51 protein-coding genes (2 of these 51 running past the window's edge) are annotated in these 57,671 nt (G+C 55.9%); 35 read left to right on the top strand and 16 right to left on the bottom strand.

Going from position 1 to position 57,671, the window contains the following annotated elements:
- The 3 genes in view from LZP96_RS14370 to LZP96_RS14360 are tightly spaced (each overlapping or abutting the next) and all read left to right on the top strand, a layout consistent with a single transcriptional unit that may run on beyond the window.
- Positions 1-47: the final stretch of a PTS ascorbate transporter subunit IIC gene (locus LZP96_RS14370; protein WP_064326849.1), read on the top strand. The gene continues 1,345 nt to the left of window position 1, outside the view; only the last 47 of its 1,392 coding nucleotides appear in the window; its start codon lies off the left edge, out of view; the stop codon is at positions 45-47.
- Entirely contained in the window at positions 44-874 is an 831-nt protein-coding gene (locus tag LZP96_RS14365; RefSeq protein WP_064326848.1) for a transketolase, read from the top strand. Before LZP96_RS14370 ends, LZP96_RS14365 begins: the two co-directional genes overlap by 4 nt.
- Complete coding sequence (locus tag LZP96_RS14360; RefSeq protein ID WP_064326847.1) at positions 867-1,820, top strand: transketolase family protein; 954 nt, start codon at positions 867-869, stop codon at positions 1,818-1,820. Before LZP96_RS14365 ends, LZP96_RS14360 begins: the two co-directional genes overlap by 8 nt.
- Before the next feature lie 79 nt (positions 1,821-1,899).
- On the opposite strand, the gene pta is transcribed toward LZP96_RS14360, so the two are convergent.
- Together pta and ackA are read right to left on the bottom strand one after the other, a co-directional pair.
- Positions 1,900-4,041 carry a phosphate acetyltransferase gene (pta, locus tag LZP96_RS14355; RefSeq protein WP_064326846.1) on the bottom strand — a complete coding sequence of 714 codons (2,142 nt, stop codon included), beginning with the start codon at positions 4,039-4,041 and terminating at the stop codon, positions 1,900-1,902.
- A 75-nt stretch (positions 4,042-4,116) separates the two neighbouring features.
- Positions 4,117-5,319 carry an acetate kinase gene (gene ackA, locus LZP96_RS14350; RefSeq protein WP_064326845.1) on the bottom strand — a complete coding sequence of 401 codons (1,203 nt, stop codon included), beginning with the start codon at positions 5,317-5,319 and terminating at the stop codon, positions 4,117-4,119.
- A 337-nt stretch (positions 5,320-5,656) separates the two neighbouring features.
- Here ackA and yfbV point away from each other — a divergent pair, with 337 nt between their 5' ends.
- The 4 genes from yfbV to LZP96_RS14330 all read left to right on the top strand — a co-directional run bounded on the left by yfbV (position 5,657) and on the right by LZP96_RS14330 (position 9,277).
- Entirely contained in the window at positions 5,657-6,112 is a 456-nt protein-coding gene (gene yfbV / locus LZP96_RS14345) for a terminus macrodomain insulation protein YfbV (RefSeq protein WP_064326844.1), read from the top strand.
- Positions 6,113-6,203: 91 nt separating this feature from the next.
- Complete coding sequence (locus LZP96_RS14340; protein WP_064326843.1) at positions 6,204-6,698, top strand: YfbU family protein; 495 nt, start codon at positions 6,204-6,206, stop codon at positions 6,696-6,698.
- Positions 6,691-7,368 (top strand): sugar phosphatase, encoded by a 678-nt coding sequence (locus tag LZP96_RS14335; protein ID WP_087892626.1) that lies wholly within the window; start codon positions 6,691-6,693, stop codon positions 7,366-7,368. Before LZP96_RS14340 ends, LZP96_RS14335 begins: the two co-directional genes overlap by 8 nt.
- A gap of 76 nt (positions 7,369-7,444) precedes the next feature.
- The gene (locus LZP96_RS14330; RefSeq protein WP_064326842.1) at positions 7,445-9,277 is read left to right on the top strand and encodes an SLC13 family permease; all 1,833 of its coding nucleotides are present in this window, start codon (positions 7,445-7,447) and stop codon (positions 9,275-9,277) included.
- 85 nt (positions 9,278-9,362) lie between these two features.
- Here LZP96_RS14330 and yfbR read toward each other — a convergent pair whose 3' ends face one another.
- Both yfbR and alaA read right to left on the bottom strand, forming a co-directional pair.
- Positions 9,363-9,962, bottom strand: a complete 600-nt coding sequence (yfbR, locus tag LZP96_RS14325) for a 5'-deoxynucleotidase (RefSeq protein WP_064326841.1) — start codon at positions 9,960-9,962, stop codon at positions 9,363-9,365.
- A gap of 95 nt (positions 9,963-10,057) precedes the next feature.
- Positions 10,058-11,275, bottom strand: a complete 1,218-nt coding sequence (alaA, locus tag LZP96_RS14320; RefSeq protein WP_064326840.1) for an alanine transaminase AlaA — start codon at positions 11,273-11,275, stop codon at positions 10,058-10,060.
- 946 nt (positions 11,276-12,221) lie between these two features.
- Here alaA and lrhA point away from each other — a divergent pair.
- From lrhA to nuoN, 14 genes are all read left to right on the top strand, one after another.
- The gene (lrhA, locus tag LZP96_RS14315) at positions 12,222-13,160 is read left to right on the top strand and encodes a transcriptional regulator LrhA (RefSeq protein ID WP_064326839.1); all 939 of its coding nucleotides are present in this window, start codon (positions 12,222-12,224) and stop codon (positions 13,158-13,160) included.
- Positions 13,161-13,790: 630 nt separating this feature from the next.
- A complete protein-coding gene (gene nuoA / locus LZP96_RS14310) occupies positions 13,791-14,231 on the top strand; it encodes an NADH-quinone oxidoreductase subunit NuoA (protein WP_064326838.1) in 441 nt (146 codons plus the stop codon).
- Positions 14,232-14,246: 15 nt separating this feature from the next.
- The gene (gene nuoB / locus LZP96_RS14305) at positions 14,247-14,921 is read left to right on the top strand and encodes an NADH-quinone oxidoreductase subunit NuoB (RefSeq protein WP_064326837.1); all 675 of its coding nucleotides are present in this window, start codon (positions 14,247-14,249) and stop codon (positions 14,919-14,921) included.
- An 89-nt stretch (positions 14,922-15,010) separates the two neighbouring features.
- A complete protein-coding gene (gene nuoC, locus LZP96_RS14300; protein WP_064326836.1) occupies positions 15,011-16,810 on the top strand; it encodes an NADH-quinone oxidoreductase subunit C/D in 1,800 nt (599 codons plus the stop codon).
- A gap of 2 nt (positions 16,811-16,812) precedes the next feature.
- A complete protein-coding gene (gene nuoE / locus LZP96_RS14295) occupies positions 16,813-17,313 on the top strand; it encodes an NADH-quinone oxidoreductase subunit NuoE (RefSeq protein WP_064326835.1) in 501 nt (166 codons plus the stop codon).
- Positions 17,310-18,647 (top strand): NADH-quinone oxidoreductase subunit NuoF, encoded by a 1,338-nt coding sequence (nuoF, locus tag LZP96_RS14290; RefSeq protein WP_064326834.1) that lies wholly within the window; start codon positions 17,310-17,312, stop codon positions 18,645-18,647. The genes nuoE and nuoF overlap by 4 nt, the downstream gene beginning before the upstream one ends.
- Before the next feature lie 54 nt (positions 18,648-18,701).
- The gene (gene nuoG / locus LZP96_RS14285) at positions 18,702-21,428 is read left to right on the top strand and encodes an NADH-quinone oxidoreductase subunit NuoG (protein WP_064326833.1); all 2,727 of its coding nucleotides are present in this window, start codon (positions 18,702-18,704) and stop codon (positions 21,426-21,428) included.
- The gene (gene nuoH / locus LZP96_RS14280) at positions 21,425-22,402 is read left to right on the top strand and encodes an NADH-quinone oxidoreductase subunit NuoH (RefSeq protein WP_064326832.1); all 978 of its coding nucleotides are present in this window, start codon (positions 21,425-21,427) and stop codon (positions 22,400-22,402) included. The genes nuoG and nuoH overlap by 4 nt, the downstream gene beginning before the upstream one ends.
- A 13-nt stretch (positions 22,403-22,415) precedes the next feature.
- The gene (gene nuoI / locus LZP96_RS14275) at positions 22,416-22,958 is read left to right on the top strand and encodes an NADH-quinone oxidoreductase subunit NuoI (protein WP_064326831.1); all 543 of its coding nucleotides are present in this window, start codon (positions 22,416-22,418) and stop codon (positions 22,956-22,958) included.
- A gap of 10 nt (positions 22,959-22,968) precedes the next feature.
- Complete coding sequence (gene nuoJ, locus LZP96_RS14270) at positions 22,969-23,523, top strand: NADH-quinone oxidoreductase subunit J (RefSeq protein WP_064326830.1); 555 nt, start codon at positions 22,969-22,971, stop codon at positions 23,521-23,523.
- The gene (gene nuoK, locus LZP96_RS14265; RefSeq protein ID WP_015959821.1) at positions 23,520-23,822 is read left to right on the top strand and encodes an NADH-quinone oxidoreductase subunit NuoK; all 303 of its coding nucleotides are present in this window, start codon (positions 23,520-23,522) and stop codon (positions 23,820-23,822) included. The genes nuoJ and nuoK overlap by 4 nt, the downstream gene beginning before the upstream one ends.
- On the top strand, positions 23,819-25,660 hold the full coding sequence (gene nuoL / locus LZP96_RS14260) for an NADH-quinone oxidoreductase subunit L (protein ID WP_064326829.1): 1,842 nt from the start codon (positions 23,819-23,821) through the stop codon (positions 25,658-25,660). The genes nuoK and nuoL overlap by 4 nt, the downstream gene beginning before the upstream one ends.
- Before the next feature lie 196 nt (positions 25,661-25,856).
- Entirely contained in the window at positions 25,857-27,386 is a 1,530-nt protein-coding gene (nuoM, locus tag LZP96_RS14255; protein WP_064326828.1) for an NADH-quinone oxidoreductase subunit M, read from the top strand.
- 6 nt (positions 27,387-27,392) lie between these two features.
- Positions 27,393-28,850 (top strand): NADH-quinone oxidoreductase subunit NuoN, encoded by a 1,458-nt coding sequence (gene nuoN, locus LZP96_RS14250; protein ID WP_064326827.1) that lies wholly within the window; start codon positions 27,393-27,395, stop codon positions 28,848-28,850.
- An 80-nt stretch (positions 28,851-28,930) separates the two neighbouring features.
- Here nuoN and LZP96_RS14245 read toward each other — a convergent pair whose 3' ends face one another.
- Positions 28,931-29,935, bottom strand: a complete 1,005-nt coding sequence (locus LZP96_RS14245; RefSeq protein WP_064326826.1) for a chemotaxis protein — start codon at positions 29,933-29,935, stop codon at positions 28,931-28,933.
- Between the two features lie 64 nt (positions 29,936-29,999).
- Positions 30,000-30,917: a ribonuclease Z gene (rnz, locus tag LZP96_RS14240; RefSeq protein ID WP_064326825.1), complete on the bottom strand. Its 918-nt coding sequence runs from the start codon at positions 30,915-30,917 to the stop codon at positions 30,000-30,002.
- A 72-nt stretch (positions 30,918-30,989) separates the two neighbouring features.
- On the opposite strand from rnz, the gene LZP96_RS14235 reads away from it, so the two are divergent.
- The 8 genes from LZP96_RS14235 (at position 30,990) to menE (ending at position 38,913) form a co-directional block, all read left to right on the top strand.
- Positions 30,990-31,451: a GNAT family N-acetyltransferase gene (locus LZP96_RS14235; protein ID WP_064326824.1), complete on the top strand. Its 462-nt coding sequence runs from the start codon at positions 30,990-30,992 to the stop codon at positions 31,449-31,451.
- A 53-nt stretch (positions 31,452-31,504) separates the two neighbouring features.
- Positions 31,505-31,810 (top strand): stress response protein ElaB, encoded by a 306-nt coding sequence (gene elaB, locus LZP96_RS14230; RefSeq protein WP_064326823.1) that lies wholly within the window; start codon positions 31,505-31,507, stop codon positions 31,808-31,810.
- 98 nt (positions 31,811-31,908) lie between these two features.
- Complete coding sequence (gene menF, locus LZP96_RS14225; protein WP_064326822.1) at positions 31,909-33,204, top strand: isochorismate synthase MenF; 1,296 nt, start codon at positions 31,909-31,911, stop codon at positions 33,202-33,204.
- An 88-nt stretch (positions 33,205-33,292) separates the two neighbouring features.
- Positions 33,293-34,963 carry a 2-succinyl-5-enolpyruvyl-6-hydroxy-3-cyclohexene-1-carboxylic-acid synthase gene (menD, locus tag LZP96_RS14220; protein ID WP_064326821.1) on the top strand — a complete coding sequence of 557 codons (1,671 nt, stop codon included), beginning with the start codon at positions 33,293-33,295 and terminating at the stop codon, positions 34,961-34,963.
- Positions 34,960-35,736: a 2-succinyl-6-hydroxy-2,4-cyclohexadiene-1-carboxylate synthase gene (gene menH, locus LZP96_RS14215; RefSeq protein WP_064326820.1), complete on the top strand. Its 777-nt coding sequence runs from the start codon at positions 34,960-34,962 to the stop codon at positions 35,734-35,736. Before menD ends, menH begins: the two co-directional genes overlap by 4 nt.
- The gene (menB, locus tag LZP96_RS14210) at positions 35,733-36,590 is read left to right on the top strand and encodes a 1,4-dihydroxy-2-naphthoyl-CoA synthase (RefSeq protein WP_064326819.1); all 858 of its coding nucleotides are present in this window, start codon (positions 35,733-35,735) and stop codon (positions 36,588-36,590) included. The genes menH and menB overlap by 4 nt, the downstream gene beginning before the upstream one ends.
- The gene (gene menC / locus LZP96_RS14205; protein ID WP_064326818.1) at positions 36,590-37,555 is read left to right on the top strand and encodes an o-succinylbenzoate synthase; all 966 of its coding nucleotides are present in this window, start codon (positions 36,590-36,592) and stop codon (positions 37,553-37,555) included. The genes menB and menC overlap by 1 nt, the downstream gene beginning before the upstream one ends.
- Positions 37,552-38,913, top strand: a complete 1,362-nt coding sequence (gene menE, locus LZP96_RS14200) for an o-succinylbenzoate--CoA ligase (RefSeq protein WP_064326817.1) — start codon at positions 37,552-37,554, stop codon at positions 38,911-38,913. Before menC ends, menE begins: the two co-directional genes overlap by 4 nt.
- Here the strand turns inward: menE and LZP96_RS14195 are convergent, their stop codons facing one another.
- From LZP96_RS14195 to LZP96_RS14185, 3 genes are read right to left on the bottom strand one after another with little or no spacing between them, the layout of a single operon-like run.
- Positions 38,914-40,428, bottom strand: a complete 1,515-nt coding sequence (locus tag LZP96_RS14195; protein ID WP_064326816.1) for a tripartite tricarboxylate transporter permease — start codon at positions 40,426-40,428, stop codon at positions 38,914-38,916.
- Positions 40,429-40,439: 11 nt separating this feature from the next.
- Positions 40,440-40,871 (bottom strand): tripartite tricarboxylate transporter TctB family protein, encoded by a 432-nt coding sequence (locus LZP96_RS14190; RefSeq protein WP_064326815.1) that lies wholly within the window; start codon positions 40,869-40,871, stop codon positions 40,440-40,442.
- Positions 40,872-40,882: 11 nt separating this feature from the next.
- A complete protein-coding gene (locus tag LZP96_RS14185; protein WP_258926125.1) occupies positions 40,883-41,863 on the bottom strand; it encodes a Bug family tripartite tricarboxylate transporter substrate binding protein in 981 nt (326 codons plus the stop codon).
- A gap of 150 nt (positions 41,864-42,013) precedes the next feature.
- Here LZP96_RS14185 and tctD point away from each other — a divergent pair, with 150 nt between their 5' ends.
- From tctD to LZP96_RS14165, 4 genes are all read left to right on the top strand, one after another.
- The gene (gene tctD / locus LZP96_RS14180) at positions 42,014-42,688 is read left to right on the top strand and encodes a transcriptional regulator TctD (RefSeq protein WP_064326813.1); all 675 of its coding nucleotides are present in this window, start codon (positions 42,014-42,016) and stop codon (positions 42,686-42,688) included.
- Positions 42,675-44,084: a sensor histidine kinase gene (locus tag LZP96_RS14175; protein WP_258926123.1), complete on the top strand. Its 1,410-nt coding sequence runs from the start codon at positions 42,675-42,677 to the stop codon at positions 44,082-44,084. Before tctD ends, LZP96_RS14175 begins: the two co-directional genes overlap by 14 nt.
- Positions 44,085-44,213: 129 nt before the next feature.
- Complete coding sequence (locus tag LZP96_RS14170) at positions 44,214-44,753, top strand: YfaZ family outer membrane protein (RefSeq protein ID WP_020883156.1); 540 nt, start codon at positions 44,214-44,216, stop codon at positions 44,751-44,753.
- 92 nt (positions 44,754-44,845) lie between these two features.
- On the top strand, positions 44,846-46,045 hold the full coding sequence (locus LZP96_RS14165; protein WP_258926122.1) for a nicotinamide mononucleotide deamidase-related protein YfaY: 1,200 nt from the start codon (positions 44,846-44,848) through the stop codon (positions 46,043-46,045).
- 31 nt (positions 46,046-46,076) lie between these two features.
- On the opposite strand, the gene glpC is transcribed toward LZP96_RS14165, so the two are convergent.
- The 3 genes from glpC to glpA are packed head-to-tail and all read right to left on the bottom strand — an operon-like array spanning position 46,077 to position 50,141.
- The gene (glpC, locus tag LZP96_RS14160; protein WP_064326810.1) at positions 46,077-47,267 is read right to left on the bottom strand and encodes an anaerobic glycerol-3-phosphate dehydrogenase subunit GlpC; all 1,191 of its coding nucleotides are present in this window, start codon (positions 47,265-47,267) and stop codon (positions 46,077-46,079) included.
- On the bottom strand, positions 47,264-48,523 hold the full coding sequence (gene glpB, locus LZP96_RS14155) for a glycerol-3-phosphate dehydrogenase subunit GlpB (protein ID WP_258926121.1): 1,260 nt from the start codon (positions 48,521-48,523) through the stop codon (positions 47,264-47,266). Before glpB ends, glpC begins: the two co-directional genes overlap by 4 nt.
- Positions 48,513-50,141: an anaerobic glycerol-3-phosphate dehydrogenase subunit A gene (glpA, locus tag LZP96_RS14150; protein WP_258926120.1), complete on the bottom strand. Its 1,629-nt coding sequence runs from the start codon at positions 50,139-50,141 to the stop codon at positions 48,513-48,515. The genes glpB and glpA overlap by 11 nt, the downstream gene beginning before the upstream one ends.
- Before the next feature lie 249 nt (positions 50,142-50,390).
- Between glpA and glpT the strand changes: the two genes are divergently transcribed.
- Positions 50,391-51,743, top strand: a complete 1,353-nt coding sequence (glpT, locus tag LZP96_RS14145) for a glycerol-3-phosphate transporter (RefSeq protein ID WP_064326807.1) — start codon at positions 50,391-50,393, stop codon at positions 51,741-51,743.
- Between the two features lie 10 nt (positions 51,744-51,753).
- Positions 51,754-52,812, top strand: a complete 1,059-nt coding sequence (glpQ, locus tag LZP96_RS14140; RefSeq protein WP_258926119.1) for a glycerophosphodiester phosphodiesterase — start codon at positions 51,754-51,756, stop codon at positions 52,810-52,812.
- A 258-nt stretch (positions 52,813-53,070) separates the two neighbouring features.
- On the opposite strand, the gene yfaE is transcribed toward glpQ, so the two are convergent.
- The 4 genes from yfaE to ubiG form a co-directional block, all read right to left on the bottom strand.
- Entirely contained in the window at positions 53,071-53,325 is a 255-nt protein-coding gene (gene yfaE / locus LZP96_RS14135; RefSeq protein WP_064326805.1) for a class I ribonucleotide reductase maintenance protein YfaE, read from the bottom strand.
- The gene (gene nrdB / locus LZP96_RS14130) at positions 53,325-54,455 is read right to left on the bottom strand and encodes a class Ia ribonucleoside-diphosphate reductase subunit beta (protein ID WP_064326804.1); all 1,131 of its coding nucleotides are present in this window, start codon (positions 54,453-54,455) and stop codon (positions 53,325-53,327) included. The genes yfaE and nrdB overlap by 1 nt, the downstream gene beginning before the upstream one ends.
- 105 nt (positions 54,456-54,560) lie before the next feature.
- Entirely contained in the window at positions 54,561-56,846 is a 2,286-nt protein-coding gene (nrdA, locus tag LZP96_RS14125) for a class 1a ribonucleoside-diphosphate reductase subunit alpha (protein WP_064326803.1), read from the bottom strand.
- A gap of 349 nt (positions 56,847-57,195) precedes the next feature.
- Positions 57,196-57,671 carry the 3' portion of a bifunctional 2-polyprenyl-6-hydroxyphenol methylase/3-demethylubiquinol 3-O-methyltransferase UbiG gene (gene ubiG / locus LZP96_RS14120; RefSeq protein WP_064326802.1) on the bottom strand. It continues 253 nt past the right edge of the window, so the window shows 476 of its 729 coding nt (coding positions 254-729); the start codon falls outside the window, past its right edge; its stop codon occupies positions 57,196-57,198.

The raw sequence follows: 57,671 nt of genomic DNA, 5'->3' as shown, positions 1-57,671 counted from the left end.
AACCTGCGGCCGATAGCGCCCAGCCCAATACCGGAGCCAAATCATGAACATAAAAGAAGTCACGCAGCTGGCGCGTACGATTCGCCTCGAAACGCTTAAAGCATTGACGCAATTGGGATTCGGCCATTATGGCGGCAGCATGTCGGTGGTAGAGACGCTGGCGGTCCTCTACGGTGCGGTGATGAAAATCGATCCTGCCGACCCGGACTGGCCGGAGCGCGATTACTTTGTCCTGTCGAAAGGGCATGCAGGCCCGGCGCTCTACAGCACGCTGGCCATTAAGGGCTACTTCCCGATGGAGGAGCTGAGCACGCTTAACCAGAACGGTACGCGTCTGCCCAGCCATCCGGACAGGCTAAAAACCCGCGGCGTGGATGCCACCACCGGTTCGCTGGGACAGGGGATCTCCATTGCGGGCGGAATGGCACTCTCACACAGGCTGGCGGGACGACCCAATCGGGTCTTCTGCATCGTGGGGGACGGCGAGTTGAACGAAGGGCAGTGCTGGGAGGCGTTCCAGTTTATCGCCCACCATCGCCTCAACAACCTCACGGTGTTTGTTGACTGGAATAAACAACAGCTGGACGGTGAACTGGACGAAATTATCTGCGCGTTCGATCTGGAAGGGAAATTCCGCGCCTTCGGGTTTGACGTTGTCACCGTTAAAGGAGACGACATTCCTGCGCTGCTGGAGGTGGTGTCTTTGCCACAGGGGGCCGATGACAGGCCGCTGGTGGTCATCCTCGACAGCATCAAAGGGCAGGGCGTGCCGTATCTGGAGCAACTGGGTAATTCACACCATCTGCGACTGACGGAGGAGAGCAAAGCGGCGCTGAATGAGACGATTCGTCAACTGGAGGTTTCACATGATTAAGATTGCTCCTGCAGGACAAAAAGATGCCGTCGAAATGCGTAAAGTCTATGCGGGTTTTGTGGCGAAGCAGATTGAGGCCGGGCGTGAGATTATCGCCCTGGAAGCGGATCTGATGAGTTCGATGGCGATGGACGGCGTGGCGCGGGATTACCCACAGCATGTGATTAACTGCGGCATCATGGAGGCCAACGTCATTGGCACAGCCGCAGGACTGTCGCTCACCGGGCGTAAACCCTTCGTCCACACCTTTACCGCCTTCGCCAGCCGCCGCTGCTTTGACCAGCTGTTTATGGCCCTGGATTATCAGCGCAACAACGTCAAAGTCATTGCATCGGATGCGGGCGTCACGGCCTGCCATAACGGCGGGACCCATATGTCATTCGAGGATATGGGCATTGTTCGAGGTCTGGCGAACTCGGTGGTTCTCGAGGTGACGGATGCCGTCATGTTTGAGGATGTGCTGCGCCAGCTGATCGATCTGGACGGTTTTTACTGGGTGCGTACTATTCGTAAGCAGGCACCGAGCGTCTATGCGCCGGGTTCGCGCTTTACAATTGGCAAGGGCAATGTGCTGCGTGAAGGGAAAGACATCACCCTGATTGCCAACGGCATTATGGTTGCGGAAGCGCTCGAAGCGGCGCGTCAGCTTGAACAGGAAGGCGTCAGCGCGGCGGTGATTGATATGTTCACCCTGAAACCTATCGATCGGATGCTGGTAAAAAATTACGCTGAAAAAACCGGGCGTATCGTGACCTGCGAAAACCACAGTATTCATAACGGACTGGGATCGGCGGTAGCGGAGGTGCTGGTTGAGACCTGCCCGGTGCCGATGCGGCGTGTAGGGGTGAAGGAGCGTTACGGTCAGGTGGGCACACAGGACTTTTTACAAAAGGAGTACGGCCTGACGGCCCATGACATTGTCTCGGCGGCAAGAGAGCTGCTGTAAATAAAAAAGGCGACCCTGTGGTCGCCTTTTTGTTGCCCGGTGGCGCTGACGCTTACCGGGCCTGCAGAGCACCTACCAGTTACTCTTGCTGGGAAGACTGGATCGCGGTCAGTGCGATGGTGTAGACGATATCGTCGACCAGCGCGCCACGAGACAGGTCATTCACCGGCTTGCGCATACCCTGCAGCATTGGCCCGATGGAGATCAGGTCCGCAGAACGCTGTACCGCTTTGTAGGTGGTGTTACCGGTGTTCAGATCAGGGAAGATGAACACGGTGGCACGACCCGCAACCGGGGAGTTAGGTGCTTTGGATTTCGCCACGTCAGCCATCACCGCAGCATCGTACTGCAGCGGGCCGTCGATCATCAGGTCAGGACGTTTTTCCTGCGCCAGACGGGTCGCTTCACGGACTTTCTCGACATCGCTCCCTGCACCGGAATTACCGGTAGAGTAGGAGAGCATCGCCACGCGCGGTTCGATACCAAAGGCTGTGGCGGAATCCGCAGACTGAATCGCGATTTCTGCCAGCTGTTCTGCCGTCGGGTCCGGGTTGATCGCACAGTCACCGTAAACGTAAACCTGTTCAGGCAGCAGCATGAAGAACACGGAAGAGACCAGCGAGCTGCCCGGTGCCGTTTTGATCAGCTGCAGCGGTGGACGGATGGTGTTCGCAGTGGTGTGAACCGCACCGGAAACCAGACCGTCAACTTCGTCCTGCTCCAGCATCAGCGTGCCCAGCACCACGTTGTCTTCGAGCTGTTCACGGGCAACGGCTTCGGTCATGCCTTTGCTCTTACGCAGCTCAACCAGACGGGCAACGTAGCTTTCGCGAACCACTTCAGGGTCAACGATTTCGATGCCTGCGCCCAGCTCAACGCCCTGAGACGCCGCAACGCGGTTAATTTCATCCGGGTTACCCAGCAGCACACAGGTCGCGATGCCGCGCTCTGCACAGATAGCCGCGGCTTTTACGGTACGTGGTTCGTCGCCTTCTGGCAGAACAACGCGTTTGCCCGCTTTACGCGCCAGCTCGGTCAGCTGATAGCGGAAGGCTGGCGGTGACAGACGACGGCTGCGCTCGGAGGTCGCCGTCAGGGATTCGATCCAGTCTGCGTTGATGTAGCCTGCAACGTATTCCTGAACTTTCTCGATACGCTCATGGTCATCAACCGGTACTTCCAGGTTGAAGCTCTGCAGGCTCAGTGATGTCTGCCAGGTGTTAGTGTTGACCATAAAGACCGGCAGGCCGGTAGCGAACGCACGTTCGCACAGCTTGCTGACGCGTGGGTCCATTTCATAAGCACCGGTCAGCAGGATCGCACCGATCTCAACGCCGTTCATCGCCGCCAGGCAGGCCGCAACCAGCACGTCCGGGCGGTCAGCGGAGGTCACCAGCAGGGAGCCTGCGCGGAAATGCTCCAGCATGTGTGGAATGCTACGCGCACAGAAGGTGACGGATTTAACGCGGCGGGTGTTGATATCGCCTTCGTTAACCACGGTCGCATTCAGGTGACGAGCCATATCGATTGCGCGGGTGGCAATCAGATCGAAGCTCCACGGCACTGCGCCCAGTAGAGGTAACGGGCTGCTTTCGCTCAGCAATGCTGCGTCTACTTTGACCACTTTCGCTTTAGAAGAGTCGTCGAAGATTTCAGACAGGTCAGGACGGGTACGCCCTTGCTCATCCACCGGGGCATTCAGTTTGTTAACAATCACACCGGTGATGTTGGCATTTTTCGCGCCGCCGAAGCTGCTGCGGGTCAGTTCGATACGTTCTTTCAGCTGTTCCTGAGTATCGGTACCCTGGGACATCACGAAGACGATTTCTGCGTTCAGTGTTTTGGCAATCTCGTAGTTCAGAGACTGAGCAAACTGGTGTTTACGCGTTGGGACCAGGCCTTCAACCAGCACCACTTCAGCGTCTTGCGCGTTGGCGTGATAGTTGGCAATGATCTCTTCCATCAGCACGTCTTTCTGATTGCTGGAGAGCAGAGACTCAACGTGGCTCATCTTCAGCGGTTCAGCCGCTGGCAGATTGGAATTTTTACGCACAATGGCGGTGGTCTGGTCTGGCGCATCGCCACCAGCACGCGGCTGAGCGATAGGCTTGAAGACGCTCAGACGAACGCCTTTACGTTCCATAGCACGGATAACGCCCAGGCTGACGCTGGTCAGACCGACGCTGGTTCCGGTAGGGATCAGCATAATAGTACGGGACACGGTTTATCCTCTTTCGTTGCCGCCAGATTTGGCGGGAGACAAAACAGCACCGCCAGCAAGGCTGGCGGTGTGGAATCAGGCAGTCAGACGGCTCGCGTCTTGCGCAATGACCAGCTCTTCATTCGTTGGGATAACGATAGCCGGGCGGGTGCCTTCTTTGTTGATGAAGCCAGACTTGCCGAAGCGGGCAGCCAGGTTACGCTCGTGATCAACGTCGAAGCCCAGAACGCCCAGTTTGCCCAGGGACAGTTCACGCACCATTGCTGCGTTCTCACCGATACCGCCGGTGAAGATAACCGCATCCAGACGACCGTCCATCAGCGCAGTGTAAGAACCGATGTACTTCGCCAGACGGTGGCAGTAAACGTCCATTGCACGTTTTGCGTCTTCTTTTTCTGCGTAGTTGTCTTCAACATAACGGCAGTCGCTGGTGACCTGGGTCAGACCGAGCAGGCCAGACTCTTTGGTCAGCATTTTGTTGATGTCATCAACGCTCATGCCCAGGGTGTCGTGCAGGTGGAAGATAATCGCCGGGTCGATGTCACCGGAACGCGTACCCATCACCAGACCTTCCAGTGGCGTCAGACCCATGGAGGTATCAACACATTTACCGTTACGGATAGCAGAAACAGAACCACCGTTGCCCAGGTGGCAGGTGATGATGTTAACTTCTTCAACCGGCTTGTTCAGGACTTTTGCCGCTTCCTGAGTCACATAGAAGTGGCTGGTGCCGTGTGCGCCATAGCGACGTACGCCATGTTCTTTGTAAAGGTTGTACGGCAGCGCGTAGAGGTAAGACTCTTCCGGCATGGTCTGATGGAACGCAGTGTCGAACACAGCCACGTTTTTGTCTTTCAGATTCGGGAAGGATTTCAGCGCTTCGTAGATACCGATCAGGTGAGCCGGGTTGTGCAGCGGGGCGAAAGAGGCAGAGTCTTTAATGCCCTGGATGACAGAGTCATCAATGACGACGGAGCTGGTGTATTTTTCGCCGCCGTGGACGATACGGTGACCAATCGCCGTCAGCTGAGCAGACAGTTCTGGTTTTTGTGCCAGAATAGTGTTAACGATAAAGTTCAGCGCTTCACTGTGAGCGGCGCCTGCACCTAAAGCCGCTTCTTGTTTGCTGCCGTCCATTTTCCATTTAATACGCGCTTCAGGAAGATGGAAACATTCGGACAAACCAGAGAGGTACTCTTCACCGTTATTGGCATCGATGATGGCAAATTTGAGGGAAGAGCTACCGCAGTTCAGAACCAGTACTAACTTACTCGACATGGAAGTACCTACTATTGATACGTGGCTAAAAAAACGTCAGTGAGTCTAAAAGCGTAACGCAAGATGACTCAGACATTTATGATTAACATCATGTCAGGCAAACTTTCTGACAGGATGAAAGAAATCTCTCTAATTTTATGTCATTTTGAACAATTTTCAGGCAATGACATAATATGTGATAATTTGACGAGTTAACGATTCTCGTCTAAGGCCCTTTGAGGCTGGCACAGAATACCCGATACTGGGTAGCGATGACAAAATATTTTGAACGTTGTCATAGCCCGTTGTGGTTTTGCACAAATATTTTAATTTTTATATGTGAAGTTGAGGTACAGCCATGTCGACACCTGAAAATCCCTCCGTGAACTTCTTTAGTCTGTTTCGTCGGGGACAGCATTATGCGAAGACGTGGCCGATGGAAAAACGCCTTGCGCCTGTGTTTGTCGAGAATCGCGTCATCCGCATGACGCGCTATGCCATTCGCTTTATGCCGCCAATCGCGGTGTTCACCCTTTGCTGGCAGATTGCCTTGGGCGGCCAGCTTGGTCCGGCCGTCGCCACCGCGCTTTTCGCGCTTACGCTGCCCATGCAGGGCTTATGGTGGCTGGGTAAACGTTCCGTCACGCCATTGCCGCCTGGAATATTAAGCTGGTTTTATGAAGTCCGCGGCAAACTCCAGGAAGCTGGCCAGGCGCTCGCCCCTGTCGAAGGCAAACCGGATTATCAGGCGCTGGCGGATACGCTTAAGCGCGCTTTTAAACAACTTGATAAAACATTCCTTGATGACTTGTGATTGATCATCGAAACGTCTCAGAAAAGAGGGCACAGTAACACTCAGTTACCGTGTCTTTTTTTTACGCGCCATGTGCCACAGGAGTCGAAAGATGGAAATGACCCATGCTCAACGTCTGATTTTGTCTAACCAGTACAAGATGATGACGATGCTTGATCCCGACAATGCAGAACGCTACAGCCGCTTACAGACCATCGTTGAGCGCGGCTTTGGCCTGCAAATGCGCGAACTGGACCGCGAGTTTGGCGAATTAAAGGAAGAAACCTGCCGTACGATCATCGATATCATGGAGATGTACCATGCGCTGCACGTTTCCTGGACTAACCTCAAGGATGCGCAGACCATTGACGAACGTCGCGTCACGTTCCTGGGATTCGATGCGGCTACAGAAGCCCGCTATTTAAGCTACGTGCGCTTTATGGTGAACACCGAAGGGCGTTACACCCATTTTGATGCAGGCACGCACGGCTTCAATGCCCAGACCCCTATGTGGGAAAAATATCAGCGGATGCTGAGCGTCTGGCACGCTTGTCCGCGTCAGTACCATTTAAGCAGCAATGAGATTCAACAAATTATTAATGCCTGAGGAGGTGCGTGTGCAGTGTAAAGGTTTTCTGTTTGATCTGGACGGTACGCTGGTGGATTCGCTGCCGGTTGTTGAGCGTTCGTGGTGTCACTGGGCTGACCGGCATGGCATCGACCATCAGGACGTACTGAATTTCATCCATGGCAAACAGGCCATTACCTCGCTACGTCATTTCATGGCGGGACGCACCGAGGAAGAGATTCAGGCGGAATTTACTTGGCTTGAGCAAATCGAAGCCACCGACACGGAGGGCATTACCGCCTTGCCGGGTGCCCGCGAACTGCTTGAACATTTAAACGAAGCCCGTATCCCCTGGGCGATTGTGACCTCCGGCTCCATTCCGGTTGCCCATGCCCGCCATAAGGCGGCCGGTCTGCCGACGCCGGAGGTGTTTATCACGGCTGAGCGGGTAACGCGCGGCAAGCCGGAACCGGATGCATTTTTGCTGGGGGCGGAGCTGTTAGGCCTCGCACCGAAAGATTGCGTGGTGGTCGAAGACGCCGCCGCAGGGGTGCTTGCCGGGCTGAACGCCGGCAGTCATGTTATTGCGGTGAATGTGCCCGCGGATTCACCGCGTCTGTCCGAGGCTGATTTTGTCCTGACCTCGCTGACGGCGCTGGGGGTCACCCGGGGACCGGACGGGATTGTTACCGTTTCTCAAAAAATGTAATCGCATGATTTAGCCCCACATCGCTGGGGCTTTTTTATGGCAAAATTTCCCCCTTTCAACCTGACAAGGATATGTTGTGAACGGTGAACTGATTTGGGTGCTTAGCCTCCTTGTAATCGCCATCCTTCTTTTTGCCACCGGCAAGGTACGCATGGATGCCGTTGCGTTGCTGGTCATTGTGGCTTTTGTCCTGAGCGGCACATTAACGCTTCCTGAAGCCTTTTCCGGCTTTAGCGATCCCAACGTTATTCTAATTGCCGCGCTCTTTATTATCGGCGACGGGCTGGTACGGACCGGCGTGGCGACCGTTGTGGGCACCTGGCTGGTGAAAATCGCCGGCAGCAGTGAAACCAAAATGCTTGTCTGGCTGATGCTGACGGTGGCCTGTCTGGGCGCTTTTATGAGCTCTACGGGCGTGGTCGCTATCTTCATTCCCGTCGTGCTGAGCGTTTCGATGCGGATGCAAACGTCACCGTCGCGCCTGATGATGCCGCTGAGCTTCGCCGGGCTTATTAGCGGCATGATGACCCTGGTGGCAACCCCGCCAAACCTGGTCGTTAACAGCGAGCTGTTGCGCGAAGGTTATGCGGGATTCAGCTTTTTCAGCGTCACCCCCATCGGGCTTGTGGTGCTGGTTTTAGGCGTCCTTTATATGCTGCTGACCCGCTTTGCGCTGAGAGGGGACATTCAGCATAAAGGCGCTGAGGGCTGGAAGCGCCGGACTTTCCGCGATCTGATTAAAGAGTACCGCCTGACCGGGCGGGCGCGTCGTCTGGCTATTCGCCCGGGTTCACCCCTGATTGGTCAGCGTCTGGACGACCTGAAACTGCGCGAGCGTTACGGCGCTAACGTCATAGGCGTTGAGCGCTGGCGGCGTTTTCGTCGCGTTATCGTCAACGTCAACGGGGTATCGGAATTTCGGGCGCGTGATGTCCTGCTGATCGATATGTCCACCGCGGAGGTGGACTTACGGGAATTTTGCAGCGAACAGCTGCTGGAGCCGATGGTCTTGCGTGGAGAGTATTTCTCGGATCAGGCACTTGATGTGGGGATGGCCGAAGTGTCGCTGATCCCGGCGTCGGAATTGCTCGGCAAAACGGTGCGTGAAATGAGTTTTCGTACCCGCTACGGCCTGAATGTAGTGGGACTGAAGCGAGACGGCGTGGCAATGGAAGGCGCAGTGGTGGATGAACCGCTGCGGCTGGGGGATATTTTCCTGGTGGTCGGGAACTGGAAACTGATCAACCAGCTTGGCCAAAAAGGGCGTGATTTTGTCGTGCTCAATATGCCCGTCGAGGAGAGCGATGCCTCGCCTGCGCACAGCCAGGCACCCCATGCCATATTCTGTCTGGTGCTGATGGTGGCCTTGATGCTGACGGATGAAATCCCCAATCCGATCGCCGCGATCGTGGCCTGTCTCCTGATGGGGAAATTCCGCTGTATTGATGCGGAAAGCGCCTATAAGGCGATTCACTGGCCGAGCATTATTTTGATTGTCGGAATGATGCCCTTTGCGCTGGCGCTGCAAAAAACCGGCGGGGTGGATCTGGTGGTGAAAGGATTAATGGACGTAGGCGGCGGGTATGGGCCGTACATGATGCTGGTGTGCCTGTTTATTATGTGCGCGTCGATAGGGCTGTTTATTTCGAATACGGCAACGGCGGTACTGATGGCCCCCATCGCGCTGGCGATGGCGAAATCCATGGGCGTTTCACCCTATCCGTTCGCGATGATGGTGGCGATGGCCGCTTCTGCCGCGTTTATGACCCCGGTATCTTCTCCGGTCAATACGCTGGTGTTGGGGCCCGGTAATTATAAATTCAGCGACTTTGTGAAGCTGGGCGTGCCGTTTACTCTCCTGGTGATGATTGTTTGCGTGGTGTTGATCCCGATGCTGTTCCCGTTTTGAACAGAGGGCCGGGCGGCGGCTGCTCCAGACCCGGCCCTGGATATCGTTTTACCGCCCCGGCTCGCGCAGCGCTGCCGGGGGGAAATCACAGTGGAGAGTCCTGGCTTATTTCATCCAGCGATAAATGGAAGCTGGGCACAAACACCTGCATGAAGTAGTCCATCTCTTCGCTACGGCGCGATTCCAGCGTTTTTTCCAGCCGTGTTTTAGCCAGTAAAAATTCATTATTGCCGGCGGATAACTCCTCAAGACATTTGAGATAGGCGCAAAGCGCGTCCGCCTGTTTGACCAGCGATTTCTCTTCATCGGTACACTGGTGTTCATCGATGAGTGGGGCAAAAATATCACGCAGCTCTTCAGGTACCATTTCAACCAGTTTTTGTTGGGCAATTTTTTCTATTGCTTTGTATTCCTGCGCAATTTGCGCATTGAAATATTTAACCGGCGTCGGGAGATCGCCCGTCAGCACTTCAGATGCATCGTGATACATCGCCAGCAGAGCGATACGCTCGGCGTTCACCTGACCGTTGAATTTACGATTTTTTATGGCTGCCAGCGCATGGGCCACCATGGCGACCTGCAGGCTATGTTCGGAAACATTTTCCGTGCGCACGTTGCGCATCAATGGCCAGCGGTTGATCAGCTTAAGACGGGAGAGGTGGGCGAAGAAATGACTCTGACTCATAGGTTACCTTTTGTCTTTCACGGCGACAGATTTCATTGTGCGGGGAGGGGAGGCAAGATGCAAATCAGGCTGCCCGAGGCAGCCTGATGAAAAGATTACAGCTGATGATATCCGGAAAGGAAACGTCCAAAGCGGCTGATGGCCATTTCCAGTTCGTCTTCGCGAGGCAGGGTCACGATGCGAACGTGATCGGGCCAGGGCCAGTTAAACGCCGTTCCCTGAACCAGCAGAACCTTTTCCTGTAACAGGAAATCGAGCACCATCTTCTGGTCATCATGGATATTGAAGCGTTTAGCGTCAATTTTTGGGAACATATAGAGCGCGCCGTTTGGCTTCACGCAGGAGACGCCAGGAATGTCGTTAATCAGCTCCCATGCGCGGTTGCGTTGCTCATAAAGGCGTCCACCCGGGACGATAAACTCACTGATGCTCTGATAACCGCCTAACGCGGTTTGAATGGCATGCTGTGCCGGAACGTTCGCACAAAGGCGCATAGACGCCAGCATTTCCAGGCCTTCAATGTAGCCCTTAGCATGTTTTTTAGGCCCGTTCAGGACCATCCAACCCTGACGGAATCCTGCCACGCGGTAGGTTTTCGACAGGCCGTTGAAGGTCACCGTGAGCAGATCGGGTGCCAGCGCCGCGATAGAGTGGTGCTGCGCCGCATCGTAGAGGATCTTATCGTAAATTTCGTCCGCGAAAATGATCAGGTTGTGTTGGCGGGCGATCTCGACGATCTCCAGTAACAGCTCTTTTGAATAGACGGCGCCCGTTGGGTTATTTGGGTTGATAATCACAATGCCGCGCGTGCGCGGGGTGATTTTGGCGCGGATATCATCCAGGTCAGGGAACCAGTCAGCAGATTCATCGCAGAGATAATGCACCGCTTTTCCGCTGGAGAGCGAAACCGCCGCTGTCCATAACGGATAATCCGGCGCAGGCACCAGCATTTCATCACCGCTGTTTAACAATGCCTGCATGGCCTGCACGATCAGTTCAGACACACCGTTACCGATATAGATGTCTTCCACGGTGACGTCACGCATCCCACGGGCCTGATAATGCTGCATGATGGCTTTACGTGCGGAGTAGAGGCCTTTTGAATCGCAGTAACCTTGCGCAGTCGGCAGATTACGGATTACATCAACCAGGATCTCATCCGGCGCGTCAAAACCAAAGGGCGCTGGATTACCAATGTTGAGTTTCAGAACCTTATTGCCTTCCTCTTCAAGGCGCTTAGCCTCTTTAAGGACCGGCCCGCGAATGTCGTAACAGACGTTGTCTAATTTGCTGGATTTTTCGATGGGGGACATGAACCTTTGACCTTTTTAGCTATTATTGCCACTCCCTGCCGTGGAAGTCAGCACGGAACAATGTACTCCCACAAGGCGCTGTTTTGAAGGGTGCACAGTAGAAGATTTTGTTCATCCCGTTCGCGTACAGGGAATTTTTTACGCTGAACTCTCCCGTGTCTAATGCGTATTAATGTGGTGGAAGTTTGTTTTTCCAGAGTAACGCGCCGCTTTGTCATGATTACTATGGATTTAATGCTGCTGAAAATGATTTTCTTCCAGCGCATTTAATGATAGCGTGTATGGTTACGCAGGGTAACATTTCGAAAAAGCTGAATTTTCAGCGCGGCTAACCCGAATAAACCGGGTTAAAACAGCCGTTAGCCTTGTGAAATTAATGTTAAGCATTATTTATGAATAAAAACGCTGTTCATCAAAATTTATTTAATATTAATGATGAGTTGGCAATTTTCGTTAAATTTAATAAATTAGTGCGCCTTGTAATCAGTCCCGATAAATCCTGACTATTGGAATAATACTTATAAATAAAGTGGATTTGGGTTAAGATGTCTGTTCGGGTAAGCGGGTTAAAGATAACAACGATCCGTTTATCTGAATGCCTTAACCTGAATAAGTTGATTGTTATTGTTAGCGTTATCTCTGGCTTGAAAGCATCAGCAACACACTGCTTCTGTACCTCCGTTGCGATAAAGATGCTGGCGAATAGGTCTCTCCTTTCAGGAATTTACATAAATTCGCGAATAGCTGAATATTCTGGACGTTTCAGAGAATAAAAATAGCGTCATGAAACGTGATTTCTGACCAACGATATACACCAGCACAATAGCTATCTGTCAGGCAGTCTGCCGGGCCGGGATGCAGGGAAATCTTCATAAGGATTTGTTTACCTGATACACACAGCTTCAACCCGGGCAGTTCCGCACGAGCAACCTGTAAGTGAATAGATATGATAAATGCAAATCGTCCGATAATGAATCTCGATCTCGATCTGCTGAGAACCTTTGTTGCGGTCGCTGATCTTAATACTTTTGCCGCCGCTGCTGCTGCGGTTTGTCGAACACAGTCTGCTGTCAGTCAACAAATGCAGCGGCTGGAGCAACTAGTGGGAAAAGAGCTTTTTGCTCGCCATGGTCGTAATAAACTGTTAACTGAGCATGGCATTCAGTTGCTGGGTTATGCCCGCAAAATACTGCGCTTTAATGATGAAGCTTGTATGGCTTTAATGTTTAGCAACCTTCAGGGGGTGTTAACGTTGGGCGCTTCTGATGAATCCGCAGATACAATATTGCCGTTTCTGCTCAACCGCATCAGTTCGGTATATCCGAAGCTTGCACTTGATGTGAGCGTTAAACGTAATGCGTTTATGGTCGAAATGCTTAACGCGCATGAAGTGGATCTGGTGGTCACTACGCATCGCCCGGGTCAGTTTGATTGCCTGACGCTGCGCACCTCACCGACGCACTGGTACTGCGCGGCAGAGTATGTTCTGCAAAAAGGCGAAGCCATACCACTGGTGTTGCTGGACGATCCCAGCCCGTTCCGGGATATGGTGATTTCGACGCTGAATGAAGCCAATATTCCGTGGCGCCTGGCCTATGTTGCATCGACATTGCCTGCAGTGCGGGCCGCAGTGAAAGCAGGCCTGGGCGTGACGGCACGTCCCGTAGAGATGATGAGCCCGGATTTACGCGTGCTGGGTCAGTCTGACGGCTTGCCCGCTCTGCCGGATACGGAATACCTTTTGTGCCATAACCCTGCGAGCAATAACGAACTGGCGAAAGTCGTTTTTGAAGCCATGGTTAACTACCATAATCCATGGCAATACCAGAATGTTACTCCGGAAGGGGGGGGCGATCCCCTCGTGGTGGAAAAGGACTTTGAGTGATCTCGCTCATAGAATTCTCGTAACAATTTGTAAGTGTAGAAAGAAACCACTCAAGCCTGTTTTCGGCTGAGTGGTTTTTTTTTGCAAAAAATAACATTAAAAACCTAATGGTTATAGTAAAATAGGCTTTATAATCAGCTGGATGAATAACAAAGGAGGAATTTTAACCGATCTGGCATTCTACACAGTCCTCATGAGCCAGATGTTAAAAAAACGGCGAAAATGTTGCTGTTTTTTTGATTCAATTAACAAAAGCGTGTCACAGATCAAGAAAATACTCCTCTTTGGGGGGAGGAATCGGCAGCGAATCCTGTCAAAATAGGAGGGTTATTTTTTTTACTTCCAAAACGGACACGATTCAACAGGATGCCGTTGACGTAAAGTCATCTACCCACCAGGGTTAAAGGGCATGAATTGTTAATGAGAATCACTCTATGTGATTTAATGTGAAGAAACCTTTGTTAAAGTTGACAAAAGGTTATAGAAAGGAGTAAAAAACCACATCATTTTGCTGTCTACGTCTCATTTCTGACAGTCGGTGTAAGGTTTTTCATTCCTCCCCATGAATCGATGTGATGTCCATCTGCCAGTAAGAGCAGCGTTGTAGATATCACTTTTGATGAGTAAGCAATGAGTATGTCAACATCCACAGAAGTCGTCGCTCACCATTGGGCATTCGCAATCTTTCTTATTGTTGCCATAGGTCTGTGCTGCCTGATGTTAGTCGGCGGCTGGTTCCTGGGCGGTCGCGCCCGCGCAAGGCACAAAAACACACCTTTCGAATCAGGTATTGATTCAGTAGGTACCGCTCGCTTACGCCTGTCCGCCAAGTTCTATCTGGTGGCCATGTTCTTCGTCATCTTCGACGTTGAAGCGCTCTACCTTTTCGCCTGGTCAACGTCAATTCGCGAAAGCGGATGGGTTGGCTTTGTCGAAGCCGCAATTTTCATTTTAGTGCTACTGGCCGGTCTGCTTTACCTGGTGCGCATCGGCGCGCTGGACTGGACACCTGTGCGCTCACGTCGTGGACTGAGCAATCCGGAAAACAGTAACTCTAATCGTCAGCAGTAACAGCGAGGCAATAAGATGGATTATACGCTCACCCGCATAGATCCTAACGGTGAGAATGACCGTTACCCCCTGCAAAAACAGGAGATCGTAACCGACCCCCTGGAGCAAGAAGTCAACAAAAGCGTGTACATGGGCAAGCTCGAAAATGCCATGCACGACATGGTTAACTGGGGGCGTAAGAACTCCATTTGGCCATACAACTTTGGTCTTTCTTGCTGCTACGTTGAAATGGTGACGTCATTCACTGCGGTGCATGACGTTGCGCGTTTTGGTGCTGAGGTACTGCGTGCTTCCCCTCGTCAGGCTGACCTGATGGTGGTTGCAGGCACCTGCTTCACCAAAATGGCTCCCGTCATTCAACGTCTTTACGATCAAATGCTCGAGCCGAAATGGGTCATTTCCATGGGGGCATGTGCAAATTCCGGTGGTATGTACGACATTTATTCTGTCGTGCAGGGCGTCGATAAGTTTATCCCGGTGGATGTGTACATCCCTGGCTGTCCACCACGTCCGGAAGCTTACATGCAGGCGTTGATGCTGCTGCAGGATTCCATCGGGAAAGAGCGCCGTCCGCTCTCCTGGGTGGTTGGCGATCAGGGTGTCTACCGCGCCAATATGCAGTCTGAGCGCGAGCGTAAACGCGGCGAACGTATCGCAGTGACCAACCTGCGTACGCCTGACGAAATTTAATTTGCGCCTGTGGGCATGGAGTCAACCTTCGCATATCACTATTCAAATAGCGCGAAGCCACGCCCGACAGTCACCACGGACCATTTGCAATGGTGAACAATATGACCGACTTAACCGCGCAAGCCGCGAGTCTTACCCGGGACCATCTGGATGACCCGGTTATTGGCGAACTGCGCAACCGTTTTGGGCCGGATGCCTTTACTGTTCAGGCCACCCGCACCGGGGTACCCGTTGTTTGGGTGAAACGTGAACAATTACTGGAAGTGGTCGATTTCCTCAAGAAATTGCCGAAACCTTACGTCATGCTGTTTGACTTACACGGCATGGATGAACGTCTGCGTACGCACCGCCAGGGTCTCCCTGCTGCGGATTTTTCCGTTTTCTACCACCTGATCTCAATAGACCGTAATACGGATATCATGCTCAAGGTGGCATTGTCTGAAAACGACATGCATCTGCCGACGATCACCAAACTTTTCCCGAACGCCAACTGGTATGAGCGCGAAACCTGGGAAATGTTTGGCATGACCTTTGATGGCCACCCGCACCTGACGCGCATCATGATGCCGCAGACCTGGACCGGTCACCCGCTGCGTAAAGACTACCCGGCACGCGCCACCGAATTCGATCCGTTTGAGCTGACCAAAGCAAAACAGGATCTGGAGATGGAAGCGCTGACCTTCAAGCCGGAAGACTGGGGCATGAAGCGCGGCACCGAAAACGAGGACTTCATGTTCCTCAACCTCGGCCCGAACCACCCGTCTGCGCACGGTGCATTCCGTATTATTCTTCAGCTCGATGGCGAAGAGATTGTCGACTGCGTGCCTGATATCGGTTATCACCACCGTGGTGCTGAGAAAATGGGCGAGCGTCAATCCTGGCACAGCTACATTCCTTACACTGACCGTATCGAGTACCTCGGCGGCTGCGTAAACGAAATGCCTTACGTACTGGCCGTTGAAAAACTGGCAGGCATTACCACGCCGGATCGCGTTAACGTGATTCGCGTCATGCTGTCAGAACTGTTCCGCATCAACAGCCACCTGCTCTACATCTCTACGTTCATCCAGGACGTCGGGGCGATGACGCCGGTCTTCTTCGCCTTTACCGATCGTCAGAAAATCTACGATTTGGTCGAAGCCATCACCGGTTTCCGTATGCACCCGGCCTGGTTCCGTATCGGCGGTGTGGCACACGATCTGCCTCGCGGCTGGGATCGTCTGCTGCGCGAATTCCTCGACTGGATGCCGAAGCGTCTGGCTTCCTATGAAAAAGCCGCACTGCGCAACACCATTCTGATTGGTCGTTCGAAAGGCGTGGCCGCTTACGGTGCGAAAGAAGCGCTGGAGTGGGGCACCACCGGTGCTGGCCTGCGCGCAACGGGTATCGATTTCGACGTGCGTAAAGCCCGTCCTTATTCCGGCTATGAAAACTTCGACTTTGAAGTCCCGGTTGGCGGTGGTGTGTCTGACTGCTATACCCGCGTGATGCTGAAAGTTGAAGAGCTGCGCCAGAGTCTGCGTATCCTTGAGCAGTGCCTCAACAACATGCCGGAAGGCCCGTTCAAAGCGGATCACCCGCTGACGACGCCGCCACCGAAAGAGCGCACGCTGCAACATATCGAAACCTTGATTACGCACTTCCTGCAGGTTTCCTGGGGCCCGGTCATGCCGGCGCAGGAGTCCTTCCAGATGATTGAAGCGACCAAGGGTATCAACAGTTACTACCTGACGAGTGACGGCAGCACTATGAGCTACCGTACCCGTGTGCGTACGCCGAGCTTCGCGCACCTGCAGCAGATCCCGGCCGCCATTCGCGGCAGTCTGGTCTCTGACCTGATTGTGTATCTGGGTAGTATCGACTTTGTTATGTCAGATGTGGACCGCTAATTATGCACGAGAATGAACAACCACAAACCGAGGCTTTTGAGCTGAGTGAAGCAGAACGTGCGGCGATTGAGCACGAGATGCACCACTACGAAGACCCGCGTGCGGCGTCCATTGAAGCGCTGAAAATCGTACAAAAGCAGCGCGGCTGGGTGCCGGATGGCGCGATCTACGCGATCGCCGATGTGCTGGGTATCCCGGCAAGCGACGTGGAAGGCGTGGCGACATTCTATAGCCAAATCTTCCGCCAGCCGGTAGGCCGACACGTGATTCGCTATTGCGACAGCGTGGTCTGCCATATCACGGGATACCAGGGGATTCAGGCGGCTCTCGAGAAAAAACTCGATATCAAGCCGGGACAGACGACCTTCGACGGTCGTTTTACGCTGCTTCCGACCTGCTGCCTGGGTAACTGCGACAAGGGACCGAGCATGATGATTGATGAGGACACTCATAGCCATCTCACGCCGGAAGCGATTCCTGACCTGCTGGAGCGGTACAAATGAAAACGGTAATTCGTACTGCTGAGACGCATCCGCTGACCTGGCGTCTTCGCGATGATAAACAGCCGGTATGGCTTGAAGAATATCAAAGCAAAAACGGTTATGAAGGGGCACGCAAAGCGCTGTCTGGCATGGCGCCGGACGATATCGTCAATGCCGTGAAAGATTCCGGTCTGAAAGGGCGTGGCGGTGCGGGCTTCTCCACCGGTCTGAAGTGGAGCCTGATGCCAAAAGACGAATCCATGAACATCCGTTACCTGCTGTGTAACGCCGATGAAATGGAGCCGGGCACCTATAAAGACCGCCTGCTGATGGAACAGCTGCCGCACCTGCTGGTGGAAGGCATGCTGATCTCCGCGTTTGCGCTGAAAGCCTACCGTGGCTACATCTTCCTGCGCGGTGAGTACATCGAAGCAGCTGAAAACCTGCGTCGCGCCATCGCCGAAGCAACCGAAGCGGGCCTGTTAGGTAAAAACATTCTTGGCACCGGTTTTGACTTTGAACTGTTCGTGCACACCGGCGCAGGGCGTTATATCTGTGGTGAAGAGACCGCACTGATTAACTCCCTGGAAGGCCGCCGTGCGAACCCACGTTCCAAGCCTCCGTTCCCGGCAAGCTCCGGCGTATGGGGTAAACCAACGTGCGTTAACAACGTTGAAACCCTGTGTAACGTCCCGGCCATTCTGGCAAACGGCGTAGAGTGGTATCAGGGCATCTCAAAAAGTAAAGATGCCGGTACCAAGCTGATGGGCTTCTCGGGTCGCGTTAAAAACCCAGGCCTGTGGGAACTGCCGTTTGGCACCACTGCCCGCGAAATTCTTGAAGACTACGCTGGCGGCATGCGCGATGGCCTGAAATTTAAAGCCTGGCAGCCGGGTGGGGCAGGGACTGACTTCCTGACCGAAGCCCACCTTGACCTGCCGATGGAATTCGAAAGCATTGGTAAAGCAGGCAGCCGTCTGGGTACGGCGCTGGCGATGGCCGTCGACCACGAGATCGGCATGGTCTCGCTGGTGCGTAACCTGGAAGAGTTCTTTGCCCGCGAGTCCTGCGGCTGGTGTACGCCATGCCGTGACGGTCTGCCGTGGAGCGTGAAGATCCTGCGTGCCATCGAACGTGGCGAAGGCCAGCCTGGCGACATCGAGACACTTGAGCAACTGTGTCGATTCCTGGGCCCGGGTAAAACCTTCTGTGCCCACGCACCAGGCGCCGTAGAGCCACTGCAGAGCGCGATAAAATATTTCCGCGACGAATTCGAAGCAGGCATCAAGCAGCCGTTCAGCAATACCCATGCGATTAATGGGATTCAGCCGAACCTGCTGAAAGCGCGCTGGTAAAAACAGAATTTTGATTAACGCTCAGACCTGTCTGAGCCAACTGGAAGCATGCTAATGGCTACGATTCATGTAGACGGCAAAGAATACGAAGTCAACGGGGCGGACAACCTGCTAGAAGCTTGTCTGTCTCTTGGCCTCGATATTCCGTATTTTTGCTGGCATCCGGCGCTGGGAAGCGTCGGTGCTTGCCGCCAGTGTGCGGTGAAGCAATATCAAAACGCGGAAGACACGCGTGGTCGCCTGGTCATGTCCTGTATGACACCAGCAACCGAAGGCACTTTTATTTCGATCGATGACGCAGAAGCGAAGCAGTTCCGTGAAAGCGTGGTGGAGTGGTTGATGACCAACCACCCGCACGACTGTCCGGTCTGTGAAGAGGGCGGTAACTGCCACCTTCAGGATATGACCGTGATGACCGGTCACAGCTTCCGTCGCTATCGTTTTACTAAGCGTACCCACCGTAACCAGGATTTGGGGCCGTTCATCTCTCATGAAATGAACCGCTGCATCGCCTGCTATCGCTGCGTGCGTTATTACAAAGATTACGCAGACGGTCAGGATTTGGGCGTGTATGGCGCACATGACAACGTCTACTTCGGTCGTCCGGAAGATGGCACGCTTGAAAGCGAATTCTCCGGTAACCTGGTCGAAATTTGCCCGACCGGCGTATTCACCGATAAAACGCACTCCGAGCGCTACAACCGTAAATGGGACATGCAGTTTGCACCTAGCATCTGCCAGCAGTGCTCCCTGGGTTGTAACACCAGTCCGGGTGAACGTTATGGCGAACTGCGCCGTATCGAAAACCGTTATAACGGTACCGTTAACCACTACTTCCTTTGCGACCGTGGTCGTTTCGGCTATGGCTATGTGAACCTGAAAGACCGTCCGCGTCAGCCGGTTCAACGTCGTGGCGATGACCTTATTACCCTGAATGCCGAACAGGCGATGCAGGGTGCCGCAGATATTCTGCGCCAGTCGAAGAAAGTGATCGGTATTGGTTCGCCGCGTGCCAGCGTTGAAAGCAACTTCGCGCTGCGTGAGCTGGTTGGTGCTGAAAACTTCTATACCGGTATCGCGACCGGCGAGCAGGAACGTCTGCAGCTGGTACTGAAAGTACTGCGCGAAGGCGGTATTCATACCCCTGCGCTGCGTGAAATCGAATCTTACGATGCCGTTCTGGTGCTGGGTGAAGATCTGACCCAGACCGGCGCTCGCGCTGCCCTGGCCGTTCGTCAGGCGGTGAAAGGTAAAGCGCGTGAAATGGCGGCGGCTCAGAAAGTGGCCGACTGGCAGATTGCAGCAATCCTGAACATCGGTCAGCGTGCGAAGCATCCGTTGTTTGTCACCAACGTGGATAACACCCGTCTTGATGATATCGCCGCATGGACATACCGTGCGCCGGTTGAAGATCAGGCGCGTCTTGGCTTTGCTATTGCCCACGCGCTGGACAACAGCGCGCCGGCTGTCGAAGGGCTGGATCGTGACCTGCAAAGCAAGATCGACGTGATCGTTCAGGCGCTGGCAGGGGCTAAAAAACCACTGATTATCTCCGGCACCAACGCCGGCAGTCCTGATGTTATTCAGGCCGCTGCGAACGTGGCGAAAGCCCTGAAAGGGCGTGGCGCGGATGTGGGCGTTACCATGATTGCCCGTGCGGTGAACAGTGTCGGACTGGGTATGATGGGCGGCGGTTCTCTTGAAGAAGCGCTCAGCGAACTGGAATCCGGTGCGGCAGATGGCGTGATTGTTCTTGAGAACGATCTGCATCGTCATGCTTCAGCGGCACGCGTTGACGCAGCCCTTTCCAAAGCGCCGCTGGTGATGGTGATTGACCATCAGCGTACGGCGATTATGGACAAAGCGCACCTTGTGCTCTCTGCGGCAAGCTTCGCGGAAAGCGACGGTACGGTTATCAACAACGAAGGCCGTGCACAGCGTTTCTTCCAGGTGTATGACCCGGCGTACTACGACAGCAACATCATCATGCTGGAAAGCTGGCGCTGGCTGCACTCGCTGCACAGCACCGTGGAAAACCGTCAGGTTGACTGGACCCAGCTCGATCATGTGATCGACGCCGTGGTTGAAAAACTGCCTCAGCTGGCTGGCATTAAAGATGCTGCGCCGGACGCAAGCTTCCGTATTCGTGGCCAGAAACTGGCGCGTGAACCGCATCGTTACAGTGGTCGTACCGCTATGCGTGCGAACATTAGCGTTCACGAGCCACGTCAGCCGCAAGATAAAGACACCATGTTTGCCTTCTCAATGGAAGGGAACAACCAGCCGTCCGCACCACGCTCGCAGATTCCATTTGCATGGGCACCAGGCTGGAACTCCCCGCAGGCATGGAATAAATTCCAGGCCGAAGTGGGGGGCTCTCTGCGTCATGGCGACCCGGGAGTGCGTCTGATTGAAGCCTCTGAAACCGGCCTGGAGTTCTTTACCACCGTTCCGGAAAGCTTCCAGGCTCAGGAAGGAAACTGGCGTATCGCGCCTTACTACCATCTGTTTGGTAGTGACGAGATGTCCCAGCGTTCTCCTGTATTCCAGAGCCGTATGCCACAGCCTTACATTAAGCTCAATCCGGCAGACGCCGCGAAGCTGGGCGTTAATGCGGGCAGCCATGTCTCCTTTAGCTACGAAGGCCAGACAATCAGCTTACCGCTGATTATTTCTGAAGGCCTGACGGCAGGGCAGGTTGGTTTGCCAATGGGCATGCCGGGTATTGCACCGGTGCTGGCAGGCGCGCGTCTTGATAATCTGCAGGAGGCAAAAGCATGAGTTGGTTAACGCCGGATCTTATCGACATTCTGCTTAGCATTCTCAAGGCGGTCGTCATTTTGCTGGTGGTCGTTACCTGCGGCGCGTTCATGAGCTTTGGTGAACGTCGTCTGCTCGGTCTGTTCCAGAACCGTTACGGACCGAACCGCGTGGGCTGGGGTGGTTCACTCCAGCTGGTCGCGGACATGATCAAAATGTTCTTTAAAGAGGACTGGATCCCGCGCTTCTCGGATCGCGTCATCTTTACGCTGGCGCCGATGATTGCGTTTACCTCGCTGCTGCTGGCGTTTGCGATTGTTCCTGTCAGCCCGAGCTGGGTAGTCGCTGACCTGAATATCGGGATTCTGTTCTTCCTGATGATGGCAGGCCTCGCGGTTTATGCGGTGCTGTTTGCAGGCTGGTCCAGTAACAACAAATACTCCCTGCTGGGTGCGATGCGTGCTTCCGCGCAAACGCTGAGCTACGAAGTGTTCCTGGGTCTTTCCCTGATGGGCGTGGTGGCACAGGCCGGTTCATTCAACATGACCGACATCGTCAACAACCAGGCTGACATCTGGAACGTGATCCCGCAGTTCTTTGGTTTTGTCACCTTTGCTATCGCGGGCGTGGCGGTTTGTCACCGTCACCCGTTTGACCAGCCAGAAGCCGAACAGGAACTGGCCGACGGTTACCACATTGAATATTCCGGGATGAAATTCGGTCTGTTCTTCGTGGGCGAATACATCGGTATCGTCACCATTTCCGCGTTGATGGTAACGCTGTTCTTTGGTGGCTGGCATGGCCCGTTCTTACCGCCGTTCATCTGGTTCGCGCTGAAAACCGCGTTCTTCATGATGATGTTCATTTTGATTCGTGCGTCTTTACCGCGTCCTCGTTACGACCAGGTAATGTCCTTCGGCTGGAAAGTGTGCCTGCCGCTGACGCTCGTCAACTTGTTGGTAACGGCGGCTGTCATTCTCTGGCAGCAGCCATAAGGGGCTTTAGACCATGACCTTAAAAGAATTATTCGTAGGTTTCGGCACCCAGGTACGCAGTATCTGGATGATCGGCCTGCATGCGTTTGCTAAACGCGAAACTCGGATGTACCCGGAAGAGCCGGTCTATCTGCCGCCACGCTATCGTGGTCGTATCGTGCTGACGCGCGATCCGGACGGTTCAGAGCGCTGCGTTGCCTGTAACCTGTGTGCGGTAGCCTGTCCGGTAGGCTGTATCTCTTTGCAAAAAGCAGAGACGGTTGATGGCCGCTGGTACCCTGAGTTTTTCCGCATTAACTTCTCACGCTGCATTTTCTGCGGTCTGTGTGAAGAAGCGTGCCCAACCACGGCGATTCAGCTGACTCCGGATTTCGAACTGGGTGAGTACAAGCGTCAGGATCTGGTGTACGAGAAAGAGGATCTGCTGATTTCCGGTCCGGGCAAATACCCGGAATATAACTTCTACCGGATGGCGGGTATGGCAATCGACGGCAAAGATAAGGGCGAAGCAGAGAACGAAGCCAAGCCTATCGACGTCAAGAGCCTGTTACCGTAAGGAGAGGGCAATGGAATTCGCTTTTTATATCTGTGGCCTCATCGCCATCCTGGCTACGCTACGAGTGATTACGCACACCAATCCGGTGCATGCGCTGCTGTATTTAATCATCTCGCTGCTGGCTATTTCCGGAGTGTTCTTCGCTCTGGGCGCGCATTTCGCGGGTGCACTGGAAATCATCGTCTACGCCGGGGCCATTATGGTGCTGTTCGTCTTCGTGGTGATGATGCTGAATCTGGGCGGCTCTGAAATTGAGCAGGAACGTCAGTGGTTACAACCGCAGGTCTGGATTGGCCCGGCAATTTTGTCGGCCATCATGCTGGTGGTGATTGTTTACGCCATTCTGGGCGTGAATGACCAGGGCATCGACGGCACGCCGATTAGCGCGAAAGCAGTGGGCATTGCGCTGTTTGGTCCGTACGTCCTGGCGGTTGAACTGGCGTCAATGCTGCTGCTGGCCGGTCTGGTTGTTGCCTTCCACGTGGGCCGCGAAGAGCGTGCTGGCGAGGTGCTGAGCAATCGTACTGACGATCGCGCGAAAAGAAAAATGGAGGAGCGCGCATGATCCCTTTAACACATGGACTGATCCTCGCCGCGATATTATTCGTTCTGGGCTTAACCGGTCTGGTTATCCGCCGCAATCTGCTGTTTATGCTGATTGGTCTGGAAATCATGATCAACGCCTCTGCGCTGGCCTTCGTGGTCGCCGGAAGCTACTGGGGACAGCCTGATGGTCAGGTTATGTACATTCTCGCTATCAGCCTTGCGGCTGCCGAAGCGAGTATTGGCCTGGCGCTGTTGCTGCAGCTCCATCGTCGCCGCCAGAACCTGAACATCGATTCAGTAAGTGAGTTGCGTGGATGAACATGCTTGCCTTAACCATTATTTTTCCGCTGATTGGCTTTGTGCTGCTGGCATTTTCTCGCGGCCGCTGGTCTGAGAATCTGTCCGCAACCGTGGGCATTGGCTCTATCGGTCTGGCTGCGCTGGTGACAGCGTACGCGGGTATCGACTTCTTCAACAACGGACGTCAGGTCTTTAGCGTGCCGCTGTGGACCTGGATGGCGGTCGGTGATTTCAATATCGGGTTCAACCTGGTGCTGGATGGTCTCTCCCTCACCATGCTCTCCGTGGTGACCGGTGTGGGCTTCCTGATCCACATGTTTGCGTCCTGGTATATGCGCGGTGAAGAGGGTTACTCCCGCTTCTTCGCCTACACCAACCTGTTTATCGCGAGCATGGTTGTTCTGGTGCTGGCCGATAACCTGCTGCTGATGTATCTCGGCTGGGAAGGCGTGGGGCTTTGCTCTTACCTGCTGATCGGTTTCTATTATACCGATCCGAAGAATGGCGCAGCGGCCATGAAAGCGTTCGTCGTGACCCGCGTGGGTGACGTCTTCCTCGCCTTCGCGCTGTTCATTCTTTACAACGAACTGGGCACGCTGAACTTCCGCGAAATGGTGGAACTGGCGCCGGCACACTTCGAAGCGGGCAACAACATGCTGATGTGGGCAACGCTGATGTTGCTGGGTGGTGCTGTGGGTAAATCCGCACAGCTGCCGTTGCAGACATGGCTTGCTGACGCGATGGCAGGCCCAACGCCTGTCTCCGCGCTGATCCACGCCGCGACCATGGTAACCGCGGGTGTCTACCTGATTGCCCGTACACATGGTCTGTTCCTGATGACGCCGGAAATTCTGCATCTGGTGGGCATCGTCGGTGCGGTTACGCTGGTGCTGGCAGGCTTTGCCGCGCTGGTCCAGACCGACATCAAACGCGTGCTTGCTTACTCCACCATGAGCCAGATTGGTTACATGTTCCTGGCGCTGGGCGTTCAGGCATGGGACGCAGCCATTTTCCACCTGATGACGCACGCGTTCTTTAAAGCGCTGCTGTTCCTCTCATCCGGTTCGGTCATTCTGGCCTGCCACCATGAGCAGAACATTTTCAAAATGGGTGGCCTGCGTAAATCCATTCCGCTGGTCTACGTCTGCTTCCTGGTGGGCGGCGCGGCGCTGGCGGCACTGCCGCTGATTACCGCGGGCTTCTTCAGTAAGGACGAAATCCTTGCGGGTGCCATGGCTAATGGTCATATCAATCTGATGGTTGCGGGTCTGGTCGGTGCGTTTATGACCTCCTTGTATACCTTCCGTATGATTTTCATCGTCTTCCACGGTAAAGAACAAATTCACGCTCACGCAGGGAAGGGGATTACTCACCACCTGCCGCTGATTGTGCTGCTGATCCTGTCTACCTTCATCGGGGCAATGATTGTGCCACCGCTGCAGGGTGTCCTGCCGGATACCACAGAGCTTGAGCACGGTCGCGTTCTGACGCTTGAAATCACCTCCGGTGTGGTGGCCATTGCGGGCATCCTGATCGCGGCATGGCTGTGGCTGGGCAAACGTACGCTGGTGACCTCGATTGCCAACAGTGCGCCAGGCCGTCTGCTTGGCACCTGGTGGTACAACGCGTGGGGCTTTGACTGGCTGTACGATAAGATTTTCGTGAAGCCATTCCTGGGCATTGCGTGGCTGCTGAAACGCGATCCGATGAACGCAATGATGAACATCCCGGCCATCCTCTCCCGCTTTGCAGGCAAAGGTCTGCTGCTGAGCGAGAACGGATATCTGCGCTGGTATGTTGCATCCATGAGCATCGGTGCGGTTGTCGTGCTGGCACTGCTGATGGTGTTGCGTTAGTCGTTAAGTGAATTTAATTAGAATTCGTTGAAATCAGGTCCAACAGGACAGGCGTTATCGGCGAAGTCAGAGTGAACACCGCCTGCGCACAGCAACCGGAGCGTAATAAACGACGTGAGGATTGCCAGCACAGACGGGGTTCGCTATGACGAGTAAGATAGCCTGAGCCGGACTTAAACAAGGAACAAATATCGCCATGTTATTACCCTGGCTAATACTGATTCCCTTCATCGGCGGTTTCCTTTGCTGGCAGACTGAACGCTTTGGCGTGAAGATGCCGCGCTGGATTGCGCTGATCACCATGGGACTGACGCTGGCACTGTCGCTGCAACTGTGGATGCAGGGCGGTTATTCATTGACCCAATCTGCGGGCCTTCCGCAGTGGCAGTCAGAGTTTATCCTGCCGTGGATCCCACGCTTTGGGATCACGATTCACCTGGCGCTGGATGGTTTGTCACTGCTGATGGTGGTCCTGACCGGTCTGCTCGGCGTTCTGGCGGTTCTGTGCTCCTGGCAAGAAATTCAAAAATACCAGGGCTTCTTCCACCTCAACCTGATGTGGATCCTGGGCGGCGTAATCGGCGTGTTCCTGGCCATCGATATGTTCCTGTTCTTCTTCTTCTGGGAGATGATGCTGGTGCCGATGTACTTCCTGATCGCGCTGTGGGGCCATAAGGCTTCTGACGGTAAAACGCGTATCACGGCGGCAACCAAGTTCTTCATCTATACCCAGGCGAGTGGTCTGGTGATGTTGATTGCCATCCTGGGACTGGTGTTTGTCCATTACGATGCGACCGGCGTCTGGACCTTCAACTACGAACAGCTGCTGAAAACGCCAATGTCGCACGGGGTAGAATACCTGCTGATGCTCGGCTTCTTCATCGCCTTTGCGGTGAAAATGCCGGTTGTGCCGCTGCACGGCTGGCTGCCGGACGCGCACTCTCAGGCCCCAACGGCGGGTTCCGTTGACCTGGCCGGTATCTTGCTGAAAACCGCGGCCTACGGCCTGCTGCGTTTTGCACTGCCGCTGTTCCCGAATGCCTCCGCAGAGTTCGCGCCAATTGCCATGTGGCTGGGTGTGATCGGTATCTTCTACGGTGCCTGGATGGCCTTCACCCAGTACGATATTAAACGTCTGATCGCGTACACCTCGGTTTCCCACATGGGCTTCGTGTTGATTGCTATCTACACCGGCAGCCAGCTGGCGTACCAGGGCGCGGTGATTCAGATGATTGCGCACGGTCTGTCTGCGGCGGGTCTCTTCATCCTGTGCGGTCAGCTGTACGAACGTCTGCACACCCGCGATATGCGTATGATGGGCGGTCTGTGGAGCAAGATTAAATGGCTGCCTGCGCTCTCTATGTTCTTCGCAGTCGCTACCCTGGGTATGCCCGGGACCGGTAACTTCGTTGGCGAATTTATGATTCTGTTCGGCAGCTTTAAAGTTGTTCCGACGATCACCGTAATCTCCACCTTCGGTCTGGTCTTTGCCTCCGTTTACTCGCTGGCGATGCTGCATCGCGCTTACTTCGGTAAAGCGAAAAGCGAAATTGCGGCGCAAACGCTGCCAGGCATGTCGCTGCGAGAGCTGTCGATCGTTCTGCTGCTGGTCGTACTACTGGTGCTGTTGGGCTTCTATCCGCAGCCAATTCTGGATACCTCGCATTCCGCGATGAGCAATATCCAGCAGTGGTTTGTTAATTCTGCTTCTACTACAAGGCCGTAAATCGCCATGACAATAACTCCACAACAACTGATTGCGCTGCTACCGCTGCTGATCGTCGGATTGACGGTGGTGGTTGTGATGCTCTCCATTGCGTGGCGACGCAATCACTTCCTGAATGCCACGCTGTCGGTTCTGGGTTTGAACGCCGCATTAGTCTCCCTCTGGTTTGTTGGCCAGGCGGGAGCAATGGACGTCACGCCGCTGATGCGCGTCGACGGATTTGCCATGCTCTACACCGGGCTGGTCCTGCTGGCGAGCCTGGCGACCTGTACGTTCGCCTATCCATGGCTTGAAGGGTACAACGACAATAAAGAAGAGTTTTACCTGCTGGTACTGATTGCCTCGCTGGGTGGGATCCTTCTGGCAAACGCGAACCATATGGCGGCGCTGTTCCTCGGTATTGAGCTGATCTCTCTGCCGCTGTTCGGCCTGATTGGCTACGCCTTCCGTCAGAAACGTTCGCTGGAAGCCAGTATCAAGTACACCATTCTGTCTGCGGCGGCGTCATCGTTCCTGCTGTTCGGTATTGCGCTGATTTACGCACAGTCCGGTAACCTCTCTTTCGTTGCCATTGGCAAGAGCCTGGGCGACGGCATGCTGCACGAGCCGCTGCTGCTGGCGGGTCTGGGCATGATGATTGTGGGCCTGGGCTTTAAGCTCTCTCTGGTGCCATTCCACCTGTGGACGCCAGACGTCTACCAGGGCGCACCTGCGCCGGTCTCTACCTTCCTGGCGACGGCAAGTAAAATTGCCATCTTCGGGGTAGTGATGCGTCTGTTCATGTACGCACCGGTGGGAGATAGCGAAGCGGTTCGCGTTGTGCTTGGCATTATTGCGTTCGTCTCCATCATCTTCGGTAACCTGATGGCGTTGAGCCAGACCAACATTAAACGTCTGCTGGGTTACTCTTCTATCTCCCATCTGGGTTACCTGATGGTCGCGCTCATTGCTCTGCAGAGCGGGATGATGTCGATGGAAGCCGTAGGCGTTTACCTGGCCGGTTATCTGTTCAGCAGCCTCGGCGCGTTCGGCGTGGTGAGCCTGATGTCCAGCCCGTACCGTGGTCCGGATGCTGATTCACTGTTCTCCTACCGTGGCCTGTTCTGGCATCGTCCGATTCTTTCTGCGGTCATGACGGTGATGATGCTGTCTCTGGCAGGTATCCCGATGACGCTCGGCTTTATCGGTAAGTTCTACGTGCTGGCAGTCGGTGTGCAGACGGGCCTGTGGTGGCTGACAGCGGCCGTGGTTATCGGCTCCGCTATCGGTCTGTACTACTACCTGCGCGTTGCCGTGAGTCTGTATCTGAATGCGCCTCAACAGCTTAACCGTGATGCACCTACCAACTGGCAGTACAGCGCCGGTGGTATCGTGGTGCTCATTTCTGCGCTGCTGGTGCTGATCTTCGGTATCTATCCGCAGCCGCTGATAGATATCGTTCAGCACGCGATGCCATTGATGTAAAAACAAAAACCCGCCTCGGCGGGTTTTTTTATGGTTTTCCCCCTCTCCCGGTGGGAGAGGGCCGGGGTGAGGGCACCCGATTAAGCCAGCTGCTTGCGACTGATCAACGGACCGTCAATCTTCTTCATCGACCGATCCAACACCTCTTCAATGACGGATGACAGTTCGTTCAGTTCGAACTTCGCCACGTAACCATCCGCCTTCACTTTACGAATATGATCTTCGTTGGCATTGCCAGAAAGAGAGGAGTGAATCACCACCGGGATATCCTTCAATACAGGATCGGTTTTGATTTTACGCGTCAGCGTAAAACCGTCCATTTCCGGCATTTCGAGATCGGTCAGGACAAGGGCGATCTTATCGGTGATCGGCACCCCTTCGGCCTGCGCCTGTGCGGCCAACACGCCAATCTTCTCCCACGCATCCTTGCCGGTAATATGCAGCTGCGCCGGGATCGCCATCGCCTCCAGCCCTTTTTCCAGCATCGAACGCGCGACTTTTGAATCCTCTGCCACAATCGCCACAGCGCCAGGCTTCATATGGAATTTCGTGGTGGTCAGATTAGTGGCGTGCAGATCATGGTTGGCGGGGGTGATGTCATACAGAATCTGCTCAACATCCAGCACCATGGCCAGATCGTTGGTGTCACTTTTTTCATCAAGGCACGCAATGCTGGTGATGTAACGACCGCTCACGGCGGTTTCTGCGGCATGAACCTGTTTCCAGTCAAGACGCATAATATTCTCGACTGACTCGACGGCAAACGCCTGCACGCTGCGGGCATATTCGGTAATTAACAGAATATTCAGGCCGGTTGTAGGCTTACAGCCCGCCACGGCAGCCAGGTCGATCACCGGGATCACCTGATCGCGGATGTTCACCATTCCCATCAGCGGCGATTTCATCCCCGCCGGTTTGGTGAACTCCGGCATAGGTACAATTTCACGCAGCTTGAATACGTTAATGCCAAATAGCTCAGATTTGCTCTCATCCATCGAGGTGCCGAGACGGAACAACAGCAGTTCAAACCGGTTCGACAGGGTCAGATTGGCCCTGTCATCAATATCTTTCTGGAAATTATCCATTGTACCCTCAAGTGAGATGCTTGCCTTTTAATCGTTATCGGCACGCCGAGGGAAAAATGAAGGACTAAACGCGAATGCGGGCAAAATCTTCTGCCAGGTCGCAGGCGGGAAAGATCGTGCGACACTCTGCCAGCAGGCTGGCGCATCCTTGCGGGTCGTACCGGGAGCTGACGTGCGTAATGACCAGCTTTTTCACTTTGGCATCGCGGGCCACCCGCGCCGCCTGATGGGTAGAGCTGTGCCCGCGGCTGTTTGCTTTCTCTTCCATGGCCGCCTCCAGCGTCGCTTCATGCACCATCAAATCGACATCCTGTGCAAGCACCCTCGCCGCCGGGCAGGGGCCCGTATCGCCAAAAATAGCCAGCTTCTTGCCTGGCAGAGGAGCCGAAAGATAATCCTGACCGTTTACCGTATCACCGTTCTCAAGCGTGACCGTTTCGCCCTGTTTCAGGCGCTGGAACACGGGGCCAGGCTTAACGCCACGGGCAATCAGCGCGGCGGCATCCAGGGCGCCAGGCTTGTCATGCTCGACAATACGATAGCCATAGCATTCGACGGGATGATTAAGCCGGTGCGCACTCACGGTATAATCCGCATCCCTGACGACAACGCCTTCGTCTATTTCGATGACCTCCAGCGGAAAATCGGTCCACGAGCCACTCAGCCGAAGCGTGGTCTCTACGAACTCACGAATGCCGGCGGGGCCGTAGAGGGTTAGCGCGTTGACGTTACCCGCCATCGAACGACTGCACAGCAGCCCCGGCAGGCCAAAAAGGTGATCGCCATGCAGGTGGGTAATAAAAATTTTATCGAGCTTACCCGGATGATAAGGCGTCTGTAACAGCTGATGCTGCGTGCCTTCGCCGCAGTCAAACAGCCACAGCCCCGCCCGGACGGGATGTTGTAAATCGAGCAGCATTGCCGTTACGTTGCGCGAACGGGTTGGCACACCCGCAGACGTACCCAGAAAAATCAGTTCCATAACACAGTCAGACTCTTTGCCGAACGATAAAGTGTTTAGTATAACGGGATGAGACCTCATAAGGAGCCTGACATGATTCAGTGGCAAGATTTACACCATAGTGAACTCAGCGCATCCGCGCTATATGCCCTGCTTAAGCTACGTTGCGAAGTGTTTGTGGTTGAACAAACCTGTCCCTATCTGGATGTCGACGGCGACGACCTGGTCGGTGAAAACCGCCATCTCCTAGGCTGGCGGGACAACGCGCTGGTGGCGTATGCGAGGATTCTGAAAAGCGAGGACGATTTTGATCCCGTGGTGATTGGCCGCGTGGTGATTAGCGGCAAGGCGCGAGGCGAAAAGCTCGGACATCAACTGATGGAACAAACGCTCTCATCCTGCAAAAAGCACTGGCCTGACAAGGCCTTATACCTTGGCGCACAGGCGCACCTGCAACCCTTCTACGCCCACTTTGGCTTCTTACCGGTAACCGACGTCTACGATGAAGATGGGATCCCGCACATTGGCATGGCAAAAGAAGCGAAACAGGCGTAATGGCGCGGGGTTGTCTATAGTTACCGGACTGATGCACTCACAAGGAGATAACTATGTCATTTCAATCCTGGGATACACGTATCGATGACGACCTCGCTCTGCTGAGCGATACGCTGGAAGAAGTGCTGCGCTCTTCAGGCGATCCGGCAGACCAAAAGTATATTGAGCTGAAAGCGCGTGCCGAGCAGGCGCTGGAGGACGTGAAGAACCGCGTCAGCCATGCATCTGATAATTATTATTATCGTGCGAAGCAAGCGGTCTATCGTGCTGATGACTATGTGCATGAAAAACCGTGGCAGGGCATTGGCGTCGGGGCGGCGGCAGGCCTGGTGTTAGGGCTGTTGTTGGCGCGCCGTTAATCTCGCTATTTGCACACGCTGACCCCTCCCTAAACGTGGGTACTGCCTTTTGGGGCAAGTACCCCGTATAATGTGAGGTTTTACAGGGAGAGGTCCGCGTGCATTCACTATCTGATGCGCTGGAGCGATTGCAGGCTCTGCTCGCACATGACATTCCAGCCACACCCGGTTTACGTCATCTTGACGTCTCTTTTCCGTTAAACGATGCCTTCGATCCCCTGGCCTGGCTGGGTGCACAGTTATGCTATCCGCAGTTTTACTGGCAACAGCGTAACGGTGACGAAGAGCTGGCCGCACTCGGCTCCCTCAAACCTTTCTCTTCTCTTTCTGCTGCGCAACGCTTTTTGCGTGCCCACCCGGCCTGCGACGATACCCGTATTTGTGGCCTGAATGCCTTTACGCCAGAACAGGGGCACCTGTTTTTACCGCGTCTGCTTTGGATGCGTGAAGGGGGCTCGGCCAGGCTGCGTCTGACCTTGTTTAGCGCACACTCCCTGGCGCAGGACGCGCAAGAGGCGGCAGGATTTTTACATCAGCTGACCGGTCTTAAACCGATGCCACGCCTGCCTTCACAACGCGTCAGCGAAACCCATTCGTCCAGCCGTCCTGAATGGATGGCATTAATTGCCCGGGCGACGGAGGCAATCGCGCGCGGTGAATTCGAAAAAGTGGTGCTGGCGCGGGCAACGGACCTGCAATTTTCACAGCCGGTCAACCCCATCGCACTGATGGCAGCCAGCCGGGCGCTCAATCTCACCTGTTTTCATTTCTGCATGGTCTTCGATGCGCAAAAGGCCTTTATGGGCTCATCCCCCGAGCGGCTTTGGCGCAGACGAGGCAAACACCTGCGCACAGAAGCCCTGGCAGGGACCGTGGCCAACAGCAGCGACGATGTGCAGGCGCAGCGTTTAAGTGACTGGTTGATGCACGACGATAAAAATCAGCGTGAAAATATGCTGGTGGTTGAAGATATCTGTCAGCGCTTGCAGCGTCATACGCTGTCGCTGGAGGTACTGCCTGCCCAGGTGGTTCGCCTGCGCAAAGTACAGCATTTACGCCGCTGTATCTGGACGGAAATGCACGATGCTGATGATGAGCAGTGTTTGCATCTGCTGCAGCCGACGGCAGCGGTCGCCGGGCTTCCCCGTCAGGCGGCGCGCGAGTTTATTCAACGCATGGAACCCTTCGATCGGGAATGGTATGCCGGTTCGGCGGGCTATCTCTCCCTGAGGCAAAGTGAATTTTGCGTGGCGCTCCGCTCGGCGCGGGTGAGTGACGCAGAGGTGCGGCTCTACGCCGGGGCGGGCATTGTCAGCGGTTCGGACCCCGAACAGGAGTGGCTGGAGATCGAAAATAAAGCCGCGGGATTGAGAAGTTTGCTCCTAAGGGATTAGCACAGAGTCGCACAATCCCGATTCATATCAAAATTCCATCTTTTCCTATTATTTATACTGTGTCGCAATATTGATACCGGACAATCTCATGTCAGTAAGTTCTTTTAACCGACGCTGGGCGGCGGTCATTCTTGAAGCCCTGACGCGCCATGGTGTCAGGCACGTCTGTATCGCACCGGGTTCACGCTCGACGCCGTTGACGCTGGCGGCAGCAGAAAACCGGGCCCTGGTGCATCACACGCACTTTGATGAGCGCGGGCTGGGCCATCTGGCTCTGGGGCTGGCAAAAGTCAGTCGCGCGCCCGTGGCGGTAATAGTGACGTCCGGTACGGCGGTTGCTAATCTCTATCCTGCCTTAATTGAAGCAGGGCTGACGGGCGAAAAACTGGTGCTGCTCACCGCAGACAGACCGCCGGAGTTGATTGATTGCGGGGCAAATCAGGCCATTCGCCAGCCCGGGATTTTCTCCTCTCATCCCTCGGTATCCGTTGCGCTGCCGCGTCCCACGCAGGATATTCCCGCCAGCTGGCTGGTCTCAACGATTGATCATGCGCTGGGCTCGCTGCGTCACGGCGCGCTGCACATTAACTGTCCTTTTGCCGAGCCGCTGTACGGCGAGCTTGATGACACAGGCGTTGCGTGGCAGCAATCGCTGGGTGACTGGTGGCGCAGCGATAAACCCTGGCTTCGCACCCAGACCCATCTCGAAAGCGCCCGCCAGCGCGACTGGTTCTTCTGGCGGCAAAAGCGCGGCGTGGTCGTTGCCGGGCGGATGAGTGCGAGTGAAGGAAAGCGGTCGGCTGAGTGGGCGAAAACGCTGGGTTGGCCGCTGATCGGCGATGTGCTGTCGCAGACAGGGCAGCCGTTGCCCTGTGCAGATCTATGGCTGGGTAACGCTGGCGCAGTCAGCGAGCTGGCGCAGTCGCAAATCGTCGTACAGCTGGGATCAAGTCTGACCGGAAAGCGTCTGCTTCAGTGGCAGGCCACCTGCGAGCCTGAGGAATACTGGATTATCGACCCGCTGGAAGGGCGGCTGGACCCGGCACATCATCGCGGTCGCCGTCTGGTTAGCGACATCGACACCTGGCTTGATGCCCATCCGGCGGAAAAACGCGCGCCGTGGGCGACGGCAATCCCTGCCCTGGCACAGCAGGCCTGGCAATTAACCGCTCAGCAGTGCGAGGGCTTTAGCGAGGCGGCATTTGCGCATCGCATTCATCATTATTTGCCCGAACAGGGCCAGCTGTTTGTCGGTAATAGCCTGGTGGTTCGGTTAATCGACGCGCTCTCGCAGCTGCCTGCGGGCTATCCGGTTTACAGCAACCGTGGAGCCAGCGGCATTGACGGCCTGCTTTCGACCGCGGCCGGGGTGCAGCGTGCCAGCGCGAAATCCACGCTGGCCATTGTGGGCGATCTTTCCGCGCTCTACGACATGAATGCGCTGGCGCTGCTGCGCCAGGTCTCCGCCCCGTTCGTGCTGGTCGTGGTGAACAATAATGGCGGACAGATTTTCTCTTTACTGCCTACACCGCAGAGCGAACGTGAGCGTTTCTACCTGATGCCGCAAAACGTGCATTTTGAACATGCGGCGGCGATGTTTAGCCTGAAATATCATCGTCCGGAAAGCTGGGCCGAACTGGACGATGCCTTCCGCACCGCCTGGCGACAGCCGGGGGCCACGCTGATTGAGCTGGTGGTCAATGAGTCGGATGGTGCTCAAACGCTGCAAAATCTGGTGGCGCAGGTAAGCCATCTATGAGCCTTTCTGCAAAACAGCGTGCAGGTAAACCGGGTTACCCCTGGCTCGTCTTTCTGCACGGGTTTTCAGGCGACGGGCGTGAATGGCATGAGACTGGCGAGCGTCTGCCTGACTATCCGGCGCTGTACGTTGATTTGCCAGGGCATGGCGGCTCGGCTGATGTGGTTGTATCGGGATTCGCTGATGTCAGCCACGCGCTGACCAACACCCTTCTTAGTTACAACATACTTGATTACTGGCTGGTGGGATACTCCCTCGGCGGACGTATCGCCATGTATCACGCCACACAGGGTTTGGCAGGGCTGAAAGGGCTCATCGTGGAGGGCGGACATCCGGGGCTGCAATCTGCCGCCGAACGCGAAGCAAGACGTCAGTCGGATGCACGCTGGGCATCCCGATTCCGGAATGAACCCCTGGAAGAGGTCTTCGCGGACTGGTATCAGCAGCCCGTTTTTGCTTCTTTAACCGATGAACAACGCCATGATCTGATCGCCCTACGCAGCCAGAACCGGGGGCAGAGTCTTGCCGCGATGCTGCAGGCCACGTCGCCAGGCGTACAGGACGACTTACGTGCCGCGCTGCGTGAACGTGATTATCCTTTTTATTATGTGTATGGCGAAAAAGATGCCCGGTTTGGCGCAATAGCCGCTGAACTGGATGCTGAACGCCATGTGATTCCTCATGCCGGACACAACGCGCACCGGGAAAATCCGGATGCCTTTGCCGCGTGTCTGGCGCAGATACTGCGTCTTCGAATAAAGGACACTCCATGATCTATCCTGATGAACAAATGCTGTATGCACCGGTTGAATGGCACGACTGCTCCGAAGGTTATACCGACATTCGTTACCATAAATCCGCCGACGGGATTGCCAAAATCACCATTAATCGTCCCCAGGTGCGTAACGCCTTTCGCCCGCTGACGGTAAAAGAGATGATGCAGGCGATGGCAGATGCGCGTTACGACGACAATATCGGCGTGATTGTTCTGACCGGGGAAGGGGACAAAGCGTTCTGCGCCGGTGGCGACCAGAAAGTGCGCGGCGACTACGGCGGATACCAGGATGACTCTGGCGTTCATCACCTGAACGTGCTCGATTTCCAGCGCCAGATCCGCACCTGTCCGAAACCGGTGGTCGCGATGGTGGCAGGCTACTCCATCGGTGGCGGCCATGTGCTGCACATGATGTGTGACCTGACCATTGCCGCAGAAAACGCCATCTTCGGTCAGACTGGACCTAAAGTCGGCTCCTTTGACGGTGGCTGGGGCGCGTCCTATATGGCCCGCATCGTGGGTCAGAAAAAGGCGCGTGAAATCTGGTTCCTGTGCCGCCAGTATGACGCCAAAGAGGCGCTGGATATGGGCCTGGTCAACACCGTGGTGCCGATTGCCGATCTCGAGAAAGAGACCGTACGCTGGTGTCGTGAAATGCTGCAAAACAGCCCAATGGCGCTGCGCTGCCTGAAAGCGGCTCTGAATGCCGACTGCGATGGTCAGGCGGGTCTGCAGGAGCTGGCGGGCAACGCCACTATGCTGTTCTACATGACCGAAGAAGGCCAGGAAGGGCGTAACGCGTTTAATGAAAAACGCCAGCCAGACTTCAGCAAATACAAGCGCAACCCGTAATGCGTCGCGCGCAGGTTTACCGCTGGCAGATACCGATGGACGCGGGCGTGGTGCTGCGTGAACGGCGGTTAAAAACCCGTGATGGCGTGCTGGTGCATCTGCAACAGGGCGAGCAGGAAGGCTGGGGCGAGATATCGCCTCTGCCGGGCTTTAGCCTTGAGTCGCTGGATGATGCGCAGGCGCTCGTGCTGGCGTGGATCGGTGAATGGCGTGAGGGCGCGAACCCGGCGTTGCCGGAGGTGCCTTCCGCGGCTTTCGGTATTAGCTGCGCGCTGGCGGAGCTGGACGGTAGCTTGCCTGCAAAGGCGAATTACCGCGCGGCGCCGCTCTGCACGGGCGATCCCGATGAGCTTTTTGCGCTGCTCGCCGCCATGCCGGGCGAGAAGGTCGCGAAAATCAAAGTCGGTCTGTACGAAGCGGTGCGTGACGGAATGGTCGCGAACCTCTTACTGGAAGCCTTGCCCGACCTGCATCTGCGGCTGGATGCTAATCGCGCCTGGACGCCGCTTAAGGCCCGGCAGTTCGCGAAGTACGTTAACCCGGCATACCGCAGTCGCATCGCGTTTCTGGAAGAGCCGTGTCAAACCCGCGACGATTCCCGGGCGTTTGCCCGCGACACGGGCATTGCCATTGCCTGGGATGAAAGCCTGCGCGAAGAAGGCTTTGCGTTTGTCGCTGAACCGGGTGTTAGCGCGGTGGTCATTAAACCAACGTTGACCGGCAGCCTTGCTAAGGTGCGCGAGCAGGTCGCGGCGGCGCATGCCGCCGGGCTAACGGCGGTCATTAGCTCTTCGATAGAGTCCAGCCTGGGGCTGACGCAGCTGGCGCGCATTGCCGCCTGGTTAACGCCAGACACTGTCCCCGGTCTCGATACGCTGAACCTGATGCAAAATCAGCTTCTCCGTCCTTGGCCTGACAGCACGCTACCCTTGCTTGACGTTGCAGGGCTGGAGCCGTTGCGATGAGTTTTACCGACTGGCCCTGGCGACACTGGCGCGCGCAGTGTGCCGATAAACCGGCCCTGAGGCTGAACGATGAAACGCTCAGCTGGCAACAGCTATGCGAGCGCATCGACCGTCTTGCGGCGGGCTTTCATGAGCAGGGCGTGCAGGAGGGCGATGGCGTACTGCTGCTGGCGCATAATCATCCGCAAACCCTGTTGGCATGGCTGGCGCTTTTGCAGTGCGGGGCGCGTATTCTTCCCGTGAACCCGCAGCTGCCGCACCCGCTGCTGGACGTGCTGCTGCCGCAGATGACGCTGCGCTTTGCGCTGGTGCTGGGCGGCAATTACGCGGGGTTAGTGGCGCTCAGTATGCACGAGATGCCGGGCGCGCATCGCGTGGCATGGCAACCGTCGCGGCTGGCTTCCATGACGCTGACGTCCGGCTCTACCGGTTTACCTAAAGCGGCGGTGCATACCTGTGCCGCTCATCTTGCCAGCGCGCGCGGCGTGCTTTCGCTGATGCCCTACGGCGATGAGGATGACTGGCTGCTCTCCCTGCCGCTGTTTCATGTCTCGGGTCAGGGGATTTTGTGGCGCTGGCTGCAGGCGGGCGCGCGTTTAACGGTGCGCGAGAAGCAGCCGCTGGCGCAGGCCCTGGAGGGTTGTACGCATGCCTCGCTGGTCCCGACTCAGCTCTGGCGTCTGCTCAATGCACATCAGCCTGTCGCGCTAAAAGCCGTACTGCTTGGCGGAGCCGCGATCCCCGTTGACCTGACGCAGCAGGCGCGTCAGCAGGGGATCCGCACGTATTGCGGCTACGGTCTGACGGAGTTTGCTTCAACGGTTTGCGCCAAAGAGGCGGACGGTGAACCGGACGTCGGCTGTGCGCTGCCGGGCCGAGAGGTACAGGTGGTCGACGGTGAAGTGTGGATTAAGGCGCAGAGTATGGCCTCAGGCTACTGGCGGGACGGCGCGTTGATTTCGCTGACCAACGATCGGGGCTGGTTTGCCACCCGCGATCGTGGGGAATGGCATGACGGACGCCTGACGATCCTGGGCCGGATGGACAACCTCTTTTTCAGTGGGGGCGAAGGGATCCAGCCGGAAAGCCTTGAGCGGGTCATTGCCCGCCATCCGCAGATAAACCAGGTGTTTATCGTCCCGCTGGACGACGCTGAGTTTGGTCAGCGTCCGGTAGCGGTGGTGGAGTGTGAACCGGGAACCGATATCACCCGCTTCCCGGCATGGGTGCAGGACAAACTGGCGCGCTTTGAGCAGCCGGTGCACTGGCTGGTGCTGCCGTCAGAGCTGAAAAATGGCGGGATAAAAATCTCCCGCCAGGCGTTGAAACAGTGGGTCGCACGTCTTCTGAAAGGGTGATTAACCGATATCCGGCGCCGGTTTGCGCTGGCGGCGGCGCAGCAGACGCAATACCGGTGGAACCACAATCACCAGGATGGCCATTGCCAACAGCACCTTCGTCACGCTGCTGTCCCACAGAATCGACATATTGCCGTTGCTGATGGACAAGGCGCGGCGCAGGTTCTGCTCCAGCATCTCGCCCAGCACAAAACCTAAAATCAACGGCGACATCGGGAAGTGCATCTTACGCAGGATGTAGCCGAGTACCCCCAGCAGCACCATCAGCACCAGATCGAAGGTGGTGCTGTGTACGGCATACACCCCCACCGCGGAGACGGCCGCGATGGCCGGCACCAGGAACCACAGGGGGATTGTCAGCATCCGCGTGAACAGACCAATCAGCGGAATGTTCATGATCAGCAGCATCACGTTGGCGATCAGCAGTGCGGCAATCAGCCCCCAGACAATATCCGGTTGCTCGGTAAACATGGCCGGGCCGGGTGTAATGTTATACAGCGTCAGTGCGCCCATCATCACCGCGGTGGTGCCCGAGCCCGGCACGCCCAGGGTCAGCATCGGGATAAACGAGCCGCAGGCCGAGGCGTTATTCGCCGCTTCTGGCGCCGCTACCCCACGAATGTCCCCCTTGCCGAAGCTGTCGCTGTTGCCGCTGAGCTTTTTCTCGGTCATGTAGGTGATAGCGCTGGCGATGGTGGCCCCGGCGCCCGGCAAAATGCCGACGAAGAAGCCAATCACCGACGAACGCAGCGTTGCGCCGATACACTGAGCGCCTTCTTTGGCATTAAAGAGCATGCGGCCGGTTTTACGCACCAGCGTCTGCCCGCTGCTGGTATGTTCCAGCATTAATAAAATTTCAGAAACAGAGAACAGGCCAATCACGACCACGATAAACTGCACGCCGTCGGAAAGGTGCACGCTGTCAAAGGTAAAGCGATAAACCCCGGTGTTGGCATCCACGCCGACGGTGGCTAACCCTAAGCCAATCAGCGCGGATAAAAACGATTTCAGCGGATTTTGCGCCATCATGCTGCCAAGACAGGCGATGGCAAAGACCATCAACGCAAAATACTCTGCCGGACCAAACGCCAGCGACCACTGGGCCAGCGCAGGGGCAAACAGAATGATGCCGCCAATGGCTATCAGCGAACCACAAAACGAACTGACCGCAGAGATGGACAGCGCCACGCCGCCGCGACCCTGTCGTGCCATCGGGTAGCCATCCAGCGCGGTCATGATGGCCGCCGCATCGCCGGGTACGTTCAGCAGGATGGATGAAATACGTCCGCCATATTCACAGCCGATATACACCGTTGCCAGCAGGATCAGCGCCGATTCCGCAGGCAGATGCAGGGCAAACGCCAGCGGGAGTAAAATGGCGACGCCGTTGATCGGCCCAAGACCGGGCAGTAAACCGACGATGGTTCCGACAAAGCAGCCGATTAAGGCTATCACCAGGTTTTCCGGGGTCATCGCCACGGCGAACCCCTGTGAGAGATAAATCCAGGTATCCATAGCGTGCTCCGTTAATTAAGCCATGCGCCGAGCGGGAGCGTGACGTCCAGCAGGCGATCAAAGGCGAACCACAGTGAAATCCCCAGCACCGCGCCGGAAATCCCCGCCGCGAGAAGGGTGGCGTTAAACAGTATGCCGATCACCAGCGTCAGAATGGCGGTCGCCAGCGGAAAGCCGAGCCACTCAAAACCCCAGGCGTACATCAGCAGAACAATCACCATCACCAGCAGACGCTGCAGAATACGGCGCGGCGGCCACTCTACGGTATCCGGATGGCGCAGCAGCAGGGCCACCGAGCAGAGCAGCATCAGACCGACAATGCCCATCGGGAAGGGGCGCGGCCCCACCGGTTCATAACTGTATTCACTGTGGATCTGCCAGGCGATGAACATCCCGCCAATGCAGAGCAGCAGCCAAATCCCGGCAAAAACACGATCGCTCATACCGCCTCCGGTTATTTGGCCAGGCCAAAGGCTTTTGCCTTCTCGCGATAGTCGACGACCTGTTTTTTGACGTACTCATCCAGCGGCTTGCCGCTCAGGTTGAACTCAAACAGCCCGCGCAGGTCGCGCTGCTTTTTAAACGCGTCAGTCTGCTGAAGTTTATTGAAGGTCTCGACCCACCACTGGTATTCGGCATCGGTCACTTTTGGCCCGACGAAGAAACCGCGGATAATCGGCCAGACCAGGTCATATCCTTGTTCTTTCGCGGTAGGGACGTCTGCCAGTTGGCCCGGCAGGCGGTTCTCAGAGAAGACCGCCAGCACGCGGATTTTATCGCCGCTCAGGTAGGGCACCATTTCACTGAGGTCGCCGGAGACCGCCTGCACGTGATTCCCCATCAGCGCCGTCACCGGTTCGCCGCCCCCTTCAAACGCCACGTAGCGCATCTTGTGAGGATCCACCTTCGCCTGCTGCGCCAGCAGGGCCGCTTTCATCCAGTCCTGGCTGCCGATAGAGGCACCGGCGCCAATCACCACGCTGTTGGGGTCCTTTTCCATGGCGGTTAACAGGTCTTTCAGGGATTTCCACGGTGAATCCGCCCGCACGGCAATCATGCCGTAGTCGGTACCGACGGTTGCCAGCCAGCGCACGTCATCCACGTCGTAGCGGCCAAACTTTCCCTGGGACAAGTTCAGCAGCGAACCACCGGAGAAGGCCACCACCGTGCCGGCTTCCGCAGGGCGTTGCGCCACAATCGCGTTGTAGGCGACGGCGCCGACGCCGCCGGGCATGTAGGTCACACGCATGGGTTTGGCGATAGCGCCGGTCTCCAGCATGCTCACCTGAATGAGTTTGCAGGTGAGATCAAACCCGCCGCCGGGTTTCGCCGGCGCGATGCACTCGGTGCGGGACGGGGCATCCTGCGCCTGCACGACAGAGGCACTTATCATCAATACGCTTGCAGCAAGGGTAGAAAGTAATTGTTTTTTCATCGTTTATCCTCACGCCGGAGTTCCGGGAGTACGGGTACGGGTCTTTTTTCTGATTATGTGAACCACCTTGTAGCGGTTCCGTTGCGTGATTGTTAAAACATTAACCTTTCATTTCCCTTTCACTGCGACACCAACTTTACAGGATGTGATATGCGTCTCTTACTGGCGGAAGATAATCGTGAGCTGGCTCACTGGCTGGAGAAAGCGCTGGTGCAGGAAGGCTTTGCCGTGGACTGCGTTTTTGACGGGCGCGCCGCCGACCATCTGCTGCAGGGAGAAAGCTATGCGGTTGCCATTCTGGACATCGGAATGCCCGGCTTTGACGGTCTGGAAGTAGTGCATCGGCTGCGTAAACGCGGTCAGACGCTGCCCGTCCTGTTTCTTACCGCACGCAGTAACGTCGCGGATCGGGTGAAAGGGCTCAACGCCGGGGCGGATGATTATCTGCCGAAACCGTTTGAGCTGGAGGAGCTGGACGCGCGGCTGCGCGCGCTGTTGCGCAGAAGTGAAGGGCGGACGCAGGAGCGTCAGCGTCTGGGTGAACTGGAATATGACGACGAAGGCTTTTTCCTGTTGCGCGATGAACCGCTGTCGCTCACGCCGCGGGAGCTGTCGCTGCTGAAAGTGTTGATGCATCGCCGGACCCGGCCCGTCTCCCGGCAGCAACTGTTCGACCAGGTGTTTAGCCTGAATGACGATGTCAGCCCTGAAAGTATCGATCTTTATATCCATCGCCTGCGTAAAAAGCTCAGCGGCAGCGGCGTGCGGGTCACCACCCTTCGCGGGCTGGGCTATGTGCTGGAGTGCGGCGATGAAGTGGGTTAAGCCGCAGTCGCTCTACCTGCAACTGCTGCTGTTTCTTGGGCTTCCGTTGCTGTTGCTGTGGGGGTTGTCGGCCTTTAACAGCTACGTCAGCGCATTGCAGGCGGCCACGCAGGCCTACGACCGCACGCTGTTATCCTCTGCCCGCACCATATCAGAGCGGCTGGTGGTCCACGACGGTAAGCTGGATGTGAATGTGCCCTGGGTGGTGCTCGACAGCTTTGAACTCAATATGAACGACCGGCTTTATTACAAAGTGGTCGATCCCGACGGGCGGGTGATCTCAGGTTATGACGATCTGCCAAAGATGCCGCCAGCGATATCACGCACCACGCTCTATCCGGCGCTGGCGTGGTTTTATCACACTGAATATCGCGGTCAGGCGATCCGTGTCGCGCGCCTGCTGCAGCCCGTGAATGAAGATAATGTGGTCGGCATGGCGGAGATTTACGTCGCGGAGACGCTCCAGTCCCGCCGCTATCTCGCCAGCCAGTTGCTTTTTTCCTCCTGGGTCTCTCAGGGCTTGCTGGTGCTGCTGACGCTGGTACTGACCGCGTGGCTATTGCGTCGCGTACTGCGCCCGATGCGCCAGCTCTCTTCGCTGATGGTGCGGCGCGAACCGGGCCTGCTCGCGCCGCTGCCGGAGCTGTTGCCCTGGTCCGAGACCCGGCTGCTGATTGTGGCGTTTAACCGCTATATCGACAGGCTACGCGGCGTGCTGTCGCGACAGGAACGCTTTAACGCGGATGCCTCGCATCAGCTTAAAACGCCGCTGGCGGTGCTCAAAACCCAGGTCTCCGTTGCCCTGGCGCGTCAGGACCCAGCCCTGTGGCAGGAGAGCCTGCGGGCAATAAATGCCACCCTGGATGACACCATTGTGCTGACCGAGCGGTTATTACAACTTTCTGCGGTGAAGCGTAAAGAGCAAGGGGAGGGCCAGTTTGCGCCGGTGGATCTGGTTCAGGTCGTGCAAAATTGCTGCTTTTCCCGGCTGGCGCAGGCGCGCAGTAAAGCGATTGATCTGGGCTATGACGGCCTGCAGGAGCCGGTCATAATTGAAGGCGATGACGTGCTGCTGGGTGAGCTGTGCGCCAACCTGCTGGAAAATGCCATCAAATACACGCCTTCGGGAGGCGTGGTGACCGTTTTCCTGCGAACGGATAACGGTGCCGTTGAGCTGAGCGTGGAGGACAGCGGTCCTGGTATCGAAGAGGATCAGGTCCACCAGGCGATGCTGCCCTTCCACCGGCTGGATAACGTGGGTGATGCCGCCGGGTCAGGGATCGGGCTGGCGCTGGCCGCTGACATTGCCCGCCTGCACCGCAGCCATCTGCAGCTGACGCGCAGCGAAACCCTGGGCGGATTATGCGTCAAAATGCGTTTTCTCCTGCCTGGCTAAAAAAACACCGGGTATCAATTCGTTACAAACTACGGCAACGCCGCACGCAGAGTGCTTGATCCACGGGCGACACAGGTTAAAATCTCGCGGTTTTGGGACTTATCTATAAAATTGTGCGGGAACACGACAATGAAAAAAGTGGCATTAGTGGGCTTAGGCCTGATGGTTGTATCGTCGGCGGCGAACGCCATCAGCTTTAACGGCTCGGCGGGTCAGGATTATACGCACCTCGGCTTTGGCCTCGGGACGGAAACCTCCGGCCTGGCGATGACCGGCGGCTGGACGCATAACGATGACGACGGCGATGCGGCAAGCCTCGGCCTGGGTCTGAACATTCCTCTTGGTCCGTTCCTGGCCACCGTGGGCGGCAAGGGCATTTACACCAACCCGAACGACGGTGATGAAGGTTACGCGGCGGCGGTAGGCGGCGGCCTTCAGTGGAAAATTGGCGATAGCTTCGGCCTGTTCGGCGAGTATTACTACTCCCCGGATTCGCTCTCCAGCGGTATCGACAGCTATGAAGAAGCCAACGCGGGCGCGCGCTGGACCATCATGCGTCCGATCACGATTGAAGCCGGTTATCGCTATCTGAACCTGGCGGGTAAAGACGGCAACCGCGACAACGCGCTGGCCGACGGTCCGTACGTGGGCGTGAGCGCAGGATTCTGATTCTCTGGCGCGGTGTCCTGCCGCGCCTGTTTCTTCTTCCCTCCGCATCTGATTGCGCTATAGTGTTTTCACTATATATGCGGGAGAACACAATGATAAATGTGGAGATGTTGTCCACCGGTGATGAAGTTCTGCATGGACAGATTACCGATACCAACGCAGCCTGGCTGGCCAATTTTTTCTTTGAGCAGGGATTACCCTTAACGCGCCGTAACACCGTGGGCGACAGCCTGGACGCGCTGGTGAGCATTCTGCGTGAGCGTAGCGAGCATGCGGATGTCCTGATCGTAAACGGCGGCCTGGGCCCCACCAGCGATGACCTCAGCGCACTGGCGGCGGCGACCGCTAAAGGCGAAGAACTGGTGCTGCACACCGAATGGCTGGCGCAGATGGAGCGTTTCTTCACCGAGCGCGGCAGGGTGATGGCACCCAGTAACCGCAAACAGGCAGAGATCCCCGCCAGCGCTGAGCTGGTCGATAACCCGGTCGGGACGGCTTGCGGTTTTGCCCTTACGCTGAATCGCTGTCTGATGTTCTTCACCCCGGGCGTACCCTCTGAATTTAAGGTGATGGTGGAGCGTGAAATTTTACCGCGCCTGCGCGCACGTTTTACCCTGCCTGAACCCCCGATATGTCTTCGTCTGACCACCTTTGGCCGCTCAGAAAGCGATCTGGCGCAAAGCCTGGATCATCTGACCCTGCCGGAAGGCGTGACGATGGGGTATCGCTCCTCCATGCCGATTATTGAACTGAAACTCACCGGCCCGGCGAGCCAGAAAGCGGCGATGCAGGCGCTCTGGCCTGAGGTTCAGCGCGTGGCGGGGGAAAATCTGATATTTGAAGGAACGGAAGGGTTGCCGCTGCACATTGCGCGTGATTTACAGGAGCGCCAGTTGAGCCTCACCCTGAGCGAGCAGTTCACCGGTGGTCTTCTGGCGCTGCAACTCTCACGTGCCGGAGCGCCGTTGCTGGCAAGTGAAGTGGTGCCTTCCCAGGAAGAGACGCTGGCGCAAACCGCCCACTGGGCCGCCGAACGTCGGGTTAACCACTTTGCCGGTCTGGCGCTGGCGGTGACGGGGCTGGAAGACGAACATCTTAACTTTGCGCTGGCGACGCCCCAGGGAACGCACGCCCTTCGGGTGCAGATGAGCGTAACGCGTCACAGTCTCCAGGTGCGTCAGGAGGTTTGCGCCATGATGGCGTTGAACATGTTGCGCCGCTGGCTACTGGGCAAAGAGGTTGCCAGCGAGCACGGCTGGATCAACGTCGTCGATTCGCTGTTTATTGAATGAACGTTGTAGCCGGGGCCCGGTGCCCCGGTTTTTAACCCAGGGCTTTGGCCAGTAGAGAGAGAGGATGTTCACACCGCTTGCTGGTGGACATCTCAATCTGCCACTTGCAGGTTTCGCAGTCAGTTACCACGATGTCCGCGCCGCTCTCTTCTATCTGGCGAAACAGCGGAGCGCCGATTGCCTGTGAAGTCGGATAGTTTTCGCGTTTAAAGCCATAGGTTCCGGCAATGCCACAGCAGCGTGAATCCAGCACCGTCAGCTCCAGACCCGGAATCAGGCGTAACAGTTCCAGGGTATAGAGCGCCCAGCCCATCTTTTCCATATGACATGGCGTGTGATAAACCACCTTAAGCGGCAGCGGGTTCAGCGGCAGCGTCTGGCCGCTATCCAGCTTTCGCCACAGGAAACGCGTCGCCAGTTCGATATGTTCCCGCAGGCCGGTGTTGTCCACATCCAGCAGGTGAGGGTACTCATCACGCAGCGTAAAGGTGCAGGTGGAGGAGGTGGCGAGCACAGGCATGGCGTTGTCGACAATTGCTTCGCGTAGTGATGTGACGTTTGATTGCGCCTGTTTACGCGCTTTATCGATAAAGCCGTTTGCAATCAGCGGCACGCCGCAGCACTTCTCTTTTTTCAGCAACTGCACGCCGGTTCCCAGCGCATTCATCACCTTGATCAGGTCCTTGCCCAGTTGCGGGTGGTTATAATTGACGTAGCAGCCGTGGAAGAACGCCACCTGGTCCGGAAAGGCGGCTTGCGCCGCGGCTACGGATTTATACCAGCGACGGAAAGTACCGTGCGAATATTTCGGCAGGCTGCGGTGATGGTCGATTTTTAGCGTCGCATCCAACAATTGACGTACAGGTTTAAGCGACGTGGCGGCATTAATCAGCGGGGCGAACGGCGTTGACACGCTGCCCATCAGATCGGTATGGCTCAAAATCGCATCGCGCAGCGTGGGTTTTTGTTGGCTGTAGCGTGCGCGGGCTCGCTGGATAATGTCACCAATTTTCACATCTGACGGACACGCCACTTCGCAGCGTTTACAGTTGATACAGTATTTCAGCGCTTCGTCGTAGAGCGCGCCATCCTTCAGGCGCAGTCGTTCGCCGTCAGGCCCGGCCTGTTTTGGGCCGGGATAGCGTGGATTAACGCTGCTGACCGGACAGGCTGTTGTGCAGATCGTGCATTTAATGCAGCTTTCGAAACGGGTATCGTTCATGCGTTTTCCCCCGCCCGCTGGACAATCTGGTGGGCGACATACATTGCGGTAACGGCGCATACGCCGCCGCCGCACCCTTGTGCAATCGGATCAAAGCCGCCCAGCACGGAGCCGATGGCGTAGAGATTGTCCACCGGTACGCCGGAAAGCGTCGGGCGAAGGGTGTTGTCCACCCTCACGCCAAATTGCTGCCAGGGCTGCGGCGAGAAGAAATCTCGCTGATACCACTCTGAGCGGGTCGCGCTTTGCCGCACATCCAGCCCCATAATGGCCTCCTCCACACCGTTGCGATGGCTGATCAGACCGTTGCTGAAGAAACTCCCGCTCGCCAGCACCACAAACCGGGCACGCAGCGGAATATCGTCGTGGTTTCGCGTCCAGACGCTGCTGGCTACGCCGTCTGCCAGCGACACTTTTTTCACTTCATCGCCGGCCATCCACACGCCGCCCTGGGCGATAAACTGCCGCTGAAGCTGATTATGCAGGCGGATGCCTGGAACAGAAGGGGGAAGGGTCGGCAATAAACAGAGGCGGCAGCTTAACCGATCTGAAAGCCAGCGCCACAGGCGGTTGTCCGTCAGGCCAAAGCAGGCGGGCAAATAGAGCGCATCGCACGCTGTGCTGAGCGGGGCGAGGGCGTCAAAGAGCAGCGGCCATTTATCTTCGTTATCGAGAAAGCGAGCGATATTCACGGCGCGAAATTCGCTGGCGTTTTCGCGCAGCACGTCCAGCTCCGGAAGCTCAATCTCCGCCGAGTCCGCCTGAAAACCCTGCTGACGTAGTGATGAGGCCGTAAGGTGAGGCTGGAAATCAAGAAAACCGCTGATGCCCACCACCCGAATGCGGTCTGTCGTGGAAGGCTTAACGGGCACCTCTTCGGGGCTGAGCCACGCCGCACGTCGCATGCCCAGCGGCGTGACGCGAAGATGGTTCTGATGTGCTTCTCCTTGTAGCCGTGTGCCGCACTGGGCCAGCAGGGCTTCGGCTTCTGCTGCCAGCGGCGCAACCAGCCCGGCACCGATTAGCCGGTAAGGATGCTCAGGAGGCAGAATGTCCGGTTTTTGCAGCGTGGCAAGCGGATGATCAACGGGCGTGCCGTCTGGCAGAGCGCCCAGCAGGTCCAGCGAGCCGGAGGAGAAATGCAGCGCACCCTGACCCCGACAGACGATAGCGCAGCGTAAACCCAACCGGGTCAGCTTAAGCCCGCAGAGCAGGCCCGCCAGCCCGCCGCCAATAATCACCGTATCAAACTTCATGATGAGGTTCCTTTTCCAGTCCGCATAAACCCTGATAGACCCAGCGGGTAAATTCACTCTCGCGTAACGCATCCCCCCAGGCCACGGGCTGTACGCCCTTCCAGCGCTCGTTAAGGAACTCACTCAACTGGGTCAATGACTGGGCCGAGGTGGTGACATTAAACCGCTGCAGAAGCCCGGCTGCGCGACAGGCGCACAGCTCGCCCTGGCAGGTGCCCATGCCGGTGCGTGTCCGGCGTCGGAGATCGAGTAAGTTATTTACCGCCAGGTTTTCAACGGCATATTGCACTTCGCCTGCGGTGACGGCCTCGCATTCACACACCAGGCTACGGCTTAAGCGGTTTTGCCCAAGCCATGCCGGGGTGCGATCGCCATGACGATAGATTGCGGAGCCGCGCAGCGGCGCGGGCAGAGAGATGATTTTATGCAGCGTTTTTTCGGCGGATTCCTGTGAACCGGGCAGAGGACGTTCAGCGGTGGTACACGGCTGCGTATTGCCCAGTTTTTGACACACCGCGTCGGTCGCCCACTCGGACATCAGCCGATAGGTCATTAATTTGCCGCCGGTGATGGTGATAAAGCCTTCCATCCCGTCACGGGCCGCATGATCGAGCAGCACGATGCCGCGGCTGACGTTTCGCCCGCTCGGGTCGTTATCGCTGGCCACCAGGGGACGTACGCCCGAGTAGGCCCGCAGGATCCGGGTTTGCGACATGACGGGCGCCAGCTTTTCCCCTTCGCGCAGCAAAATATCCACCTCTTCGGCCGTGACGCGATTGCAGTCAATCTCGTTGTAATCGATATGAGTGGAGGTGGTGCCAATGAGCGAGATGGTATCGCCAGGCACCAGAATATCGGCATCAGCAGGTTTGCGGCAGCGGTTAATGACATAGTTGTTGATGCGATGATCGAGGATCAGCAGCGAGCCTTTCGCCGGGAACATGCGCACAGAGAGCGCGGCGTATTCGGCAATACGTTGTCCCCAGATCCCCGCTGCATTGACCACCACGCTGGCATACAGCTCGCTGTGTTCGCCATAGAGCGTGTCGTATACCCGCACGCCGCGCACGGTATCCCCCTCGCGAATCAAACCCGTCACTTCATGCGCGGTGAGGATGGTCGCCCCGTGCTCGCGGGCGTCGAGCATGTTGGCCGCCGTCAGACGGAAAGGATCCACGGTGCCGTCCGGCACCTTGACCGCGCCGATAAGCGCCGGGTTGACCGCAGGCTCCATTCTTATTGCCTGTGCCGGGTCAAGCGCCTGCGCCTGAATTCCCGCCCGGGTGCAGGCAGTGATAAAGGTTTGCTGAAAGACGAGATCGTCTTCCGGCAGGGTAATAAACAGGCCTTCCGTGGGTTCAATGCAGTGGCGAGCGATACGCCTGAGGATGCGATTTTCTGCGATGCACTCTTTAGCGGATTCGCCGTCGGTGACGGCATAGCGGGCGCCGCTGTGCAGCAGGCCGTGATTTCTTCCGGTCGCGCCGGTGGCAATGTCATGGCGTTCCAGCAGCGTCACGCTTAAGCCGCGCAGCGCGCAATCGCGAGCAATACCTGCGCCCGTTGCGCCGCCGCCAATGATGATGACATCGCTGTAACGAGGGTCACGGAGAGTCATGGTTTACCTCATGTTCGTTTTTTTACCATTTAGCCACATTAATACTGTGGTTTGTTTGATTTCGAACATAATCGAGCGTCATTCGAAAATGAAACGTGATTCCGTGCGCCTTTTTGCGCACATTGTCATATTTCTGTAACAATCTGTGCGTTGATTCACAGTAACAATCACTGTGATTTTTTAACATCGCGGCCTCTGGAACCGGGCGCGCTCAGTCCGGTCGTTTATGACAAGGCCACGGAGGCTATTATGCTCAGTATTTTTAAACCTGCGCCGCATCAGGCGCGCGTGTCTGACGCGGAGGTGGATCCCCTTTATCGTCGCCTGCGGTGGCAAATCTTCCTGGGGATTTTCTTCGGTTATGCTGCTTACTATCTGGTGCGTAAAAACTTCGCGCTGGCAATGCCCTACCTGGTGGAACAAGGATTTTCCCGTGGCGATTTAGGCTTTGCGTTATCCGGGATTTCTATCGCCTACGGTTTCTCTAAATTCATCATGGGGTCCGTATCAGACCGGTCGAATCCGCGCGTTTTCCTGCCTGCGGGATTGATCCTGGCTGCCGCCGTGATGCTGTTTATGGGCTTTGTCCCTTGGGCGACATCGAGCATTGCCGTCATGTTTGTTCTGCTGTTCCTGTGCGGTTGGTTCCAGGGCATGGGTTGGCCGCCTTGTGGGCGAACCATGGTGCACTGGTGGTCGCAAAAGGAGCGCGGCGGGATCGTTTCGGTGTGGAACTGCGCGCATAACGTGGGGGGCGGTATTCCTCCGCTGCTGTTCCTGCTGGGCATGGCGTGGTTTAACGACTGGAAAGCGGCGCTCTATATGCCCGCCTTTGGTGCCATCATCATTGCTCTTATCGCCTTTGCCTTAATGCGCGATACGCCGCAGTCCTGCGGGTTACCGCCTATTGAAGAGTACAAGAACGACTATCCGGACGATTACAGCGAGCAGCATGAAGAAGAGTTAACCGCAAAGCAGATCTTCATGAAGTATGTTTTGCCAAACAAATTGCTGTGGTACATCGCCATTGCCAACGTGTTTGTCTATCTGCTGCGCTACGGCATCCTCGACTGGTCACCGACCTATCTGAAAGAGGTGAAGCACTTTGCGCTGGATAAATCGTCGTGGGCGTACTTCCTGTACGAATACGCCGGTATTCCGGGCACGCTGATTTGCGGCTGGATGTCGGACAAAGTGTTCCGCGGTAACCGTGGGGCGACGGGCGTCTTCTTTATGACGTTAGTAACCATTGCCACCATTGTTTACTGGCTCAACCCACCGGGTAATCCGGGCGTGGATATGGCCTGTATGATTGTTATCGGCTTCCTCATCTACGGCCCTGTCATGTTGATTGGTTTGCACGCGCTTGAACTGGCACCGAAAAAAGCCGCCGGCACTGCCGCAGGTTTCACCGGGCTGTTCGGGTATCTGGGCGGGTCGGTCGCGGCAAGCGCCATTGTTGGCTACACCGTGGACTTCTTCGGCTGGGACGGGGGCTTTATGGTGATGATCGGTGGCAGTATTCTTGCGGTTCTGTTGCTCATCGTGGTGATGTTTGGTGAAAAACGCCATCACGCCGAAGTACAGGCGCGTCGTCAATAAGGAGCAGGTGATGAACTGTACCCGTATTGCAACCGGTATGCTGTTGGCCGGCCTGCTCAGCGTTCAGGCGATGGCGGCAGAGAAAATTGTGATCGCCCATCGCGGCGCCAGTGGCTATTTGCCGGAACATACGCTTCCGGCTAAGGCAATGGCCTATGCGCAGGGCGCCGACTACCTTGAGCAGGATCTGGTGATGACGAAGGACGACCATCTGGTCGTTCTCCACGATCACTATCTGGATCGTGTGACCGACGTGGCAACACGTTTTCCGGACCGCGCACGAAAAGATGGCCGTTACTATGCCATTGATTTTACGCTGGATGAAATTCGCTCGCTGAAATTCACCGAAGGGTTTGAGCTGGAAAAGGGTAAACAGGTTCAGGTGTATCCGGGGCGTTTCCCGATGGGCAAATCCGATTTCCGTATTCATACCTTTGAAGAGGAGATTGAGTTTGTTCAGGGGCTAAACCATTCAACCGGGAAGAACATCGGGATTTACCCGGAGATTAAAGCGCCGTGGTTCCACCATCAGGAAGGCAAGGATATCGCCGCGAAAACGCTGGAGGTGCTGAAAAAGTACGGTTACACCAGCAAAAAGGACAAGGTTTACCTGCAATGCTTTGATGCCGCAGAACTGAAGCGCATCAAAAATGAGCTGGAGCCGAAAATGGGCATGAACCTGAATCTTGTCCAGTTGATCGCTTACACCGACTGGAATGAAACCCAGGAAAAGCAGCCGGACGGGACATGGGTGAACTACAGCTATGACTGGATGTTTAAGCCCGGGGCGATGAAGCAGATTGCGCAGTATGCTGACGGTATTGGCCCGGATTACCATATGCTGGTGGCGGAAGGATCGTCACCAGGGCAGGTGAAGCTGACGGCCATGGTGAAAGAGGCGCATAGCGATCATCTCCAGGTGCATCCTTACACCGTGCGTGCCGACCAGCTCCCCGCGTATGCCACGGATGTGAATCAGCTTTACGACGTGCTGTACAATCAGGCCGGAGTGGACGGATTGTTTACCGATTTCCCGGACAAAGCGGTGGAATTTATTCAGAAGAAATAAGGTCAGGCTCTACGGCCTGATGCCCTCACCCTAACCCTCTCCCACGGGAGAGGGGAGAAAGGCGGGTGCAGTGTTGTTGTGAAGCTGCTACCGAAATTATGGCTCTGCGGCCTGATGCCCTCACCCTAACCCTCTCCCACGGGAGAGGGGACAAGGGCGGGTGCAGTGTTGTTGTGAAGCCGCTACCGAAATTATGGCTCTGCGGCCTGATGCCCTCACCTTAAACCTCTCCTACGGGAGAGGTGACCAGGGCGGGGGTTACATCTCGATTTCGATATCGCCTTTCGCCCGGCAACAGCAGGGCAAAATTTCACCTTCGTTGATAAAGGCCAGCGGTTCGGTCAGCCAGTCTACTTGACCGGCGACTAAGCGGCAGCGGCATGAGCCGCAATATCCCGAGCGACACTGGTACTCCACGTCGACCTGATGCGCTTCAAGCGCAATCAACAGGGAAGCGTGCTCTTCCCGGCACAGAACTTCGGTACCGGAAAGGCTGAGCGTTACGCGGCTCATCAGAGCTGGAAGTCGCTCAGGTCGTCGGTATTGACCTCAGAGTCAATCTGTCCGACCAGATAGGAGCTCACTTCCACTTCCTGCGGCGCCACCTGCACGTTATCGGATACCAGCCAGGTATTGATCCACGGGATCGGGTTAGAGCGGGTTTTGAACGGCAGTTCAAGCCCAACCGCCTGCATACGGATGTTGGTGATGTACTCAACGTACTGGCACAGGATATCTTTGTTAAGGCCAATCATTGAGCCGTCGCGGAACAGATAATCTGCCCACTCTTTCTCCTGCTGGGCCGCCAGCACGAACAGGTCATAGCACTCCTGTTTGCACTCTTCGGCAATCTCTGCCATCTCCGGATCGTCCGTGCCGCTGCGCAACAGGTTCAGCATATGCTGGGTGCCGGTCAGGTGCAGGGCTTCATCACGGGCAATCAGACGAATGATTTTGGCGTTACCTTCCATCAGCTTGCGTTCTGCAAAGGCGAAGGAGCAGGCGAAGCTGACGTAGAAACGAATCGCTTCCAGCGCGTTCACGCTCATCAGGCACAGATAGAGCTGTTTTTTCAGCGCGCGCAGGTTCACGGTAATGGTTTTACCGTTAACGTTGTGCGTGCCTTCACCCAGCAGATGCCAGTAGCTGGTCATTTCGATCAGCTCGTCGTAGTAATGGGCAATGCCTTCAGCGCGCTTCTGGATCTGCTCGTTCGTGACGATATCGTCAAACACCACCGCCGGATCGTTCACGATATTGCGGATGATATGGGTGTAAGAGCGAGAGTGGATAGTCTCGGAGAACGCCCAGGTTTCTACCCAGGTTTCCAGCTCCGGAATGGAGATCAGCGGCAGCAGCGCCACGTTCGGGCTACGGCCCTGGATAGAGTCGAGCAGCGTCTGGTACTTCAGGTTGCTCAGGAAAATGTGCTTTTCATGATCCGGCAGCGCATGGAAGTCGATACGATCGCGCGACACGTCGACCTCTTCCGGACGCCAGAAGAAGGAGAGTTGCTTTTCAATCAGCTTTTCGAAGATGTCATATTTTTGCTGATCGTAGCGTGCCACGTTGACCGGCTGGCCAAAAAACATCGGCTCTTTAAGCTGGTCGTTTTTCGTCTGTGAAAAGGTGGTATATGCCATGAGTGTGTCCTGTGGTGTTATTTCCCTCACCCCGGCCCTCTCCCACAGGGAGGGGGGGAAAGAGTTCCCTCTCCCAGTGGGAGAGGGTTAGGGTGAGGGGATTTATTAGATCTTACATGCGCCGCTTTCGCAGCCATCGTCCTGAATAGAAGGCGCCATGTCGTCCTGCGCATCTTCAGCCCCATCACGGGTGTTGTGATAGTACAGGGTTTTCACGCCAAACTTGTAGGCAGTCAGCAGGTCTTTCAGCAGTTGCTGCATCGGGACTTTGCCAGACGGGAAGCGCGTTGGATCGTAGTTGGTATTGGCAGAGATCGACTGATCGATAAACTTCTGCATGATACCGACCAGCTGCAGATAACCGTCGTTGTTCGGCATTTCCCACAGCAGTTCGTAGTTATCTTTCAGCAGCTCGTAGTCCGGCACAACCTGACGCAGCACGCCATCTTTCGATGCTTTGATACTCACGTAGCCGCGCGGCGGCTCAATGCCGTTCGTCGCATTGGAGATCTGCGAGGACGTCTCAGAAGGCATCAGCGCAGAGAGCGTGGAGTTACGCAGACCGTGCGTTTTGATCGATTCACGCAGCGCTTCCCAGTCCAGATGCAGCGGTTCGCTGGTGATGGCGTCGAGATCCTTTTTATAGGTATCGATCGGCAAAATGCCTTGCGCGTAGGTAGTCTCGTTGAACCACGGGCACGCGCCTTGCTCTTTAGCCAGCTCGTTTGACGCTTTCATGAGATAGTACTGAATCGCTTCAAAAGTCTGATGGGTCAGGTTGTTTGCGCTGCCGTCGGAGTAGCGTTTACCGTTTTTCGCCAGCCAGTAGGCGAAGTTAATTACGCCGATACCCAGCGTACGACGCCCCATTGCACCGCGTTTCGCCGCAGGGATTGGGTAATCCTGGTAGTCCAGCAGGGCATCGAGGGCGCGAACGGCCAGCACCGCCAGCTCTTCCAGTTCATCCAGGCTCTTAATCGCGCCAAGGTTAAACGCAGACAGCGTGCAGAGGGCAATTTCACCGTTTTCGTCATTCACGTCATACAGCGGCTTGGTCGGCAGCGCGATTTCCAGGCACAGGTTAGACTGACGCACAGGCGCAACGGCCGGATCGAACGGGCTGTGAGTGTTGCAGTGGTCGACGTTCTGAATGTAGATACGGCCCGTGGAGGCACGCTCCTGCATCATCAGAGAGAACAGGTCGACGGCTTTCACGCGCTGCTTACGGATGCTGTCATCCTGTTCGTACTGGGTGTACAAACGCTCAAATTCGTCCTGGTCGGCGAAGAAGGCATCGTACAGGCCCGGGACGTCAGACGGGCTGAACAGGGTAATGTCCTGGCCCTTCAGCAGACGGGTGTACATCAGTTTGTTGATCTGCACGCCATAATCCATATGACGCACGCGGTTGCCTTCAACACCACGGTTGTTTTTCAGCACCAGCAGGCTTTCCACTTCCAGATGCCACATCGGGTAGAACAGCGTAGCCGCACCGCCGCGCACGCCGCCCTGAGAGCAGGATTTAACCGCCGTCTGGAAATGCTTGTAGAACGGGATACAGCCGGTGTGGAACGCTTCACCGCCGCGGATTGGGCTACCCAGGGCACGAATACGGCCCGCGTTAATACCAATACCGGCACGCTGGGAGACGTATTTCACGATGGCGCTGGAGGTGGCGTTAATGGAATCAAGGCTATCGCCGCACTCGATCAGAACGCACGAGCTGAACTGACGCGTCGGGGTGCGCACGCCGGACATGATTGGCGTTGGCAGAGAAATTTTGAACGTAGAGACCGCATCGTAGAAACGCTTCACGTATTCCAGACGGGTGGCACGCGGGTAGTTAGAGAACAGGCAAGCCGCCACCAGAATGTACAGGAACTGGGCGCTCTCGTAGATTTCGCCGCTCACACGGTTCTGAACAAGGTATTTGCCTTCGAGCTGCTTCACCGCTGCGTAAGAGAAGTTCATATCGCGCCAGTGATCGATAAACCCGTTCATCTGCTCGAACTCTTCTTCCGTGTAGTCTTCCAGCAGATGCCTGTCGTATTTACCCAGGGAGACCATTTTTGAAACGTGGTCAAACAGCGCGGGTGGCTCGAACTGACCGTACGCTTTTTTGCGCAGGTGGAAAATGGCCAGGCGGGCAGCGAGGTACTGATAATCCGGTGCCTCACGAGAGATCAGATCGGCAGCCGCCTTGATGATGGTTTCATGGATATCAGACGTTTTGATGCCGTCATAGAACTGGATGTGTGAACGCAGCTCAACCTGGGAAATAGATACGTTGCTCAGTCCTTCTGCTGCCCAGTCGAGAACTCGATGGATTTTGTCGAGATTGATACGCTCAGTGGTACCGTCGCGCTTTGTCACCAGCAGACTCTGATTCATGTGGTTTTTTACCTGTCCGTGAAATAAAAAATATCCCCCCGCTTATCCACAGGTCCGTCTTGTGACTAACTCTGTGGATAAATACTATATATAGGGGGTTTGCGATTAAATGAACGCTATATGGTGAGTATTCTAGTATCGAATCTTTTCAGCACAAGAGTTGATTTTGACGTTAAAATGAGGTTGTCAGAGCGTAAAAAAGGCTAAGTCCTCGTACCGTAAGGCCTGGACGTGATGTCAATAATGTAGAAAAAAAAATGAAAATTTGATCGAGTGCTGATTTCTTCAACGGGAGGTCAGAATTGCGCAACATGATGCTGCGCAATCTTTATAAGATTATTCGATGACGTTAGTCTTTTTTGGCGGTCGTATGCAACATATAGTTAACATCCACCCCCGCACCCAGCTTAAATTTATCGGTTAACGGGTTGTAATGCAGACCAGTGATATGCTGCTCTTTAAGCCCGGTCCGATCCACCCAGCCTAATAATTCCGCTGGCTTGATAAATTTCTTCACATCATGCGTGCCCTTCGGCACCATGCGCAGCACATATTCCGCGCCAACCACCGCCATCAGCCAGGCTTTGCCGTTACGGTTGATGGTTGAGAAGAACACCTGGCCGCCCGGTTTGACCAGCTTTGCGCAGGCCTGCACAACGGACTGTGGATCGGGAACGTGCTCCAGCATCTCCATGCAGGTCACCACGTCGTACTGATGGGCATGATTCGCCGCATGTTCTTCGACGGTTTCCTGCACATAGTCCACCTGCACCCCGGATTCCAGCGCATGAAGACGGGCAACCTGCAGGGGCTCAAAGCCCATAT

It is taken from the genome of Huaxiibacter chinensis (assembly GCF_022171985.1).
Taxonomy (GTDB): domain Bacteria; phylum Pseudomonadota; class Gammaproteobacteria; order Enterobacterales; family Enterobacteriaceae; genus Enterobacter; species Enterobacter chinensis_A.
This window is presented reverse-complemented; position numbering and strand designations above follow the sequence as displayed.

Excerpts from the sequence above, each read along its gene's own strand:
- nuoE (WP_064326835.1), top strand. The coding sequence starts at position 16,813 with ATGCACGAGAATGAACAACCACAAACCGAGGCTTTTGAGCTGAGTGAA.
- LZP96_RS14365 (WP_064326848.1), top strand. The coding sequence starts at position 44 with ATGAACATAAAAGAAGTCACGCAGCTGGCGCGTACGATTCGCCTCGAA.
- glpB (WP_258926121.1), bottom strand. The coding sequence starts at position 48,523 with ATGAAGTTTGATACGGTGATTATTGGCGGCGGGCTGGCGGGCCTGCTC.
- menB (WP_064326819.1), top strand. The coding sequence starts at position 35,733 with ATGATCTATCCTGATGAACAAATGCTGTATGCACCGGTTGAATGGCAC.
- nuoM (WP_064326828.1), top strand. The coding sequence starts at position 25,857 with ATGTTATTACCCTGGCTAATACTGATTCCCTTCATCGGCGGTTTCCTT.
- menE (WP_064326817.1), top strand. The coding sequence starts at position 37,552 with ATGAGTTTTACCGACTGGCCCTGGCGACACTGGCGCGCGCAGTGTGCC.
- yfbV (WP_064326844.1), top strand. The coding sequence starts at position 5,657 with ATGTCGACACCTGAAAATCCCTCCGTGAACTTCTTTAGTCTGTTTCGT.
- elaB (WP_064326823.1), top strand. The coding sequence starts at position 31,505 with ATGTCATTTCAATCCTGGGATACACGTATCGATGACGACCTCGCTCTG.
- nuoL (WP_064326829.1), top strand. The coding sequence starts at position 23,819 with ATGAACATGCTTGCCTTAACCATTATTTTTCCGCTGATTGGCTTTGTG.
- nrdB (WP_064326804.1), bottom strand. The coding sequence starts at position 54,455 with ATGGCATATACCACCTTTTCACAGACGAAAAACGACCAGCTTAAAGAG.
- menC (WP_064326818.1), top strand. The coding sequence starts at position 36,590 with ATGCGTCGCGCGCAGGTTTACCGCTGGCAGATACCGATGGACGCGGGC.
- glpC (WP_064326810.1), bottom strand. The coding sequence starts at position 47,267 with ATGAACGATACCCGTTTCGAAAGCTGCATTAAATGCACGATCTGCACA.
- LZP96_RS14335 (WP_087892626.1), top strand. The coding sequence starts at position 6,691 with ATGCCTGAGGAGGTGCGTGTGCAGTGTAAAGGTTTTCTGTTTGATCTG.
- nuoB (WP_064326837.1), top strand. The coding sequence starts at position 14,247 with ATGGATTATACGCTCACCCGCATAGATCCTAACGGTGAGAATGACCGT.
- nuoC (WP_064326836.1), top strand. The coding sequence starts at position 15,011 with ATGGTGAACAATATGACCGACTTAACCGCGCAAGCCGCGAGTCTTACC.
- nuoI (WP_064326831.1), top strand. The coding sequence starts at position 22,416 with ATGACCTTAAAAGAATTATTCGTAGGTTTCGGCACCCAGGTACGCAGT.
- LZP96_RS14165 (WP_258926122.1), top strand. The coding sequence starts at position 44,846 with ATGATAAATGTGGAGATGTTGTCCACCGGTGATGAAGTTCTGCATGGA.
- ackA (WP_064326845.1), bottom strand. The coding sequence starts at position 5,319 with ATGTCGAGTAAGTTAGTACTGGTTCTGAACTGCGGTAGCTCTTCCCTC.
- LZP96_RS14175 (WP_258926123.1), top strand. The coding sequence starts at position 42,675 with ATGAAGTGGGTTAAGCCGCAGTCGCTCTACCTGCAACTGCTGCTGTTT.
- LZP96_RS14235 (WP_064326824.1), top strand. The coding sequence starts at position 30,990 with ATGATTCAGTGGCAAGATTTACACCATAGTGAACTCAGCGCATCCGCG.
- nuoN (WP_064326827.1), top strand. The coding sequence starts at position 27,393 with ATGACAATAACTCCACAACAACTGATTGCGCTGCTACCGCTGCTGATC.
- tctD (WP_064326813.1), top strand. The coding sequence starts at position 42,014 with ATGCGTCTCTTACTGGCGGAAGATAATCGTGAGCTGGCTCACTGGCTG.
- LZP96_RS14360 (WP_064326847.1), top strand. The coding sequence starts at position 867 with ATGATTAAGATTGCTCCTGCAGGACAAAAAGATGCCGTCGAAATGCGT.
- glpQ (WP_258926119.1), top strand. The coding sequence starts at position 51,754 with ATGAACTGTACCCGTATTGCAACCGGTATGCTGTTGGCCGGCCTGCTC.
- LZP96_RS14190 (WP_064326815.1), bottom strand. The coding sequence starts at position 40,871 with ATGAGCGATCGTGTTTTTGCCGGGATTTGGCTGCTGCTCTGCATTGGC.
- LZP96_RS14170 (WP_020883156.1), top strand. The coding sequence starts at position 44,214 with ATGAAAAAAGTGGCATTAGTGGGCTTAGGCCTGATGGTTGTATCGTCG.
- alaA (WP_064326840.1), bottom strand. The coding sequence starts at position 11,275 with ATGTCCCCCATCGAAAAATCCAGCAAATTAGACAACGTCTGTTACGAC.
- yfbR (WP_064326841.1), bottom strand. The coding sequence starts at position 9,962 with ATGAGTCAGAGTCATTTCTTCGCCCACCTCTCCCGTCTTAAGCTGATC.
- menH (WP_064326820.1), top strand. The coding sequence starts at position 34,960 with ATGAGCCTTTCTGCAAAACAGCGTGCAGGTAAACCGGGTTACCCCTGG.
- nuoK (WP_015959821.1), top strand. The coding sequence starts at position 23,520 with ATGATCCCTTTAACACATGGACTGATCCTCGCCGCGATATTATTCGTT.
- nuoG (WP_064326833.1), top strand. The coding sequence starts at position 18,702 with ATGGCTACGATTCATGTAGACGGCAAAGAATACGAAGTCAACGGGGCG.
- LZP96_RS14195 (WP_064326816.1), bottom strand. The coding sequence starts at position 40,428 with ATGGATACCTGGATTTATCTCTCACAGGGGTTCGCCGTGGCGATGACC.
- rnz (WP_064326825.1), bottom strand. The coding sequence starts at position 30,917 with ATGGAACTGATTTTTCTGGGTACGTCTGCGGGTGTGCCAACCCGTTCG.
- glpT (WP_064326807.1), top strand. The coding sequence starts at position 50,391 with ATGCTCAGTATTTTTAAACCTGCGCCGCATCAGGCGCGCGTGTCTGAC.
- glpA (WP_258926120.1), bottom strand. The coding sequence starts at position 50,141 with ATGACTCTCCGTGACCCTCGTTACAGCGATGTCATCATCATTGGCGGC.
- nuoH (WP_064326832.1), top strand. The coding sequence starts at position 21,425 with ATGAGTTGGTTAACGCCGGATCTTATCGACATTCTGCTTAGCATTCTC.
- LZP96_RS14245 (WP_064326826.1), bottom strand. The coding sequence starts at position 29,935 with ATGGATAATTTCCAGAAAGATATTGATGACAGGGCCAATCTGACCCTG.
- nrdA (WP_064326803.1), bottom strand. The coding sequence starts at position 56,846 with ATGAATCAGAGTCTGCTGGTGACAAAGCGCGACGGTACCACTGAGCGT.
- lrhA (WP_064326839.1), top strand. The coding sequence starts at position 12,222 with ATGATAAATGCAAATCGTCCGATAATGAATCTCGATCTCGATCTGCTG.
- nuoJ (WP_064326830.1), top strand. The coding sequence starts at position 22,969 with ATGGAATTCGCTTTTTATATCTGTGGCCTCATCGCCATCCTGGCTACG.
- nuoF (WP_064326834.1), top strand. The coding sequence starts at position 17,310 with ATGAAAACGGTAATTCGTACTGCTGAGACGCATCCGCTGACCTGGCGT.
- yfaE (WP_064326805.1), bottom strand. The coding sequence starts at position 53,325 with ATGAGCCGCGTAACGCTCAGCCTTTCCGGTACCGAAGTTCTGTGCCGG.
- nuoA (WP_064326838.1), top strand. The coding sequence starts at position 13,791 with ATGAGTATGTCAACATCCACAGAAGTCGTCGCTCACCATTGGGCATTC.
- LZP96_RS14340 (WP_064326843.1), top strand. The coding sequence starts at position 6,204 with ATGGAAATGACCCATGCTCAACGTCTGATTTTGTCTAACCAGTACAAG.
- menD (WP_064326821.1), top strand. The coding sequence starts at position 33,293 with ATGTCAGTAAGTTCTTTTAACCGACGCTGGGCGGCGGTCATTCTTGAA.
- LZP96_RS14185 (WP_258926125.1), bottom strand. The coding sequence starts at position 41,863 with ATGAAAAAACAATTACTTTCTACCCTTGCTGCAAGCGTATTGATGATA.